The 41,568-nt window shown below is 45.0% G+C and carries 32 protein-coding genes, 9 tRNA genes and 2 pseudogenes (1 of these 43 cut by a window edge); 25 read left to right on the top strand and 18 right to left on the bottom strand.

Annotation, left to right across the window (positions count from 1 at the left end; genetic code table 11):
• Together HLM86_RS05550 and HLM86_RS05555 are read left to right on the top strand one after the other, a co-directional pair.
• Nucleotides 1-2,419 carry the 3' portion of an Ig-like domain-containing protein gene (locus HLM86_RS05550; protein WP_170882382.1) on the top strand. Its footprint begins 134 nt before the window's first position, so the window shows 2,419 of its 2,553 coding nt (coding positions 135-2,553); its start codon lies off the left edge, out of view; the stop codon is at nt 2,417-2,419.
• Nucleotides 2,420-2,422: 3 nt separating this feature from the next.
• Nucleotides 2,423-3,523, top strand: a complete 1,101-nt coding sequence (locus tag HLM86_RS05555; protein WP_170882383.1) for an Ig-like domain-containing protein — start codon at nt 2,423-2,425, stop codon at nt 3,521-3,523.
• Nucleotides 3,524-3,878: 355 nt separating this feature from the next.
• Here HLM86_RS05555 and HLM86_RS05560 read toward each other — a convergent pair whose 3' ends face one another.
• The 3 genes from HLM86_RS05560 to HLM86_RS05570 form a co-directional block, all read right to left on the bottom strand.
• Nucleotides 3,879-7,157: a protein kinase domain-containing protein gene (locus HLM86_RS05560; RefSeq protein ID WP_170882384.1), complete on the bottom strand. Its 3,279-nt coding sequence runs from the start codon at nt 7,155-7,157 to the stop codon at nt 3,879-3,881.
• A 594-nt stretch (nt 7,158-7,751) separates the two neighbouring features.
• Nucleotides 7,752-7,828: transfer RNA gene (locus tag HLM86_RS05565), tRNA-Arg, on the bottom strand.
• 55 nt (nt 7,829-7,883) lie between these two features.
• Nucleotides 7,884-9,017, bottom strand: coding sequence for a flagellar assembly protein FlgT (locus HLM86_RS05570; protein WP_076586700.1), 1,134 nt, complete (start codon nt 9,015-9,017; stop codon nt 7,884-7,886).
• Between the two features lie 162 nt (nt 9,018-9,179).
• Here HLM86_RS05570 and HLM86_RS05575 point away from each other — a divergent pair, with 162 nt between their 5' ends.
• Both HLM86_RS05575 and flgP read left to right on the top strand, forming a co-directional pair.
• Nucleotides 9,180-9,815, top strand: a complete 636-nt coding sequence (locus tag HLM86_RS05575) for a FlgO family outer membrane protein (protein WP_076586702.1) — start codon at nt 9,180-9,182, stop codon at nt 9,813-9,815.
• Nucleotides 9,816-9,823: 8 nt separating this feature from the next.
• A complete protein-coding gene (flgP, locus tag HLM86_RS05580) occupies nt 9,824-10,255 on the top strand; it encodes a flagellar assembly lipoprotein FlgP (protein ID WP_076586704.1) in 432 nt (143 codons plus the stop codon).
• A gap of 62 nt (nt 10,256-10,317) precedes the next feature.
• Here flgP and HLM86_RS05585 read toward each other — a convergent pair whose 3' ends face one another.
• The 3 genes from HLM86_RS05585 to flgA form a co-directional block, all read right to left on the bottom strand.
• The gene (locus HLM86_RS05585; RefSeq protein WP_076586706.1) at nt 10,318-10,743 is read right to left on the bottom strand and encodes a flagella synthesis protein FlgN; all 426 of its coding nucleotides are present in this window, start codon (nt 10,741-10,743) and stop codon (nt 10,318-10,320) included.
• A 12-nt stretch (nt 10,744-10,755) separates the two neighbouring features.
• Entirely contained in the window at nt 10,756-11,073 is a 318-nt protein-coding gene (gene flgM / locus HLM86_RS05590; protein ID WP_076586708.1) for a flagellar biosynthesis anti-sigma factor FlgM, read from the bottom strand.
• A gap of 80 nt (nt 11,074-11,153) precedes the next feature.
• Complete coding sequence (gene flgA, locus HLM86_RS05595; RefSeq protein WP_076586710.1) at nt 11,154-11,900, bottom strand: flagellar basal body P-ring formation chaperone FlgA; 747 nt, start codon at nt 11,898-11,900, stop codon at nt 11,154-11,156.
• 77 nt (nt 11,901-11,977) lie between these two features.
• Here flgA and HLM86_RS05600 point away from each other — a divergent pair, with 77 nt between their 5' ends.
• The 19 genes and pseudogenes from HLM86_RS05600 to HLM86_RS05690 all read left to right on the top strand — a co-directional run bounded on the left by HLM86_RS05600 (nt 11,978) and on the right by HLM86_RS05690 (nt 35,237).
• Nucleotides 11,978-12,904 carry a chemotaxis protein CheV gene (locus HLM86_RS05600; RefSeq protein WP_076586712.1) on the top strand — a complete coding sequence of 309 codons (927 nt, stop codon included), beginning with the start codon at nt 11,978-11,980 and terminating at the stop codon, nt 12,902-12,904.
• 10 nt (nt 12,905-12,914) lie between these two features.
• Nucleotides 12,915-13,742 carry a protein-glutamate O-methyltransferase gene (locus tag HLM86_RS05605; protein ID WP_076586714.1) on the top strand — a complete coding sequence of 276 codons (828 nt, stop codon included), beginning with the start codon at nt 12,915-12,917 and terminating at the stop codon, nt 13,740-13,742.
• A 236-nt stretch (nt 13,743-13,978) separates the two neighbouring features.
• On the top strand, nt 13,979-14,377 hold the full coding sequence (gene flgB, locus HLM86_RS05610; RefSeq protein WP_076586716.1) for a flagellar basal body rod protein FlgB: 399 nt from the start codon (nt 13,979-13,981) through the stop codon (nt 14,375-14,377).
• Nucleotides 14,378-14,794 carry a flagellar basal body rod protein FlgC gene (gene flgC, locus HLM86_RS05615; protein WP_076586718.1) on the top strand — a complete coding sequence of 139 codons (417 nt, stop codon included), beginning with the start codon at nt 14,378-14,380 and terminating at the stop codon, nt 14,792-14,794.
• Between the two features lie 15 nt (nt 14,795-14,809).
• Nucleotides 14,810-15,523: a flagellar hook assembly protein FlgD gene (gene flgD / locus HLM86_RS05620; protein ID WP_076586720.1), complete on the top strand. Its 714-nt coding sequence runs from the start codon at nt 14,810-14,812 to the stop codon at nt 15,521-15,523.
• A 28-nt stretch (nt 15,524-15,551) separates the two neighbouring features.
• Complete coding sequence (gene flgE, locus HLM86_RS05625) at nt 15,552-16,856, top strand: flagellar hook protein FlgE (RefSeq protein ID WP_076586722.1); 1,305 nt, start codon at nt 15,552-15,554, stop codon at nt 16,854-16,856.
• 183 nt (nt 16,857-17,039) lie between these two features.
• Entirely contained in the window at nt 17,040-17,789 is a 750-nt protein-coding gene (locus HLM86_RS05630; RefSeq protein ID WP_076586724.1) for a flagellar basal body rod protein FlgF, read from the top strand.
• Nucleotides 17,790-17,810: 21 nt separating this feature from the next.
• On the top strand, nt 17,811-18,599 hold the full coding sequence (gene flgG, locus HLM86_RS05635) for a flagellar basal-body rod protein FlgG (protein WP_076586726.1): 789 nt from the start codon (nt 17,811-17,813) through the stop codon (nt 18,597-18,599).
• 24 nt (nt 18,600-18,623) lie between these two features.
• Complete coding sequence (gene flgH, locus HLM86_RS05640; RefSeq protein WP_076586728.1) at nt 18,624-19,403, top strand: flagellar basal body L-ring protein FlgH; 780 nt, start codon at nt 18,624-18,626, stop codon at nt 19,401-19,403.
• Nucleotides 19,404-19,471: 68 nt separating this feature from the next.
• Nucleotides 19,472-20,563 (top strand): flagellar basal body P-ring protein FlgI, encoded by a 1,092-nt coding sequence (locus HLM86_RS05645; RefSeq protein WP_170882385.1) that lies wholly within the window; start codon nt 19,472-19,474, stop codon nt 20,561-20,563.
• An 8-nt stretch (nt 20,564-20,571) separates the two neighbouring features.
• Nucleotides 20,572-21,483, top strand: coding sequence for a flagellar assembly peptidoglycan hydrolase FlgJ (flgJ, locus tag HLM86_RS05650; RefSeq protein WP_076586730.1), 912 nt, complete (start codon nt 20,572-20,574; stop codon nt 21,481-21,483).
• A gap of 222 nt (nt 21,484-21,705) precedes the next feature.
• Nucleotides 21,706-23,580, top strand: coding sequence for a flagellar hook-associated protein FlgK (gene flgK / locus HLM86_RS05655; protein WP_076586732.1), 1,875 nt, complete (start codon nt 21,706-21,708; stop codon nt 23,578-23,580).
• A 12-nt stretch (nt 23,581-23,592) separates the two neighbouring features.
• A complete protein-coding gene (gene flgL, locus HLM86_RS05660) occupies nt 23,593-24,786 on the top strand; it encodes a flagellar hook-associated protein FlgL (RefSeq protein WP_170882468.1) in 1,194 nt (397 codons plus the stop codon).
• Between the two features lie 371 nt (nt 24,787-25,157).
• Nucleotides 25,158-26,297: a flagellin gene (locus tag HLM86_RS05665; RefSeq protein ID WP_170882386.1), complete on the top strand. Its 1,140-nt coding sequence runs from the start codon at nt 25,158-25,160 to the stop codon at nt 26,295-26,297.
• A gap of 510 nt (nt 26,298-26,807) precedes the next feature.
• Nucleotides 26,808-28,524: pseudogene (locus tag HLM86_RS05670) on the top strand (type I restriction-modification system subunit M).
• Nucleotides 28,514-29,779, top strand: coding sequence for a restriction endonuclease subunit S (locus HLM86_RS05675; RefSeq protein ID WP_170882387.1), 1,266 nt, complete (start codon nt 28,514-28,516; stop codon nt 29,777-29,779). The pseudogene HLM86_RS05670 and the gene HLM86_RS05675 overlap by 11 nt, the downstream one beginning before the upstream one ends.
• Complete coding sequence (locus tag HLM86_RS05680) at nt 29,779-30,717, top strand: COG2958 family protein (protein ID WP_170882388.1); 939 nt, start codon at nt 29,779-29,781, stop codon at nt 30,715-30,717. Before HLM86_RS05675 ends, HLM86_RS05680 begins: the two co-directional genes overlap by 1 nt.
• A gap of 21 nt (nt 30,718-30,738) precedes the next feature.
• Nucleotides 30,739-33,966 (top strand): type I restriction endonuclease subunit R, encoded by a 3,228-nt coding sequence (locus HLM86_RS05685; RefSeq protein ID WP_170882389.1) that lies wholly within the window; start codon nt 30,739-30,741, stop codon nt 33,964-33,966.
• Between the two features lie 605 nt (nt 33,967-34,571).
• On the top strand, nt 34,572-35,237 hold the full coding sequence (locus HLM86_RS05690) for a GIY-YIG nuclease family protein (RefSeq protein WP_170882390.1): 666 nt from the start codon (nt 34,572-34,574) through the stop codon (nt 35,235-35,237).
• A gap of 190 nt (nt 35,238-35,427) precedes the next feature.
• Here the strand turns inward: HLM86_RS05690 and HLM86_RS05695 are convergent, their stop codons facing one another.
• The 4 genes from HLM86_RS05695 to HLM86_RS05710 form a co-directional block, all read right to left on the bottom strand.
• Complete coding sequence (locus HLM86_RS05695) at nt 35,428-35,715, bottom strand: hypothetical protein (protein WP_175579600.1); 288 nt, start codon at nt 35,713-35,715, stop codon at nt 35,428-35,430.
• Nucleotides 35,716-36,058: 343 nt separating this feature from the next.
• Complete coding sequence (locus tag HLM86_RS20155; RefSeq protein ID WP_240457193.1) at nt 36,059-36,490, bottom strand: hypothetical protein; 432 nt, start codon at nt 36,488-36,490, stop codon at nt 36,059-36,061.
• A complete protein-coding gene (locus HLM86_RS05705; protein WP_170882391.1) occupies nt 36,472-37,044 on the bottom strand; it encodes a type VI secretion system amidase effector protein Tae4 in 573 nt (190 codons plus the stop codon). Before HLM86_RS05705 ends, HLM86_RS20155 begins: the two co-directional genes overlap by 19 nt.
• A complete protein-coding gene (locus tag HLM86_RS05710) occupies nt 37,041-37,598 on the bottom strand; it encodes a hypothetical protein (RefSeq protein WP_170882246.1) in 558 nt (185 codons plus the stop codon). The genes HLM86_RS05705 and HLM86_RS05710 overlap by 4 nt, the downstream gene beginning before the upstream one ends.
• Nucleotides 37,599-38,212: 614 nt before the next feature.
• Here HLM86_RS05710 and HLM86_RS05715 point away from each other — a divergent pair.
• Together HLM86_RS05715 and HLM86_RS05720 are read left to right on the top strand one after the other, a co-directional pair.
• Nucleotides 38,213-38,449 (top strand): annotated as a pseudogene (locus tag HLM86_RS05715) (helix-turn-helix domain-containing protein); the annotation flags it as partial.
• Between the two features lie 890 nt (nt 38,450-39,339).
• Nucleotides 39,340-40,473: a flagellin gene (locus tag HLM86_RS05720; protein ID WP_076586753.1), complete on the top strand. Its 1,134-nt coding sequence runs from the start codon at nt 39,340-39,342 to the stop codon at nt 40,471-40,473.
• 165 nt (nt 40,474-40,638) lie between these two features.
• On the opposite strand, the gene HLM86_RS05725 is transcribed toward HLM86_RS05720, so the two are convergent.
• The 8 genes from HLM86_RS05725 to HLM86_RS05760 form a co-directional block, all read right to left on the bottom strand.
• Nucleotides 40,639-40,715: transfer RNA gene (locus HLM86_RS05725), tRNA-Met, on the bottom strand.
• A gap of 9 nt (nt 40,716-40,724) precedes the next feature.
• Nucleotides 40,725-40,809: transfer RNA gene (locus HLM86_RS05730), tRNA-Leu, on the bottom strand.
• 66 nt (nt 40,810-40,875) lie between these two features.
• Nucleotides 40,876-40,950, bottom strand: a tRNA-Gln gene (locus tag HLM86_RS05735).
• Between the two features lie 32 nt (nt 40,951-40,982).
• A tRNA-Leu gene (locus HLM86_RS05740) sits at nt 40,983-41,067 on the bottom strand.
• 66 nt (nt 41,068-41,133) lie between these two features.
• Nucleotides 41,134-41,208, bottom strand: a tRNA-Gln gene (locus tag HLM86_RS05745).
• A gap of 32 nt (nt 41,209-41,240) precedes the next feature.
• A tRNA-Leu gene (locus HLM86_RS05750) sits at nt 41,241-41,325 on the bottom strand.
• 38 nt (nt 41,326-41,363) lie between these two features.
• Nucleotides 41,364-41,440: transfer RNA gene (locus HLM86_RS05755), tRNA-Met, on the bottom strand.
• A 9-nt stretch (nt 41,441-41,449) separates the two neighbouring features.
• Nucleotides 41,450-41,534: transfer RNA gene (locus HLM86_RS05760), tRNA-Leu, on the bottom strand.
• Nucleotides 41,535-41,568 lie beyond the last annotated feature (34 nt).

Raw genomic sequence — 41,568 nt, forward strand, 5'->3', positions numbered from 1 at the left:
TGAGATTATGGCAGGCCCGCTTATTACACGAGGGATAAGCCGACTGGCAATCGCTAAGGGTAATGCGCAGTCGTTTATTGCCATGGGTCATTATAGTGATGGCTCCAAACGCAATATTACCGACTCAGTCGATTGGCTATCGGCAGAAGGGCATTTTGTCGTCATGACGTCTGCTGGGATGGGAAGGGGGGTGGAGGTTGGCCTTACCGAGATCACGGCCAGTAAAGGGAGCATAATCAGTAATAGCTTGAGTCTGGAAGTGACCGATGCGGTGATCACCTCGATTCAGGTCACTCCCGCGTCGGTGTCGGTGGCCAAAGGACAAAGCCAACCCTTGATCGCGACGGCGACCTACAGTGATAACAGCGCTTCTGATATTTCGGACTCCGTGATGTGGGAGGTTGACGATAAGGCGGTCGTTCAGGTAAACCCCGCTGGGCGATTGACGGGGGTGGATGTCGGGACTGCAATGATTTCGGCCCGCAAAGAAGGGGTATTCAGTCAACGTATTGAGGTCAAGGTGACGGACGCGGTGATGACCTCACTGCAATTGACCCCAGCGTCGGTGTCCATGGCAAAAGGCCAGAGCCAGCCGCTTATTGCAATGGCGACCTACAGTGACAATACCACCGCCGAGGTGACTGATGTGGTCACATGGAGCGCCGTCGATCAAAACATCGTGACGATAACCAAACTCGGAGTCATGACCGCGACAGGTGTGGGCAAGGTTTATCTCACGGCAAGCATCAATGGGTTTACCAGCCACCATGTTACTGTCGCTGTGACGGCTGCTGAGATCACCTCTATTCAGGTCACACCAGCTCTAGTGTCGTTAGCAAAAGGACAGAGCCAATCGTTAACCGCCGTAGCCACCTACAGCGACCAAAGTCAAGCTGACGTCTCCGCGACAGTGTCGTGGATTTCCGCCGCTCCTCAAATCATGACGGTCTCGACCACAGGCCAACTGACTGGTGTCGATTTGGGGCGGACTCAAGTCACGGCAAGCCAAGGAGGGATTTCTAGTCATCCTGTTGTGGCAGAAGTGACCAGTGCCGTACTTACTTCAATTCAGGTCACGCCTGCCTTGGTATCCTTAGCGAAAGGTCAAACACAATCTTTGAGTGCGATTGCGACTTACAGTGATAACAGTGTATCGGATATTACCCAGTCGGTGGCTTGGGCGTCCGCCGATAGCAGTATTGCCACTGTTGAGTTAACGGGGCGATTAACGGGAAGCGGCCTTGGTAATACGCAAGTGACGGCGACGATGGATGGGATAGTCAGCAACACGGTTGATGCTGAGATCACCAGTGCCATCATCAGTGCCATTCAGGTGACACCTGCCTCTTTCTCAGTGGCTAAAGGTCAGTTACAACCCTTAACGGCAATGGCGACGTATAGCGACAAAACGGTCTCAGATATTTCTGATTCTGTTGCCTGGTCTTCTTCTGACTCTGACATCGCTGCGGTGACCTTAACCGGCCTGTTAACGGGACTGGAGATCGGCACAAGCGAGATCATGGCGACGATGGGCAACATCACCAGCAATCGGATTCGTGTTACCGTGACCGGTGCGGTGATCACTGACATTCAAGTGACGCCTGCTACCGTCGTTGTCGCTAAAGGTCAAACCCAACCCTTAGTCGCCATCGCCACTTACAGTGATCGCAGCGCCTCTGATGTGACAGACTCGGTCAGTTGGATTGCTGACGACACTGGGATCATAACTGTGACGCCGACGGGGTTGTTAACCGGTATTGAGGTCGGGACGACGCATATTGGAGCGACGCTTGACAGCGTGAGCAGCAATCGGGTGTCGATTGAAGTGACTAGCGCGATCGTCACCTCGATTCAAGTCACTCCAGCGTTAATATCGATTGCTAAAGGTCGGACCCAACCTTTAACGGCCATCGCTACCTACAGTGATCGTACCGTCTCTGACATTAGCGACCATGTTGCTTGGACCTCAATGGATACCAGTATGGCCACGGTCGACCCGTCTGGATTGCTCACTGGCATCGGCACGGGAACAACAGAAATGACGGCAAGTAAAGACGGAATTACCAGCAATCGTATTTTGGTCGAAATCACGCCGGCGGTGATAATGTCGATTGACGTGACACCGGCATCGGTCTCCTTAGCGAAAGGGCTTGGGGGAACGTTGACGGCGATAGCGACATACAGCGATCGTCGCTCATCGGATGTGACCAATTCTGTGGCTTGGTTTTCCGCTGATACTGACTTTGCCACCGTGGCGGCTAACGGCTTAGTCATTGGGAACCGTGTTGGGAATAGCGATATAACGGCAACTTTGGACGGGGTCACCAGTAATCGGGTTCCCGTGGCGATCACCGACGCCGTGATTACGTCGATTGATGTCACGCCAAATCCGGTCTCGGTAACCAAAGCTCAGACATAGTTATTGACCGCGACGGCAACCTTAAGTGACAACAGTACATTAGATATCACTGACTCTGTCGCCTGGTTTCCGGCCGATACCGGAATTGCAACGATCACAAGCACGGGGCTATTAACCGGCGTTGGTGTTGGTATCAGTGAAGTCACAGCGAGCAAAGATCGGGTGACCAGTGTGCCTGCGAGGGTCAACGTCACTAGCGCCTTGTTGACGTCAATTTCAATCAGCCCAGCTTCTATTTCAGTCGCTAAGGGACAAAGTGAGACGTTGACCGCCATGGCCACCTACAGTGATAACAGTCACTCAAATGTCACGGCATCGGTAGCTTGGTCTTCTGCTGACACAAACATCGCGACGGTAACCGTGTCGGGATTAGTTACCGGTGTCGGTTTTGGGACAACCCAAGTGACGGCGAGTCAAGATGGCATCATCAGCAATACGGTCAACGTTGAGGTGACGGTACTTGGTTTACAGGTCTGTGGGCATGTTTCGGGCAATCCAATTGATGATTCACCAACCGGGGGCGTCAACAATACCCATAAATCAAATGCGATTGGCCCTTGTCTTAAGCTACGCGAAATAGTCGATCCTAATGACGGGCAAAAGAAATGGTTTACCAGCACGCCGTCTTTAGCGGTTATGACGGGTTTAGGGTATACAGCCGACAAGAGTGCCAATAACCGGGGAGATACCTACGCTGCTACTGAGAAAGAGCTGGCTAGTAGTGGTCCTGCAGGTGGTGTCTTCGCGACGTTTCGCCAAAATGGCAATGGGGTGGTGTTACCAGGGGCTGGCAATGATGCTCAGGCGGGGGTGGGTAGCCAGTATGATCGCTGGTGCACCAAACTGGCGGCCTTAAATTTTGCGGGGCAGTCGAATTGGCGTAGGGCAACATTCGCGGAACTCACGACGTTTTTTACTCACGATAACCCTGATAATAAAGGGGTATTTGATCGATTTGGCTGGCCGACACGCACCGTTTATTGGTCTAAAGATACGGATGGTGTTGGATATAAGACAGTGGGTCTGCGGAACTATGTTTTTCCCACAATTGATCCAACCATTTCTATCTCCTATTTATATGCGATGTGTGTCTCCAGAAAGTAAGGTGGTATGGCACCAATTTTGACAATAAAAGTCCAAGCAATGGCTTGGACTTTTATTTATGTTGGTCGTTTGTCTGATTGTTTACGCGGTGATCTCCCAGAATGCCTTCTGCAGTTTCCAACCTTTAGGCATAATTAGAATGTTGATCCAATTCTGAAGAAACGAGAGTATCTTGCAGACACTACTTTGCCTCGCCGGAAAATAGGCTTGGTCAAGTCAGTGGGAGGGGGGGCTTAAATTGAGGTATTTGATGGAACGTGGGTATTTTGTGACTCGATGACGTTGCAATACGGGGAGTCCTTTCCCTCAGAAATTTATATCCGGATAGAAAGCCGGAATGTTAAATGGATATCGATTACATTAGACGTTGCTTAAGTAGAGAACGTTGAAGCTCAGCAACGGTAATTCGCTCTTCAGGGCTTGGCTTAACCATTTGAGCCAAAAGCGTATCTTCTGCATCCATGCTGGCATCTTCGGCTTGCACTAATGCGGTGAACTTACGTACTAACGTCATTTTGTACATACGATCCATTTCTTGGGCGCTGGCGTAAGTATCGCGTTCATCGGTAATACTTTTCCATACTGCGGCGGCAAATTGGTCATGCTTCTTAAGGATAAGCGTCATACCCGCAGAAAAAACATCGGCAGCAAATGGGTCAAGTAAATAAGGATTCTCTTGAGCTAAGTTCTGTCGAGTGAGTTCGAACGATGGGATATGTTCTACTTCCGGTGCACTGGTTAATAAAGTGTACGCAACGTTAGGATGCTCAACACCATAATAGGCTTGTTTTGAACCACCTAGGTCTGCCATATAGTATTGTCCATTGTTGTGCAAAACGTTTTCGGCTTTTATGTCACCATGAAAGATACCTTCTTTTCTTAGTTCAGCCAAAGCATCAACGACATGGTTAAACATTTTTGAAGTATATGGAACTTTCTCATCGAAAATGTCCCCTTCCATCAACGCCATTGCGATGATGTAATCTCCCTCTCTGGTTTGGTAAGAACCATAGTATGGAACAAAGCGTGGATGACCATTGAATTTTTTGAGCAAAGCAAGCTCATTGTTAATGCTACCAAGGTCTACTTTGTGATTGGAGATCACTTTTAGAGCCATGTGTATGACGTTACTACTTGGCAAAGTAAAGGTAATCGGGTAGATAGCACCAAAAGCGCCACTCTGTATTTTATCACCGACCTGCCAGTCAACCCCAGCGTAGATTCCCTCTAAACTGCCAGCACTCTGTCCAAATATTTGCGCATTTTGTGCATGAAGTTCGCTGAGTAATCGGGCTCTAAAATAAAAGTCCTTTTCATCAGAGAGTTTGTACTTGGATGACTTTAGGTCGGTGCCTTTGATCAGATCTGGTTTTACATGGGTTAAGTCCATAGAGTGATGAGCATGTTTGGGGGACACGATAGAGGTATGTCTTTCCAAAGCTGAGTGCTCAAGGTCCGTCATTTTTTCAACAACTTCCACTAGGTTAGATGCGACGATCCCGGTATTGCCATGCGCGTCGATCGCCTCCCACCAATCTTCGCTGTAGTCTGTTATGTAAAATAGTTCTCCTTCCTCTAAAGAGAACACCTTGGTATTCGTCAGACGCTCAATTTCTTCAGTGCCCTCGAAAGCATCTGCGTCAAAATAGCCAATTGATTTTACCGTGAACAATGCAGCTTCTCTGGCTTGTTTTGCTTGTAGTTGAGCCAAGTCTCTTCGCTTAAAGAGATCTAAGCTTCTTTGTGTATACTCTGCATTGGCAAAGTTGATCCAACCCGCTTTACCTGTCTCTCGATTTACAGCCCATAGCCATGGCATATGTTTATCTTGAATGACCTCAAATTCATCACCCACTTGCATCGCTAATATGTCTTGCCCAGCATCGGCACCTCTCGCGACGTTTGCTTTTACGGAATACAGTGAGTCTAACAACGCAGATTGCGGTTGTTCTTCTACAGGTTGGCTCAAAAGATCAAGACTAGAGTCTATAGATGCAAGGCCATCTTTATAATAGACATGATCTAAGTTTAAGCTGTCTTCGCTTAAACCCACTGGCCCAGCAAATAGTGAATTGATGTCGACTGGTTCAGTGACGTCGACATTGACCTCGGTTTCCACAATATGTGGTTGGTGAGCTTCATCCAATGGCATGCCCAAACCTTTTAAACCTTCAAGTACTTTACTGAGGTCAAGATCAAATTCAGTTGAATCTTCATTGGCAAGTGAGGCTTGTTTTGATTGCTCAACCAATGAATCAATAGCGGATTCTTCCTGAGGTTCAATCGTGTTCACTTTTTCGGTCGTAATCAATGGCCCAAATGCAGTGTCAAGATCGGCTTCGTCGACATGCACTGGTGCACCCATTGCGGCATGAAGATCGACAGGCTCTTGGAGATCCTCAATCACTTCAACTTCTGAAACATGTGGCTGATAGTCATCCACCAACGGCATGCCCAGCCCTTTGAGGCTTTCGAGTATCTTAGCCGTATCAATTTCAAGCTGTTTTTCTTCTTGCTTGGCCATCATGACATCAAGAGCGGCGTTTTCTTTAGCTCCAATACCATCGACCTTTTTGGTTGACGTGATTGGCGTAAATGGCTTATTTAAGTCCGCTTCACCAATCTGCACGGGTGCGCCCATGGCGGCATAAAGATCAACAGGCTCTGGCACGTCCTCAACCACTGACACTTCTGAAATGTACTTTTGCGGAGAGTCTTCAGCCAACGGCATACCAAGCCCTTTCAAACTTTCAAGTGCTTTAGCAAGGTTAGCCTCAATCTGCTTTTCTTCTTGCTTCGCTGCCATGACATCAATTGCTGATTTCTCTTGAGGTGCAATACCGTCGACCTTTTTGGTTGACGTGATTAACGTAAATGGCTGGTTTAAGTCTGTTTCACCAATCTGTACGGGTGCGCCCATGGCGGCATGAAGATCAACAGGTTCTGGCACGTCCTCAATCACTTCAACTTCTGAAATATGTGGCTGATAGTCATCCACCAACGGCATTCCCAATCCTTTGAGACTGTCGAGTATCTTGGCCGTGTCAATTTCAAGCTGTTTTTGTTGGTGTAAGTCATCACTGAAGTTGTCGTTAGAGTTGGAACGCAAAGAAGGGGCGACATCTTCAGTTTGACGTTTAGAAAGCTCAATGGCTTTCGCCAGCTCGCGTGCTTCGCGATCACGTAGCTGTTGTTCTTTTAGGGCTTGTTGTTTAGACAGCTCTAGTGCTTGAGAAAGCTCAAGGGCCTTCGCCAACTCGCGTGTTTCGTTCTCACGCAGCTGCTGTTCTTTTAGGGCTTGTTGTTTAGACAGCTCTAATGCTTGAGAAAGTTCAATGGCTTTCGCCAGCTCTCGTGTTTCGTTCTCACGCAGCTGCTGTTCTTTTAGGGCTTGTTGTTTAGACAGCTCTAATGCTTGTGAAAGTTCAATGGCTTTAGCGAGTTCCTGAGCTTTTGCATCACGCTGCTTTTGCTCTTTAAGGCTGTGTTGCTTAGAGACCTCCAACGCTTGAGAAATTTCTAATGCTTCTCTTAATTCCAGTTGTTCATTAAGTTGATGATCGGCGGCATTGGCGGCATTGGCGGCACCAAGGCATCCTAATGCGCACAGTACCCCCAACGATATTCTAGACAAGGAGAAGTTCCCCATCTTTTTGTGTGAATGGTTTGTGTTCTTCATCATATGTTTCAAGCTCTAGTTGACCAAAATGTGATCAGATTTATAACAAATCACCTTTCGTTAGCATTCATAAATTCATTTATATTTTTTTTTATTTTTAGGGTTTAGAACGTTTTAGGCGTGATGCAGCAAGGTTTTCTTAACTTATATTGATAGTTTTGATTGTGGGTTTCATGAAGATACGTGGCCTCGTTTGTTATTATTTACGACGTGAATGAATGAAGTAGTGTCGGACAAGGCAGTGGCGGGTTTTGAGGTTTATTTAGGCCAGTTCTGCGGTGAACAAAGCTATAAGCATCACTCTTAACGATGATAACTCTCTTAAATGGGCTCAACACTAGAGCCTAATGGGGATAAAATGGGTGTTGTGGTCTAATGATCCCGCTTAGGCAGTATGCCCATTGGATGACTAGGCACCCGATCTTCAGACGCGAGGATCACTATACCTGCAATGTCATCACCTAATCTTTTGCTACTATATTGGCTAGACAGAAATCAAAATACCAAAAAGGCCTGACAGCAAAATATGCTCTCAGGCCTTTATTTATCTGGCGCTCCCGACAGGATTCGAACCTGTGACCTATCCCTTAGGAGGGGATCGCGCTATCCAGCTGTGCCACGGGAGCATTGAGCGATCATAATACTCATTTCAAAACAGAAGTTAAGTATTCACTGGCTGATTTAGTGCAGTTTGTGCATTACGTCGCCAATCTGGATGCTGCCCGCGAGTTCAGGTTGATCAACCGTCACCTCTGCTTCATTTTCATAGACTTTAGAGACGGTCAGTGTGATCTGAGATTGGGTCACTTTATTGCGCGGCAAGCCACGTTGATCGATAAAAGATCCCGTATGCCAAAGCTGAAGTTTATCCCCTTGCTGCACGCCATGCAGGCGCCCTAAATCTATGGTGATCACGTTGTCCCATTTGGCGATAATTTCGGGTAAGGTAATTTTACAAGAGACCTCTGATTCAAGATCGAGCATGATGTTTCGGCTGACACGTATCATCATATCCCCATACGTGGATGCCCAGAAACGAGCACTTTTTGTATCGACTTGGCTGGTTTTCGGGAAAGGCCATCGTGCGACCTCTCTATAATTACGGTTATACACTTGGTTGCCGGTTTTTCCATCAAAGACCACCATCTCCAAAGCGAACTGGCGATTAATGGCATCATCACTGAGCAACTTTTGTTCTACCGTTGCGGTGAGGTCGGTGATCACGCCGCCGATAATGTATTGCGCTCCGGTATCCTCTGCAATCATTTTGAGGCGTTCTGGGTAGCGTTCACTAATCTCATAATCTGTGGTGCCAACGGACACGAAGTTGACCGACTGTTGGTCAAGCTGGCGATTAATGACGGTCGCAAAGTCATCACCCAAACGGTAAACTTGTCCCATGACCGCCTGTTGGGGTGAGGCAATGTCAATATTGCCGACCAAAAACGTCTTTTTATATTGATTGACATGGCAACCCGTTGCCGATGGGTATATATCGACACGAGCTCTGACGAACATTACGCCGTCTCTGATCACTTGCTTGTCCACCAGAATATAGCGAACTTCAGTGTTGCTGAATTGATATTCTTTACGTTCACCTTCGAGTAGGGGCCTTAAATTAGAAATACTGCCGATATCGGCGCCAGAGAAGCTAACTGCTTTATATAAGGCATCTTCCAGCGCGTGAACGCGAGCGACTTCTTCTGAGGACACAATGCTGGCTGTTCCCGTTACCTCATACCAACCAGCGTTGGCGACACTGGCGTAAAGTGACGCGTAAAGGGCTGAAATAATTAAAAGAAGCGCTTTTTTCATCTGTATCGTCCAAGTTGGTTCATTTTTTGCTTAATCTATCTTAACTGATTTAGGTATTGCCGTTCCAAATCGTTGCACATTTAGAATAGCAAGGACTGTTCCACTTTTATGAAAGATAAGTATTGAAACGTGCCAATGCCTTATTTGTTCGGAGATTAGACAATGAAAAAATGGCTAACACTCGTACCGGTGGTCTTTTTGACTGCTTGTGCCTTCGCCCCAATTTATAACGGTAAAGAACCCTACCCAGGCTCTCAATTCATGTTGATGGAAAGCCCGCGTCATACTCTTGACTTTTTTGTTGAGAGCATGACAGAAGAACTCATGGTGTCAAATACGAGTGTGTCAGCAAGAACACCGATTGCTGTGACTTCTTTTGTAGATTTGCAAAATATGGATGCGACCAACTGGTTAGGTAACTCGGTATCAGAAGGGTTTATTCACCAGTTTCAACGTCGTGGGTTTAAAGTGGTTGATTATAAAACGACAGGCTCAATTCAAGTCACGCAGCAGGGCGATTTTGCATTTAGTCGCGATTGGAAAGATCTCTCTCAGGAACAGGACATCCAATATGTGTTGACGGGGACGATGCTTCGTCAAGAAGGAGGGGTTTTGGTCAATGCTCGTGTCGTCGGTATGCAGTCTCGTGTGGTCGTGGCCACCGCTCAGGGCTTCTTACCCGCAGACCGTATTGGTCGAGATTTGGATACTCTTAACAGTATTCGGACTGAAGATGGTGTATTAATTCGCTCTGACCCGTCGATTAGGCAGCCTTATACAGTGATTTTGCGCCCTTAGGAGTAGAGATGAAGAAGATAGTGTTATTGGTGATGGCTTTCGTCATGGTCGGTTGCCAGCCCTTGCAAAGAATGGATAAGGATGACTGGCTAACCGCCGTTGGTTATGCGGCCATTAGCGAGCAAAAAGGCCGAACTGATGACGAGCGTCAAGTCAGGGCGATGCGGGCATCAAAAATTGATGCGTATCGTGAACTTGCCGAACAGGTTTATGGGATGCGAGTCAGTGGCCGTGCTGATCTTCAGGATCAACGCTTGGGAACAGAACTTACCTCTGGGGCTGTTGATGGTGTGATCAGAGGAGCAGAGGTCGTGCGTAGCTATAAAGTCGGCGATAGTTACGTGACGGAATTGCGCTTGGATATCAAAAAAATGAATAAGATGCGTGATTATGGAGAAGTTCAGCAAGTCCCCGAAAAACGTCAGCAAACACTGTTCTAATTCAAATACACACTACGATAAAAAAAGCGGCAACATTTGCCGCTTTTTTATTGAATACCGTGTTATGCCTTAATATTGGTGCCCAGCGTTGTCACGTTTTTGGTTTGTCCATCTGCAGTGTAGGTCATGCCTAATTTGCCTTGAGTTTGCTGCATTATATTATTCAGTTTATTGAAACTCATTTGGGCTCGTTGCAAGGCTTCGCCATTGACTATATTGGCTTGTTGGCAGTCATGAACGATGGAGCGAATTTGATCGACCAGAGGGCTCAACTCTGGGTCCGACTCTAATGTCGCGACATCGGGATGCTGACTAATTCGTTGATCTGTTTGTTGCAATTGGTTCACCAAGGTTAATTTCTCTTTGGCGAACTGTTCTATTTCTTTCGCTACCCTTCGGGCTATCGCTACCTTCTCTTGCTCCAACAGGAGCGAAAGGTCAGTGGCATTTTTTAACTGGAATTCCACCAGACTGCTTAAGGCCGCCATCGCGAGAAACCGTTACTCTAGGCCGCCAAGTTCTTTTTCGAACTTGATCATATTGTCGGCCAGTTTTTGCGGGTCGACATTGTAAGAACCGTTTGCAATCGCCTCTTTAATCGCGGCGACTTTTGCTTGGTCAAAGCTGGGCTGACTTGCGAGCTGCGTGTGCATTTCACCGACGGCTTTACCTTGTCTACTTAAAGAGACCGAATCTTTTGCCACACTCGATTGCTTAACAGAATCGGTGTCTGCAGAAGGGCTTTTTTCATTACGCGCTGTGTTTCTCGTGGACGTGTTAACCGTCTGCCCAGAGCGTATGTTATCAATGCCTGCCATGTATGAGCCTTTCGTGTTTAGAATCTTGTAATGTCAATATCGACGAGCTAAGCGATTACTTTAGTGTTTTTTCGGTACGGCTAGAAAACAACCGTCACTTCAGATATCCCTGACACTCTTCCCTCAATTATACGGTTGGTTTTGGTATTTTTCACTCTTATCTGTTCTCCATGTGTTCCATCTGTGAGTGCAGTGCCTTTTGTTGTGATGGTCATCCCTGATTTCACGGCTTTGATTGTGACTGTTTCATTCCGACAAACCACACAGATATCATTACTTTCCAGAATTTCACCAGTACGCAGATTTTTCTTTACTTTCGCGCCAATTACTGACTCTATGGTGGAAAAGCCTTGCCGCCTGAGTCGTTGCAAGTCTACCATACTCATAGTGACGTCTTGACGAGCGATCAGTTGACCTCTGCTCATTGGGGAGACTAAAGTCACTTGAGGTCCAGAACGAGTGAGTCGAACAGGAACATATAATTTCCAGTTATCTACACTACACTCTATTAAGACCGTAATGTTACTTGCATTCGGGTTGGTTGACGAAGAAGACGTTTCAAGTGGCGTGGGGCAGTCGGTTGCAAACACCCGATTGTCTATATTGGCGGCTTGGGCGCTGAGTGTGCCGCCTGATGGCCACTCTACGGTAGACAAAATATAGTCTTCTGCTGAACTCTGTATTCTGATAATTTGCTCAGTCGTGGCAGAGGTTACTGAAAAACTAAAGAAAAAGCATAAAAAGACGATAGACTTGTTACAGTTTTTATAGAAAGCTCTACAATTAGTTATGGAAAGTGAGCGCAAGCGTGATTTTAAGTATGTCATTCTGTTTCTCTGTTTTTTCACAGCGTTTAAGTAGACTATCATTTTATAACATGAAAGTTTGAGATGGAGATGAGCTTATGTCGGGTATTCTTGATTCGGTGAATCAGAGAACACAACTCGTCGGTCAAAACCGATTGGAACTCCTGACGTTTCGCCTAGTTGGGCGTCAACGTTACGGTATCAATGTATTTAAGGTAAAAGAAGTTCTTCAATGTCCTCAACTTACTTTAATGCCCAATTTGCATCGGCTGGTGAAGGGAGTGGCTCACATTCGAGGGACGACGGTATCGGTGATCGATCTAAGCCTTGCGATTGGTGGGCGTCCGACAACCGATATTGACGATGCATTTGTGGTGATTGCAGAGTTCAACCGAACCATTCAGGCATTTCTTGTTACCTCAGTAGAACGCATTATTAATATGCACTGGGAAGCGATACTTCCCCCGCCAGATGGTTCGGGCAAAGCAAATTACCTGACGGCCGTCACCAATATTGATAATGAACTTGTTGAAATTCTCGATGTTGAGAAGATACTCGCAGAAATTTCACCCATCGATGAGACCATGGATGCCTCTATCGGAGAGGAAATTGCACAAGCTCAGGCGGAAACAGAAGTGGTGCGCCGAATTTTGATTGCCGATGATTCAACGGTGGCTCGCAAGCAAGTAGAGAGAGCGATTACGTCGATTGGTTTTGAGGTAATTGCGGTGAAAGACGGTAAAGAAGCGTATGATAAGTTGGTCGAAATGGCTGCCGAAGGCAGTATTTATGAGCAAATTTCGTTGGTAATCTCGGATATTGAGATGCCCGAAATGGATGGCTATACGTTGACTGCAGAAGTACGTCGCCATCCAGATTTGAAAAACCTATATGTAGTTCTCCATTCATCACTCAGTGGTGTTTTTAATCAGGCAATGGTTGAGCGAGTGGGTGCCAATGCCTTCATCGCGAAATTCAACCCTGATGAGCTTGGTAATGCAGTAAAAACTGCGCTTGCTAATTAAAGAGAAGTAAATGACAGCGATAACTATAAGCGATCAAGAATATCGTGATTTCAGCCGTTTCTTAGAATCCCAATGTGGCATTGTTCTGGGTGACAGTAAGCAGTATTTAGTCCGAAGCCGACTGAGCCCGTTGGTGGCAAAGTTTAAGATCAGTTCGTTGTCTGATCTGCTGAGAGATGTGGTCACGGGGCGCAATCGAGATTTACGGGTAGCTGCGGTTGATGCGATGACGACCAACGAAACATTATGGTTTCGTGATACCTACCCCTTCGCTGTACTGTCAGAGAAACTTTTGCCAGAGATTGCGGCAAATAAAAGGCCCATCAAAATTTGGTCTGCGGCGAGCTCGTCTGGTCAAGAACCTTATTCAATGGCGATGACTATCTTGGAGACGCAACAACGTAAGCCCGGTATGTTGCCTAATGTGGCGATCACGGCCACGGATATTTCAGCGAGCATGTTAGACATGTGTCGACAAGGTATCTACGATAATCTTGCGCTTGGCCGAGGGCTTTCCCCAGAACGTCGCCGCAGCTTTTTCGAAGAAGCAGGCGACGGCCGTATGAAGGTCAAAGACAACGTTAAACGCTTAGTGAATTTTCGTCCGCAAAACCTGATGGAAAGTTACGCATTGCTGGGCAAGTTTGACATTATATTTTGTCGTAATGTGCTGATCTATTTTTCTCCGGATATGAAGTCTCAAGTTCTCAATCAGATGGCGAACAGTCTCAACCCTGGAGGGTATCTGTTACTCGGTGCTTCCGAATCTTTAACGGGTTTAACGGATAAGTTTGAAATGGTGCGCTGTAACCCAGGTATCATTTATAAGCTAAAATAGAAGTGTGTGACTGAACGAGCCCAGCCATTGGCTGGGCTTTTTCGTTTTAGCTTGAATTGTCTCGATGGTTAACAAGATGATTGGAGCGGCCGTCCATGCCTGAGTGCAGAAATCATGGAACTGGCTCGTTAATTGCTCAGTCGTTTTGTGTAAAGTTAAACGTTTAAAAAGTAAGTTGGTACGTTAATTGCTTTCTTAAACAGTATTACCGGTCAGTTCTTTATGTAGAGGTTAACATGGCTATTTCTTTTGACAACGCATTAGGTATTCACCAATACACAGTGGGTGTACGGGAGCGCAATGCAGAGGTGATGTCCACCAACATTGCTCAAGCCAACACCCCAGGCTATAAATCGAAAGGAATGGACTTTAAAAGGGCATTGCAAGTGGCAAGTTCGGAGGCAAGCATTGGGCTTAGTCGAACCGATGGTCGGCACATTCCTGCCTCTACACAGGTTACAGGTGAAGTCCTATATCGACTTCCTACTCAGCCTGACACGGGGGATGGCAATACAGTGGATGTCGATTTGGAGCGTAATTTATTTATGCAAAACCAAATTCGTCATCAGGCCTCTCTTGACTTCTTAGGAAGTAAATTCAAGAACTTAACGAAAGCACTAAAGGGGAATAGCTAGATGAGCTTATTTACTGTATTCAATGTCACTGGTTCTGCGATGAGTGCTGAATCTGTTCGTCTAAATACGACCTCAAGTAATTTGGCAAATGCAGATAGTATCTCAAGCTCGGCGAAAGACACTTATAAAGCGCGTCATCCTGTGTTTGGTGCTGAGTTAAGTAAGGCAATGTATGGCCGCGACCATGCCGTACCCGTGCAAGTGTTGGGTATTGTTGAGAGCGATAAACCGCTCAATGCAGAATATAACCCAGATCACCCACTAGCGAATGATGATGGCTATATTTATAAGCCGAATGTCAATGTGATGGAAGAAATGGCAAATATGATTTCTGCGTCGCGTTCGTATCAAACGAATGTGCAAGTAGCAGACTCAAGTAAACAAATGCTGCTGCGTACGCTGCAGATGGGTCAATAAGGTAGGAGGTGACATATGGCCGGGGGCATTAATAATAATGTTGGTCAGACTGGCTTGTCCTATGTTGACCAGCTTAAACAGATTCAGGACAAGACTAAGCCAGATGAGGTAACGGGTAAGCAAGATCTTAAACAAGAAGACTTCTTATCCTTACTGACTAAGCAGCTTGCCCAGCAAGATCCGTTTAAGCCGGTGAGCAATGATCAGATGATCGCGCAGATGGCATCTTTTGCGACGGTAGATGGCATAGGCAAAATGAACAATCAGTTTGAAACACTGAATGCGTCTATGACTTCTAATCAAGCTCTTCAGGCTTCGTCTTTGGTTGGTCGTGATGTGCTTGTGCCTGGTGCTGCTGGCGTTAAGGGCGATGATGGCACGATGGCCGCTATGATCAAGCTTCCTCAATCTGTCGATAACTTGATGGTGCGAGTGGAAGACCAGATGGGGCAGTTGATTCGGACGTTTGATGTCGGCTCAAAGCCTGCTGGCGATAGCCGGGTGTTGTGGGATGGTAAAGATCAAAACGGTAATCCATTGCCGGCAGGCAAATACAATGTGAAAGCATCTGGATTGCTCGATGGGAAGGCTAAGGAATTTGAAGTATCGACTTATGCGAACGTCAATAGTGTCCTTCTTGGTAAAGGCGATGGAAACGTACTACTCAATCTGGCTGGCTTTGAGTCGCCAGTCCGACTGGCTGAAGTACTAGAAGTTGGCAAAGCGTAATATCGCTAGCTAGATAGGAGATTTTGGAATGTCATATATTGCACTAAGTGGTTTATCCGCAGCTCAGTTAGATCTGAACACAACCAGTAACAACCTTGCCAACGCCAACACTTTTGGCTTTAAAGAGTCTCGTGCTGAGTTTGGTGACGTTTATTCTAATTCATTGTTCACGCAGGCCAAAACGGCCCCGGGCCAAGGTGTACAACCTTCTGTTGTTGCTCAGCAATTTCATGAAGGTTCAAGTATTTACACCAATAACCCGATGGATTTGCGTATCTCGGGCACTGGTTTCTTTGCCGTTGCTAAAGATCGTTTGATTCCAACAACGAACGAATTGACCCGTAATGGCGCTTTTCACCTTAACAAAGACAATTACATGGTCACGTCAAATGATGAGTTTTTGCTGGGGTACGCGGTCAATAAAGATACGGGGGATGTGCTCTCATACGAACCATCACCCATTAACATTCCTAAAGAATTTGGTAAGCCAAAGCAAACGTCGAGTATTGATGTCGGTGTTAACCTGCCAGCAGGTGGTGATCTCAAAGACCCAGCTTTGTTCGACTTTACGGACCCTGATACGTATAACCGTTCGACTTCGTCAACGATTTATGACTCGATGGGGCAATCCTATAAACTGACAACGTATTATCTGAAAGATCAAACTCAGCCCAATACTTGGCAAACCTTTTATTCGGTAACGGACAGTGTTGGCGAGAAGCCAATCAATATTGTCGGGGGAGATGCGACCTCTCCAACCGGGCAGGTCGGTCATACCATGAAATTTAACAATGACGGGACCTTAGCCAGTCTTAACAATGGGCAGAATATCGTGTCTGAAGCCTTGGGCACTGGCGCTAACCCTGTTGACCTCAATGGTGCAGACGTTAATCAGGTCCTCTCGTTTGGTCTGGATTCGACCACTCAGTTTGCCGCTCCGTTTGAACTGACCAAATTCTATGAAGATGGTGCAACGACGGGCTTCCTGACCAAGGTTGATTTTGATGAAAATGGCAGTGTGCTCGGCACGTACTCAAACGGGGAGAATATTATCCTTGGGCGTGTATCGTTAGTGCGGGTTCCGAATGAACAAGGTCTTGACAAAAAAGGGTCAACTCAGTGGGATTCGACCCAGTTTTCGGGCGATAAGATATGGGGCGAGTCCAACAAAGGCTCCTTTGGTACGATTTCCAGTGGTACGCTTGAGCAGTCCAATATCGACATGACTCAGGAATTGGTTGACCTTATTTCGGCACAACGTAACTTTCAGGCTAACTCGCGTTCTCTTGAAGTACATAACCAGACTCAGCAGAACATTCTGCAAATTCGTTAATACGTTCTCAACTGCAAGCTGGTGGCAATCACCAGCTTGCCCTTTTGCCGCTTATGGCAACTTCTCTCATACCGCCTCGTAAAAAAAACTCCAAATCCATTTAAATTCTTGAAATATATGAACTTATAGTTATGGCACAATCTTTGCTTTATTTGTTTTAGATAGCAATGATTGGAGCAAATTATGGACCGTGCACTGTTTCTCGCAATGAGTGGCGCTAAGCAAAACATGCAGGCTATGCAGCTAAGAGCGAACAACTTGGCAAACGTCAGTACGACGGGGTTCCGTGCAGATTTGGCCCATGCCCGTTCTATGCAGGCCTATGGCGAAGGTATGCCAAGCCGCGTATTTAGCATGACGGAAAGGCCGGGTCATAATTTTCAGCAGGGCAGTGTGATAACAACGGGTCGTGATCTTGATGCAACGATTGAGGGACAGGGCTGGATTGCGGTGCTTGATAATGCAGGCAATGAGGGCCTCACTCGCAACGGTAATATGAACGTTGATGTCAATGGACTACTTAGAAACGGCAAAGGGCACTTGGTCTTGGGAGAGAACGGCGCGCCGATTACATTGCCGATTCCCGTGAGTAAAATTGAGGTGGGTTCTGATGGCACTATCTCTGTTGTGCCTCAGGGAGCGCCTGCGGATGCGATTGAAATTGTTGACCGTATCAAACTGACGAGCACCAATAATCAGGCCTTATATAAAGACGTCAACGGTCTGTTTCGTGTCAAAGATCCGAACGCGGCGTATGAAATGGACGCGGGCGTGAAATTGCTAACCGGTGCGTTGGAAGGCAGTAACGTTAATGCCATCGGTGAAATGACCAACCTGATTGATCTGCAGCGACAGTTTGAGATGCAGGCCAAGATGATGAGTACGGCAGAAGAGATGGACAAAGCGTCTGACTCATTGCTTCGTATGAGCTAAGCAGATTATTAGGAGAGAACTATGCATCCTGCATTATGGGTAAGTAAAACGGGTTTGGATGCCCAGCAAACCAACATATCAACGATTTCAAATAATCTAGCGAATGCCTCTACGGTGGGTTTTAAAAAAAGCCGTGCAGTATTTGAAGACTTGTTTTACCAAAATATTAACCAGCCGGGCGGCCAGTCATCACAAAACACGGAACTCCCGAGTGGATTGATGCTGGGTGCGGGCTCTAAAGTGGTGGCTACCCAAAAAGTGCACACTCAGGGTAATACCCAAACCACCAATAACAGTCTCGATATGATGATCGAAGGCGACGGCTTTTTTCAAATATTAATGCCTGACGGTAATATCGGTTACAGCCGTAATGGACAATTTACGGTCAACGATGAAGGCATCATTGTGACCTCTGGCGCGGGTTATACGTTGGAACCTGAAATTGCGATTCCTGAAGACGCGATCAGCATTACAATCGGTACCGATGGTGAGGTTTCTGTTCGGGTCAGAGGCCAGCAAGACAACCAAGTTTTGGGACAAATCACAACGGTTGACTTTGTTAACCCAGGTGGACTGGAGCCGATTGGACAGAACTTGTATTTGCCGACGGGTGCAAGTGGCGATCCCCAAGAGGGCGTACCAGGTTTTGATGGGTTTGGTGATTTACGACAGTCAATGCTCGAAACGTCAAACGTCAACGTGACGGAAGAGCTGGTCAATATGATTGAAGCTCAACGGGTTTACGAAATGAATTCAAAAGTTATCTCAGCGGTAGATAAAATGATGAGTTTTGTTAACCAGCAGCTCTAAGATGGTCGGATTGAGGACACTTGAATGAATCGTTTACTGACTTTAATCGCATTGGCTCTCCTGTCGGGGTGTTCGATGATGCAACCACCGATTGAAACATCGGATATCACTCAAGGTACCACCACGGTCGATGCGGTTGAGGGGGATAAATCTGAAGATGAAGGCACAGGTATTATTGATACCTTGCGTGGCCGTTCTGACCCGATTGCAGGTGACCCAGCATGGGCTCCGATCCACCCTAAGCATCAACCCGAGCACTACGCGGCTGAGACGGGCTCGTTGTTTAACACCGCCCGTGCCAGTAGCCTCTATGATGATTCAAAACCTCGTGGTGTGGGTGACATCATCACGGTGACGTTGGATGAAAATACCAAAGCGGCAAAAAGTTCCGATGCCGATTTATCGAAGAACAACGATGCGTCCATGGACCCGCTGGAAGTGGGAGGACAGGAACTGAATATTGGTGACTACAACTTTTCTTATAATTTGAGCAATGACAATTCTTTCAGCGGCAGCGCGGCAGCCAATCAGAGTAACAGCCTCTCTGGGTCGATCACCGTTGAAGTGGTTGAAGTGCTGGCGAATGGTAACCTAGTGATACGCGGCGAAAAATGGTTGACGTTTAATACGGGCGATGAATACATCCGTCTTAGTGGAACCATTCGGCCAGATGATATTACGTTTGATAATACGATTGCCTCAAATCGCATCTCGAATGCACGTATTCGCTATTCAGGCACCGGATCTCAGCAAGATATGCAAGAACCTGGATTCTTGGCACGATTCTTTAATGTTGCTCTTTAAGTTTATCTGATGCCGTTTTTTTGGCACATTAGCCAAATGGGCACAGAGTTTTGAGTAAAGGTATTCCGATGAATAAATTAATCCTGTTATTGACCAGTGTTGTGTTTGTGGCAACGCACGCTCACGCCGCACGAATTAAAGATGTTTCGCAGGTGGCCGGTGTACGCAGTAACCAACTGGTTGGTTACGGTTTGGTCACAGGATTACCCGGGACAGGTGAATCGACGCCATTTACCGATCAAAGTTTTAATGCGATGTTGGAAAATTTTGGTATCCAGCTGCCGCCGGGGACCAAACCAAAATCTAAGAACGTCGCTGCCGTGATTGTCACCGCTGATTTGGCTGCTTTTTCCAAGCAAGGTCAAACGATTGATGTGACCGTTTCCTCGATTGGTGCGGCGAAGAGTTTACGTGGCGGTACTTTAATGCAAACGATGCTCAAAGGCCTTGATGGGCAAATCTATGCCGTTGCACAGGGCAATCTTGTCGTAAGTGGCTTTAGTGCCGAAGGCGCTGATGGGTCTAAAATTGTCGGCAACAACCCTGCCGCGGGTATGATCTCGAATGGTGCGATTGTGGAGCGCGAAATTCCTTCGCCATTTGGTCGTGGTGATTACATCACATTCAATTTACTGGAATCAGACTTTACCACCGCTCAGCGCATGGCTGATGCCGTTAATAACTTTCTTGGTCCTCAAATGGCACAGGCCATTGACGCGACGTCAGTAAAAGTGAGGGCGCCACGTGACGTATCACAGCGCGTTTCTTTCTTGTCGGCGGTAGAAAACCTCGAATTTAGTCCTGCGGACGGTTCGGCGAAAATTATTGTTAATTCGCGTACTGGGACCATTGTTGTCGGTAAACATGTCAGATTAAAGCCTGCCGCCGTCACTCATGGTGGGATGACCGTGGCGATCAAAGAGAACTTAAATGTGACTCAACCCAATGCATTGGGGGGGGGCGAAACCGTGGTCACGCCAGATACCGATATTGAAGTGACCGAAGAGCAGGGCAAGATGTTTAAGTTTGAACCTGGTTTGACGCTGGACGATTTGGTTCGTGCGGTCAATGAAGTTGGGGCCGCGCCATCCGATTTAATGGCGATACTACAAGCACTGAAACAAGCAGGGGCCATTGAAGGTCAGCTGATTGTTATCTAGGGGGCAGCATGATTAACAACAGTAACGATATTGGTTTTATTCATGATATTGCCAATCTTGATAAATTGCGCCAAAAGGCGGTGGATGGCGACAAAGATGCCGAAAAAGAAGCGTTGACATCGGCCGCTAAGCAATTTGAAGCGATTTTCACTTCGATGCTGTTCAAATCTATGCGTGATGCTAATTCAACCTTTGAATCCGGTTTAATGGACAGCCAGAATCAGCAATTCTATCGCCAGATGATGGATGAACAAATGTCGAGTGAGCTGAGTGCTTCGGGATCATTAGGTTTAGCTGATATGATTGTTGCCCAACTGTCTTCCGGCAGTGTTGAAAATCCAAACGCCAATGCGCGCAACGCGGATTTTGAAGCGATAATGAAAAAAGTCGATCGAACACGTGATCAGGCCGCGAGTACACCCGCTGAAGTGACAAGACTCAATGCTGACAGCAGCTCTCGATTTGACTCGCCACAATCGTTTGTCTCATCAATGAAACCGTATGCGGAAAAAGCGGCCAGAGCGTTGGGCATTGATTCCTCACTGTTGCTTGCTCAAGCGGCTTTGGAAACGGGTTGGGGGCAAAAGGTGGTTAATAATGCTCGTGGCAGCAGCAATAATTTGTTTAATATCAAAGCCGACCCCAGCTGGAGTGGTGACAAGGTTGCAACGCAAACGTTGGAATATCATCAAGGGATCCCAGTGAAAGAAAAAGCCTCGTTCCGCTCTTATCAAAACTATGAAGAGAGTTTTAATGATTACGTTCGCTTCCTCAATGAAAACCCTCGTTATACCACCGCGTTGGGCCATGGTGGCAGCGATGAAGCATTTATTCGCGGCATTCATCAAGCAGGGTATGCGACAGACCCACGTTATGCTGACAAAGTCTTAAATGTGAAAGAAAAAATTGATCAGATGTAAGATTCAACACCTGCCTGAATTGAGAGTGGTGGTGTTGTACATTCTTTGGTTTGCAATGGCTTAGGTCCCTTTCTGCCATTGCTTATGTTCTTAACCCTTCACCTCTATCCCTGACTATTTAGCCCCTCTAATACCACTATGTTACCTGTCTGGCACATATCTTGCTTTAATTAAAATAGATGTTCAATTAATGCTGATTTTAAAAGGTTTCTTGGGGGCTATATGGCGTCTGATCTTCTGAATCTTGGTTCGCAAAGTGTGCTGACGGCTCAGAGACAACTCAACACCACGGGTCATAACATCTCTAATGTGAATACAGAGGGTTATAATCGTCAGTCGGTGATTCAAGGTACAAACATGCCTCGCCAGTATGGTGGGGAAACCTACGGTATGGGCGTCCATGTGGACAATGTTCGCCGCTCGTGGGATGAGTTTGCCGTTAAGGAGTTGAATTCTTCCTCGACCAATTACGCGAACAAACTAGAGAATGAAGAAAATTTGGAAATGCTCTCTAATTTACTGTCGTCTGTTTCGTCGAAAAAAATCCCTGAGAATATCAATGAATGGTTTGATGCGGTTAAGTCGCTTGCTGACAGCCCCAACGATATTGGTGCCCGTAAGGTGGTCCTAGAGAAAGCCGATTTGGTGACACAAAACCTGAATGATTTCCATGAAACCGTTCGTTTGCAATCGGATGTTGTGAACAAGAAGCTCGACTTGGGCATAGAACGTATGAATCAGCTGGCGTTTGAGATCAGAGATATGAATAGGCTCATGATGCGCACGCCCGGACCACACAACGATTTGTTGGATGAGTTCGAAAAACTCGTTACGGAATTATCTGACTATACAAAGGTGACGGTAACGAATCGAAATAAAGCTGAAGGTTTTAATATCCATATCGGCAACGGACATACGTTGGTTTCGGGCACTGAGGCGAGTCAGTTAAAGATGATTGACGGTTATCCAGATGTCCACCAACGACGTTTAGCCATGGTGGAAGGTAAAGGCATAAAGGCGATTACCACCAAAGACATTGATGGAAAACTGGGCTCTATGCTCACCATGCGCGATGAGCAAATTCCTGATTTGTTAGACCAATTAGGCAAAATGGCGACGGCCTTTTCACACGATATCAATCAGCTTCAGTCTCAGGGGCTCGATTTACGCGGTCATATTGGTGGTTTGATGTTTACCGATGTCAATTCTGATGTCGTGGCGAAATCTCGAGTGGTGACTGGATCGAATTCGACGGCGGATCTCAGCGTGTATATTGAAGACACCAGTAAACTGGTCGGTGGTGAATACTCACTGCAACGTGCCGATGGTGACTACTACATTACTCGTCCCGATGGTGTACGCACGATGGCGCCTGTGGTGGGGGGGGCAATCACACTGGATGGCCTGCGTATTGATATCAAGCAAGATCTGGCTGCGGGGGAGCGTGTGCTTCTTCGCCCAACTCGTCGCGGCGCGCAACAAATGAAAATGGAGACGAATGATCCCACGGCGATTGCCGCCCAAAGTTATGAAGCATCCACAACCTTTGCTCAGGGTGGGGCTGGTTTCTCAATCGTTAATGCTGGGCAGTTACGTGAGTTTGAAGTGATTATTTCTCCCGATGGGAAACAGTTTGCGGTCACGGACACGAAAGGCAATATTTTACTTCAGCCGCAGAATTATCCCCCAACAGGTCCTGTGACAGTACAAGGGACTACATTCGGGTTGACGGAAGGGGCGTTGCCCAACGATAAGTTTACGGCAAACCTTGTCCCGTCAGAAGGGGATAACGGCAATTTGTTGAAGATGCAGAACATTCAGACGGATAAGCGCCTCAATGAAGGTGAATCAACTGTACTCGATATTTATCACAACTTGAATACAGACGTTGGTTTACAAAAATCGACGGCTTCGCGGTTAACCGATGTTTCTAAGCTTGAAAAAGAAGCGGCTCAGGAACGAGTCGCCTCAGTCTCTGGCGTTAATCTTGATGAAGAAGCGGCCAATATGATGAAGTTCCAGCAGGCCTACATGGCGTCATCACGTATTATGCAAGCTTCGAATGACACCTTTAACGCTATTTTGGCGCTGAGATAGGGAGGGAACTAAATTATGACCCGTATTTCAAGTTTCCATAATTATCAATCTGTTCAAAATGACATTCGGCGTCAGGAAGCTAAAATTCACCACAATCAGGCGCAGCTCGCATCCGGTAAAAAGCTCTTGGGTGCCAGTGATGATCCTCTTGCCACGCACTACATTCAAAATCTTGGCCAACAGAAAGAACAGTTGCGTCAGTTTACGGATGCCATTGTTCTCAGCAGGAATCGTCTTGAGCACCATGAGGTGATTATCGACAACGCGGAACAATTTGCCGATGAAGCGAAGCGAACTGTGATGGAAATGATTAATGGCTCTTTGTCTCCCGAAGACCGGATCGCCAAGCGTCGTGAATTGCGGGAGATTTCGAATAACTTCCTCAATTTATCAAATGTTCAGGATGAAACGGGCAATTACATTTTTGCGGGAACGAAACCTAAGAATCAGCCGTTTTTCAGAAACAATCAGGACGACGTGGTGTACACCGGCGATGATTATCAACGAAAAATGAAGATTTCAAACAGCCTTGAGATGCCCATCAATGATCCCGGCAGCAAGGTGTTTATGGAAATAGACAATCCGTATGGGGATTTTGAACCCCAGTATGCGCTCAAAGAGGGATCCGAGCTCTTGCTAGAACGGGCGACAAATTTGGATTCCACCGATAACTCGACCTACAAATTGACGTTTGTCGACATGCCAGACGGCAGCAATGGTTATCAGTTGGAACAAAATGGCGCGGTGGTACAAGTCGATGTTTTTGATCCGACCGTGGGCATCAAATTTGGCGATGTCTCGATACAAATCAAAGGGCAAATCACCAAAGGTGATGCAATCACATTGGAACCTCGAAAAACATACAGTATTTTCGAGACGTTTAAGACATCGATTCAATTGGCTGAAGGGTCGGTTTCGGATGCATCCAATACCGCTAAGTTGCATCAGGTTACGAGAGAATTTCATGCCGCGTTTATTCACCTGAATAAAACAAGAACAGATATTGGTGCTCGTTTAGAGACCTTAGATATTCAGGAAGAACAACACGCGGATTTTGATCTGACTCTTGCCAAGTCAAAGAGTAATTTCGAAGATCTCGATTACGCGGATGCGGTGATTGAGTTCAATGAAAATTCTCGCGCGCTTCAAGCGTCGCAACAGGCATTTGGTAAGACGAAAGATTTAACACTTTTTAATTACATCTGATGGAATTGCCGTACGTGCTAAGCCGTATGCGCAGAGTTGGATGTCGTTATCTGGATAAGAACAAAGCACTCTGTGCTGTGGCAACCAGGTGGCAAAAAGGCGGCAATACATTTGCCGCTCCGGTGTGGCGATAAAATAGACAGTGAGGGGACGTTTTACCTTCCTTCATAAATCATTGAATTTAATGACATTGTTTGTTTTTAATTCATTTTTTTGAAGTTGGCACACTACTTGTATTTATGAGAAGTAAGAGTTAACGAACAGACTTTATGTAGGACTACCTGCTAGCAAGTCAATAACGGTCAGTGTTTCCAACTAAGATGAAGCTGGCCGCTTCGTAAGCACTTGCGAACTCATTAGGAGAGCAAATTATGACCATTACTGTCAATACCAACGTCTCGGCCATGACTGCCCAGCGTTACCTGAATCAGACCACAGGAGACTTAAGCACCTCGATGGAGCGTCTCTCTTCTGGTCATCGGATTAACAGCGCGAAAGATGATGCTGCAGGCCTACAAATTTCTAACCGTTTGACCGCTCAGTCTCGTGGTTTAGATGTTGCCATGCGTAACGCTAATGATGGGATTTCTATCGCTCAGACAGCAGAAGGCGCGATGAACGAATCGACCTCAATTCTGCAACGAATCCGTGATTTGTCCTTACAATCGGCAAACGGAACGAACTCGACGTCAGAACGCATCGCCCTACATGAAGAAGTGGCTGCGCTGCAAGATGAGCTGAATCGTATTGCTGAAACGACGTCATTCGGTGGACGTAAACTACTGAATGGATTATTTGGTGAAGCGTCGTTCCAGATAGGGTCAAACTCTGGTGAAGCGATGATCATGGCCCTGACCAGCATCCGCGCAGATGATTTCCGAATGGGCGGCCAGTCTTTCGTCGCCGAGCAGCCTAAAACCAAAGATTGGGGAGTGCCTGCCACCGCGTTAGACCTTAAGTTTGAGTTCACCAACAAAGACGGTGAAGCGATTACCTTAGATGTGTTGGCCAAGCAAGGTGATGACATTGAAGAACTTGCTACTTACATCAATGGTCAGACTCAGGATCTTCAAGCGTCTGTGGATGAAGAAGGCAAGCTCCAAATCTTTGTCGCACAGCCTAATTTGGAAGGTAACCTCAATATTTCTGGTGGCTTAGCGACAGAGCTTGGGCTCAACGGTGGTTCAGGGGTGAATACGACGGTGCAAACGATTGATGTCACTACGGTGGGTGGTGCGCAAAATGCGGTGGGTATTGTGGATGCAGCTTTGAAGTATGTTGATTCACAACGTGCGGATTTGGGTGCGAAGCAAAACCGTCTTAGTCACAGTATTAATAACTTAGCAAATATTCAGGAAAACGTTGAGGCATCAAACAGCCGGATACGTGATACTGATTTCGCTAAGGAAACCACTGAAATGACGAAATCACAAATTCTGCAACAGGCTGGTACTTCGATTCTAGCCCAAGCAAAACAGTTGCCAAACTCTGCATTAACTTTATTGCAGTAGTAGTAAAGCCCTTCATTAGTTATAACCAGACGTGGGTTTAATGAAGGGTTTTCGGCAAGTACAAATGATGATGTCTTTGGGGTTCTCTCTCTAACCTGCCCCAAAAAACTGATTGATTTGTGCACACGGCGGCCAGGCTGTGATCATTTCTCTCGATCTCCACAATGGCTACCACAATAGCCCCGGTTCTCTCAAAGGAAAAGGGGCTTTTCTTCTTTTTATACTTCCCAAAATCCACCAAACCAAACCAAACTAGCTATTAATCAATTTATCTTAAGTGATTGTTTTTATATGATTTATTAGGTCTGGGCCTACAATTTGATAAACTCTCTCTTGAACAAAAATACACAGGATTGGCCGAGTGAAAACGGCTGAAAGTTAAAGGTATGTGTAGATATCACAATACTCTAATTGGTTCATAAAAAAGCAATTCAAAAAGAGAGAAATCAAAGACAATGCTGCATCCAATGGTATGATTGACAGAATATTTCTATAACAAGAAAACTTCTAATGAATCAAACAGAACAACAGTATTTGAAAGAGCTTGAAGGCAAGCTTTGGAACGCGGCAGACAAGCTACGCTCAACGTTAGATGCCGCGCAATACAAACGCTGTACTTGGTTTAATCTTCGTTAAATACGTCTCTGATGCGTTTAAGCTGCGTCAGGATGAGATCAAAGCCGACATTGCTAACCCTGAGCACGAATACTACTTAGATCCTGCTGATTATTCGGAAGAAGAACTAGCCGAAGAGATTGCGATTGAACTGGAACAGCGCGACTTCTACACAGAGAAAAACGTGTTCTGGCTACCGACTGAGTCTCGTTGGCAGTTCCTGCAAGATAACGGCCCATTGGTTATTGGTGGTGCTGAACTAGAGATTAATGGCCCAAATAACAAGACAGTGACTAAGAAGATTACTTCTGTTGGACACCTCATCGATAATGCACTTGAAGGTATCGAACGCGATAACCCGAAACTGAAAGGTGTGCTGAACAAGTCATACTCTTCATTGAAGATTGACCAAGCCAAGCTTAACGAACTTATTAACCTGATTGCGACCATTCCGTTTGTTCATGCAGACCTCAACAGTAAAGACATCCTTGGTCACGTATACGAATACATGTTGGGTCAGTTCGCACTGGCGGAAGGTAAAAAAGGTGGTCAGTTCTATACGCCAGCATCCATCGTAACGCTGATCGTTGAGATGATTGAACCGTTTGAAGGTCGTGTGTATGACCCTGCAATGGGGTCTGGTGGGTTCTTTGTTCAATCAGAGAAGTTCATCGAGCGTCATGCAAATGAGAAGAAAGTCGACGCACTAACCCAGAAACAAAAAATCTCTATCTACGGTCAAGAATATAACCATACAACGTGGCAACTAGCAGCGATGAACATGGCGATCCGTGGTCTTGACTACGATTTCGGCAAAGAGCCTGCGAGTACCTACACCAACGTTCAGCACCCTGATTTACGTGCCGACTTCATCATGGCGAACCCTCCATTCAACATGAAAGAGTGGAATACGGGAGTTGATGTTAACGATCCTCGTTTCAAATACGGCCAACCGCCATCAGGTAATGCGAACTTCGCATGGATGCAGCACATGCTTCATCACCTAGCTCGTGAAGGCTCTCAGGCGCTTCTGTTGGCAAATGGTTCGATGAGTTCAACGACCAACAATGAAGGTGAGATCCGTAAAGCACTGATTGAGAACGATCTTGTTGAATGTATGGTAGCGCTTCCCGGTCAACTGTTTACCAACACACAGATCCCTGCGTGTATTTGGTTCTTAACTAAGAATAAGAATCCACGAGTTGATAAGGCAGGTCGTAAGCTGCGTGGCCGTAAGGGTGAAGTGCTATTCATTGATGCACGTAACCTTGGTTTCATGAAAGACCGTGTACTACGTGATTTCAGCTTCGATGACATTAAGAAAGTTGCCGATCTATTCCACGCTTGGAAAACGGGTGAAGAAATCCATGGTGTGGCATACGAAGACCAAGCAGGTTTCTGTAAATCAGCAACACTAGAAGAAATTACTAAGCATGATTTTGTACTGACTCCGGGTCGTTATGTTGGTGCAGAAGATGAAGAAGACGATGGTGTACCTTTTGCTGAAAAGATGACAACACTTACAGCAAAGTTGGGTAACCAGTTTGCTGAATCAACAACACTAGAAGCGGAAATCAAGAAGAACCTAGCGGGGTTAGGTTATGAGTTTTAAGACTTATACGTTAGGGGAGATCGCATCCAATACATCAAGACGCTTTAATTTTGTTGGCAATGAACAAGTTTGTTTTATTAATACTGGTGACATTCTTGATGGTCACTTTTTAACAGATGAGCGTGTGCAAAGTAAAGGCTTACCCGGGCAAGCAAAAAAAGCTATCCAACATGGGGATATACTCTACAGTGAGATTCGTCCGGGAAATAAACGACACTTGCTTGTTGAAGGAGATGTCGATGATTACGTGGTATCAACTAAATTTATGGTTATTACCTGTGATCATGATGTTGTGCTGCCTGAATTCCTTTATTTAGTGCTTACAAGTAAAGAGTGTGAAGCAGAGTTTAAAGTTATTGCCGACTCTCGTTCGGGCACATTCCCTCAAATTACGTTTGATGCTGTAGCTTATTACCCTATTGAGCTTCCAAGTCTTAATGAACAACGTAAAGTAGTTGAAATTATTAAGTCTATTACTCAAAAGCTTAACCTAAATAAAGATATTAATTCGACTTCTGAAGATATTGCACAAGCCCTCTTTAAGTCATGGTTTGTTGATTTTGATCCAGTGAAAGCCAAAATGAATGGCGAGAAACCGGAAGGAATGGACGCTGCCACTGCCTCGCTATTCCCAGAAAAGCTAGTTGAGTCTGAAGAAGGATTAATCCCTGAAGGTTGGAATGTCGAGCCACTAAAAAACGTATCTCGTGTTATTAATGGTCGAGCATATAAGAACACTGAGTTTAAAGACGAAGGTACCCCAATCATAAGGATCCAAAACCTTACAGGTAAAGGAAAAACCGTCTATTCAGACATGGAACTTCCAAAAGATAAGTTAACGGAACATGGTGACCTTCTCTTTGCATGGTCAGCAACATTCGGCCCACATTTATGGCGTGGTCCTAAATCTATTTATCACTACCACATTTGGAAGATGGATGTAGACGAAACTAAATTTGGTAAATACTTGCTTTACTTGCATTTAGCACGGTTAACTGACTATCTAAAAAATCAAGGAACGGGTTCAATCTTTACTCACTTAACGAAAGCAATCATGGAGAGCCAAAAACTTATTGTCCCTAGTGAGGCAATCGTTGAGGAATTTTCAAAAGTGGTAACACCATTATTTGCTCAGATTGATAGCCTACATAAAGAAAACAAAGTTCTTGAGCAACTCCGTGACACGCTGCTTCCTAAATTGCTTTCCGGCGAAATCGAGTTAGAGACAACCGAAGAATTAGTAGAGGTAAACTAATGGCGACCCGAGTGGAAATGATCATCGAGACGCTTAAAGCGCATCCAGAGAAAAAGTTTACTGCTCGGGATTTAGCCAAAGAGTTCGTACTTCGATACCCACAAGACATTGCAGAAAAGCAAACCAACCCTCGTTATAACACTGCGGAAAAGTTGATTGCTCAATTAGCGGCTGAAATTGGTGGGGAGAGAACAGAAAGAGCGAAGAACGTTTGCCCCAACGTGATCACAAGGGATAAACCAAGGCCACGCGTTTATTACTGGGAAGCTAATCCAGTAACAGAGCCGTCACGAGTCATAGTAAAGGACGAAAACGAACAAGAAGAGGTCGAGGTTGATACTCCATTAGCATCGCATAGTTACAGTGAGCACGATCTCTACCCTATGCTTGTCAAATACTTGAGTAAAGATCTTGGCCTGTACTGCCAGCGCATTGACGAGCGAAAGTCGAAAAACTCACATGGTAACGGCGGTAACCATTGGCTTCATCCTGATATTGTCGCTTTAGAGCCTCTTGATCAAGGTTGGGATGAAATTGTCCGAAGCTGTGTTCGAAGTGGTAATCACAGTTCGGTGAGACTTTGGTCTTTTGAAGTGAAGAAACACCTAACAAAAGGCAACGTTAGGAAGTCTTTCTTTCAAGCAGTCTCGAACTCTAGCTGGGCTAATTTTGGTTACTTAGTTGCGACGGGCTTGAACAGTGATGTTGAAGGCGAGCTGCAAATGTTATCAAGTTTGCATGGTATTGGGGTCGTCATCCTCGATACTGAATCATTATTTGATAGCCAGATCCTGATTCCAGCTCAGGAAAAAAGTAACGTTGACTGGCAGTCTGCAAATCGGATTGTGACTGAGAATAGTGACTTCCATCATTATATCGAGCAAGTCGGAATTTATAACCAAACTGGACGATTGATTCAGAGCGCATGGAATAAATAAAAATAAAAAGGGTAAGGCTTAATGATCACTGAAGACCAGTTAGAACAAGAATGTATTAGATGGTTCACCGACCAAGGTTATCTCTATAAAAATGGCTATGACATAGCGCCTGACGGTGACGCTCCAGAGCGTGATGATTACCACCAAGTGGTATTAAAGCAGCGGCTATTAAATCAGTTAGAAATTATTAACCCCGAGCTGCCTATTGAAGCACTGAATGATGTGGTTAATACGGTATCTTCCCCCGATACGCCCATTCTTATTAAAAACAACCGCACCTTCCATAAGTTTGTGATTGAAGGAGTGCCTGTTGAATACACGGCTGTTGAAAACGGTGAATCGAAGACAAAGCATACTCACGCTCAGCTAATGGATTTTACGACGCCTGATAACAATGAGTTCCTTATCGTGAATCAGTTTACGATTACAGGTACCAAAGGAAACCGCCGCCCTGATGTTGTGGTGTTTATTAACGGCTTACCCATCTCTGTTATTGAGTTGAAAAATCCAGCCGATGAACATGCCGACATTTGGAATGCGTTTAATCAACTTCAAACCTACAAAGATGAAATTTCAGATCTGTTTATTTTCAATGAAGCGCTGGTTGTTAGCGATGGCTGGACGGCTCGTGTTGGTTCATTAACGGCGAATAAAGAACGATTCTTACCTTGGAAAACCGTTGCTACAGAGGATGATAGACCGTTATTGGAGTTTCAATTAGAAACCATGGTTCGTGGCTTCTTCAAGCAAGATTTATTGCTCGATTACATTCGTTACTTTGTACTCTTCGAAACCGACAACGACAAAATAATCAAGAAAATTGCCGGTTATCACCAGTTCCATGCGGTGAGAGCGGCGGTTGAGGCGACGGTTCGCGCCGCCAATACCTCAGGTCACTTTCTTGAGAGCACAATACCTGCCCTAGAAAAGATTAAGCAAGGTAGCGGTAAAGCTGGCGTGGTTTGGCATACACAAGGCAGTGGCAAAAGTATCTCAATGGTGTGCTACGCAAGTAAGCTGTTACAGCAAGCATCCATGAATAACCCAACGATCGTGGTGGTGACGGATAGAAATGATCTCGATGGTCAGCTTTACAACACGTTTGGGATGGCGCAAGAGACGTTAAAGCAAATACCTCAACAAGCGGACGATCGAGATGCATTACGTGAACTGCTTTTAAATCGCCAATCTGGTGGCATCATATTCACGACGATTCAAAAATTCGCTTTATTAGATGAAGAGACAGAGCACCCTAGACTGTCTGAGCGAAGTAATATCGTTGTTGTTTCTGATGAGGCGCACCGAAGCCAGTATGGCAATAAGTCAAAGATGGTGGAAGTGAAGGACAAAAACGGCACGGTAACGGGTCACAAGTATGTTTATGGTTATTCCAAGTATATGCGTGACGCATTGCCTAATGCTTCATTCATCGGTTTTACAGGCACACCTATCGCGATGGATGACAAAGACACGCGTGGTGTTTTTGGCGAATATGTCTCTATCTATGATATTCAAGATGCCGTTGATGATGGTGCCACGGTGCCTATCTATTACGAATCTCGCCTTGCTAAGCTTGATATCAATCAAGATGAAATCGAGCAACTTAACGATAAAGTCGAAGATGAAATCGGTGAAGATGAAGAAACGGCAGATCGTGAAAAAGTTAAATCAGAATGGGCAACGTTAGAAAAGCTGGTAGGCGCAGAGCCTCGTATTGAACAAGTCGCAAAAGATCTCGTTGAACATTTCACCACGCGTACTGCTACATTCCCCGGTAAAGCCATGATTGTCGCGATGAGTCGTGAAATCTGTGTCAATCTCTACAATGCTATTGTGGCAATTAAACCAGAATGGCATCACCCAGATACCGATAAAGGTGTAATCAAGATTGTGATGACTGGCTCTGCATCAGACAAAGAAAAGATGCAGCCTCACATCCACGATAAGAAAACCAAAAAGCTATTCGAAAGCCGTTATAAAAAGACAGAAGATGAGCTTCAATTGGTTATTGTTCGTGATATGTGGTTAACAGGTTTTGATGCGCCTAGCTGTCATACCATGTACATCGACAAGCCAATGAAAGGTCATAACCTGATGCAGGCGATTGCTCGTGTGAACCGAGTGTTTAAAGATAAACCCGGTGGTTTGGTTGTCGATTATATTGGTATCGCAAATGAGCTTAAAAATGCATTGAAAACCTATACCAACAGCCAAGGCAAAGGACAACCCACCGTCGATACGGCAGAAGCGTTTTCAGTATTGATGGAAAAAGTTGATATCATTCGAGGTATGTTTGCAACGCCTGTCGATGGCGATGTCTTCAATTATCGACCTGATTTCGAAACCGACGCCTTTCGATTACTACCCGGAGCCGTGAATCACCTATCGGGCTTATCTCATGTGGAGAGTAACGGTAAAGAAGTGAGAGATGGTAAACGTCGTTTCCTTGATGTGATGGCCGCTTTGACCAAGGCTTACTCTCTATGCAATACCATGGATGAAATCAGTGGTTATAAGAACGAAATTGCTTTTTATTCAGCGATTAAGACGGCTTTCATTAAGCATTCAACGGTTGATAAGAAGCGTACAGATGAAGAGCGTAATACCGCTCTGAAACAGATATTGGATAACGCTGTCGTCGCTGATGGTGTGGATGATATTTTCTCAATGGTTGGCTTAGATAAGCCAAACATTGGGCTTCTGTCTGAAGAGTTCTTAGAAGATGTAAAGAACATGAAAGAGAAGAACCTCGCAGTAGAGCTGTTAGAAAAGCTACTTCGTGATGAGGTTAAAGCTCGCATGAAAAATGATGTCGTACAGGAGAAGAAATACTCTGAGCGTATTATGTCGACGCTTCAGAAGTACCATAATCGTAACATTGAAACTGCTCAGGTGATTGAAGAGTTAATCCAATGGGCAAAAGAGATGCAAGAAGATGCAGAGATGGTTGATAAGTTGAACCTTTCTGTCGATGAGATGGCGTTTTATCGTGCTTTGGTTGACAACGAATCTTCAGTTCGGGAGCTCGGTGACGATGATTTACGCAATTTAGCGATTGAACTCACTCAGCAACTTCGCAAGTCGGCAACGGTTGACTGGCAGAAACGAGAAAGTGTTCGTGCGAGAATGCGCAATCTTGTTCGACGTTTACTGCGTCGCTGGAAGTATCCGCCAGATGCTGCTGAAGAAGCAATTAAGCTTGTGCTAGAGCAAGCTGAAGTACTGGCAGATGGTTGGTATGCAGCTTAAGTAGAGTAAAGGCAAGGTTTTAGAACCTTGCCTTTTGCGTATTTATTCATGATTGATTTCCACATGTAGTGCGGTATTGGTTGGATCAGAATATATAAAGTAATGAATCGAGGGTGATTGAGATCATCGGCCCTAAATGATTTCTGTCCAGAGACGTGCCGAAGGGGCATGTAACGCAGAAATGCCCCATTTCTTGTTAGATCAAATGCTCTACACATTTTAGGGGCGTGCGTTTTACCTACAAAATCTAATATCAAGTTCATGGATAATTTACTTACCATCTTTACTTTCTTGTCTGTATATATACAGTTTATTAAGTTTGAATATGGAAAGTGGCATGTTTTATTGAGTGCTTGGTCTCGCTTTGCCAATGGTTGGTTTTGTAAATTATTGTTTCTTAAAGGCTTGTGCTTTTCCCATCTTGGATAACACGCATTGTTAAAAAGAGATAACATGCCAGCGTGTTTTTATGTGAGGATAGAGTACAAATCTCGATGTATTTTTTCTAATTTTTAGTGGGTTATGATAAATTAATCGAAAGTCGGGCAGGTAGAAAAACGAGACTGCCTGTTATTAATAATGTTAGCATTTTATCGAGGTTGGGCATGAGCAACGGATATGTTTATATATTAACTAATCAGTCAATTCCTGAACAATTGAAAATAGGAATGACCACAAGAGATTCAAGGGAGAGAGCCAGAGAATTATCAAATACTTCTGTTCCTACACCTTTTAAAGTTGCTTTTGAATTATTTTGTGAAGACTGCAAACTCTTAGAAGCTCAACTGCATCATGAACTAGCTGATTTCCGAGTTAGTAATAATCGCGAATTTTTTAGATATCCTTTAGATAAAGCCATAAACTTGTTGCAACAGCTGAATAAGGAAAAACCTGAGCCTGAGAATCACTATCAAGCTGTTGATATTATGGATTCTTTGAACCTAAAATATCCTAACTCCTTACGTGAGGATATTGTTGCAGTAAGGATAGTTCAACCTAAAGAACGTGTTTGGCTTGAAATTACTACGGAGCAAATATCCAGAAATGGTGAGATGGTTGATCAAACAATAAAAAGAGAAGACTTAGCGTTTATCAGCGATGATGATTTAGAAAGTCTCTATTTTAAAAATGAAGTGGATGTACAGGATAATGCAAAACGATTTGTAGACGAGTTTGGTGACGTATCAATTGTAATGGTGACCAACTTATTTAAAGATGATGTATGCAAGGAAGTTATGAAAAAGCACAATGAAAGTAGAAAAAAATGCTAACAAGTTGCTTAAACGGACAAAAAACAGCTGGCTTTTGCTCGTTCCTCGCTAATTTTAGCCAGCTATTTTATTACCGCTTAGCAAGACGTTACTTTTCCATACTTCAATTAATCCGTTATATTCTAATTTAGTAATGTAGCTGACAAAATTTTGTCCAAAAACAAGCCAGAGAACCGCATCAACATCATAACTAAAGCAACGTCGTCTTTATAACAATACGTAGCTCTTTGTCGACACGCTCGGTACGTTCAGAGCGAGAGAGCACCCCACATGACAGCTGGATTTGTTGTATCATGTTTCCACCATCGGTGGCTTCGGTTGTGCTCAGAGATGGCACATTCTGACCGACCGTGACGTCACCGCGTTCACGGCCCATCACCAAAATATTCGGGCGAGAGAGCTGCTCGGTGTTTTCGTTTATCTTGATGGCCTTGACCAAGGCGTTAAAATCCCCAGACTGAGGTGCCTGTCCTCGCAAGCTTTATTTGTTGAGCGACAATGTGCTTTAAGCTGATTTGGTCATGCTCTTATGGAGGCTGGTTTGATGGATTTTTGGGGAGGGGAATAGGCAAAAGAAGAACTGTCGAAGGTGATGCTTGCAACATAAGTCAGCATAACAGGGGCTGATTTTCAAAGAGTTACAAAGAAATTTACAGCATAAATCCTCATAAAATTGCATCAAAAGCCTGAAAATTTGAACAACAACTACCACTCAACGTAGTAAAGTTACCACACACAGGCCAACCTTTCCGAAAAACACATTGGTCATGTATTTAACAAAAGATTGGACAAAGCTTCTTAGCTATTTGATCGATTCTACGTTAACCGTCAATAAACTCGTCTTGACGTGCTATAAATTCTTCAAATACTTCTGATTGGGCGGCTTTAAAGCATCCATAAGTTCTAGATGTTGAGCCATCTTTCATGTATCCAATTGAGCGAGTGGCTTCACTCATCAGAAAGCGAACCGTGTCATTGTAGGGATCATTCATCGTTTCAAAGGTTTCTTCGTCTTGAACAACCTTGTAGTTACCGTTGCCCATAAAAGACAGCGATCGTTTAGTTGCTTTCAAGTCCTCAGCCAATTTGCTATCTGGGTCTACAGCAATAAGGCAACTTACTAGCGCATAGTCTTTTAGATTATTTCTAGCTTCAAGTGTCTGCTCATCGATAGCTCTCGAAGAATAGGTACATCCAGCTACAAGAACGGTTACTGCTGCTAATACTAAGTTGTTCAATCTTTCAGTTCCCATAGCATTACTCTTTTCGGTGCCACAGAACCGCCATAACGTTCGTAGTAGCTCAGTTCATGATAATGAGTGCCATCACCAGTTGACGAGCCATCCCAAAGTGTTACATGTCCAGATGCATCACCCCATCCGCTCACTTCAATGATCATGACTCCTCTTTTGCCTGATATCGCTGAAATGTCCACAGGTTCCATATCGTATTCAGGGCTTCCCCAATTAAACTTAATGTATTGAATCAGGTCTTTGACACGAAGGATATAAATTTTATTGTCAGCCCCCCGGACACGATATATTGGATATGTTTCGATGATTGTTCCGCTTGGTACAAGAAAACCTCCATAGTTAAAGCTCCTGCTCATTCTTAACGCACAGGCGTTGGCATAGCTATCGCTATCAGCAAGATAGAGTTCTAGGGCTCTTCCACCAACAATCTCATATACTCTTGGAGCAGCCTTTTTGCCAACTTCAGAGTAAGCAGCCCAAATATCAGAAAATCGAGGACGATTTATATCCACTGACGTAGATAACTCACCCGCAGTTATAACTAAACTTGTCATGAAATATCCTTTCCTTCAAATTCAATGTGAGTCCCCTTCAGGGCATCTGACACACATACTTCTCCACTTTCATCCACGTAACCCAAAACGGTTTTGTTAATGGGGCCAGATAAAACAATTGAAACTGTCTCACCAGGAAGGTAACCGTTGGTTTTTGCATGCACGTTAATATCGGTATAATAGCGCGAGGAGCCAGAAAGTTTTTCATGGTTCGGGCCATAAGAAAAATAGACTGATACAACAGCTTTAGTTACCGTTTCGTTTAGGGGCGTAGCTCCTGAAGAAGGTGCACTTTCAATGTCATCGACGTTTTCAGCCACCGGAAGTGGAAAGAGCCATCGAGTAACCATGCGGTTAACATTCTCCTGTGCAGACGTCTGGTCCCCATGCTTCGCCCGTTCCTCTCGTACTTTTGCACGATGTGCCGCGCTTCGCGCATCACCGTCGATCGTACTTCGTAACTCTGCTTGGCGTTCTTGGCGGTGACGCGCTGCACGCTCCCTAGTGGTTTCCTGCTTCACTTGCGGTAGGCAGGGAGGGGATTGGTATCGCATATCAATCTTCCATTTCATGAAAATGATGTTTTTCAACAATATAGCAAATTATACTGTAGATACCATCTCTCAACTAAAATTGGCTTTTTTATAATCCTGAGCCTCACCCCGAAGATCCACCTCAACAGGGGTTCTTCCTGATAGTTTAATCATCGTATGGGTATTCTTTGGAGTCCCTTTAAGTTTCTTTGTGGGTTCAATTTACACTGCTTACAAAAAACTTTGGCGGTGGTTTTGGGCTTACATGATTATCGGTGGTTTGCCCGTTGGTATTTTTTCTATCGCAGTGTATCTTGGGTGATTTAACTTAAGTTCTTTAATCCGCACCTAAACCCATCTTTTTTCTAGTGCGATTTTACTCATCGCACTCGCTCTTCGCAGCAACTTTGCAATACCAGTGATTATTCGTAGTTTGCTAATTTAGCAACTGTTGTAACGCACTTCTGTCCAAAAACAAGCCAGAGAACCGCATCAACATCTGTGATCACCAAGCGATTCTGTCGTACCTTATTTACCAAGCGACTTTGTCATTACTCTAACTACCGAGGGAAAATGTCGGGACTGATTTAGCGTACTTTTTAAAGTAATCAAATGAGCTTTAAAGGGGGCTAAGGATGTTCTGTATGGATTCAAAATCACAGTTTACTGTCGATATCATTAGCAAAGTCATTGATGGCAAAATTACTATCAATAGTGCCACGCAATGACTGCAAAAATCACGAAGAACCGTGGAACGTTACTTGAGTCGCTATCGCAAGGAAGGCATTCGGTTCGTGATTCACGGTAACACTGGTCGTGCTCCCATCAATAAAATCCCAGAGTCACTCAAGAAAGAGGTTCAGAGCCTCATTTAATGCGCTGCACCGAGCCAGTGGCTTAGGACAAACAAAGCAGCCAAACAACGGGTTAAAGCTGGATACAACCAATAGGCCCTTCACTTGAGCGGTAGATCTTATCATCACTATTTAGTCAATCAACATAAAATTATAAGCTTGCTCTCTGTTTCTATTAGTTTCTTATTGCATTATTTCCCATCGATAGCCAGTTATATTGTTAATTTACGTCGAATTCATTGATATTATAATGGTTATTTTTTAATTAAATTTACATCAATGATAACAACCTGATGACTTTGATTTTAGTGGAGTGAATAGGCGTTTATTATATTAGACTCTTATTGCTTTTCATTTAAATAATTAGGTTTATGAGTTTAATCATTGCCTTGATGATAAATAACCCATTAATAAGTCATTTAGTCAGTCAGGCGCTATCTCTGCGTTGTTGTCGCTGTTCCTGCCGCTTGCAAGACGCCTTCTTCGGCCGAGGCTATCGATGTTCCTTGATCTAGGTCTGTGTAGAAACGGCGCTCTAAAAATATAATCACTTATTGATTAAATGATCGATTAATAATAGATGTTAATCCCATTATCAACTTGCACTTTCATTATGATTGTATTGTAAATTCTATTAATGATAATGGCGGATATGAATGCATTCTTCAGCGATAAAATGCTTCACTATCGGCCGATCAACATAAAACTTTAGTATTTAATTTTATATTTGTTGCCTTAGTCATTTGCCGATACGTTATGAAGTTCTTTTAAGTGAATAAATTAAATTAGCTCTAAAGTTAATCAATTTTACGTCGTTAAATAGAGTGACTTTGAGAGAACTTGGTTTACCGAGACGTCGGAAACCTTTTTAAACTTCCGATCTACGGAAATCAATAGGAGTAACCACTATGGCGGTTAATGTAAACACCAATGTTCCGGCAATGACGGCGCAACGATTTTTGAATAGCGCTTCCAGTGCTCAGCAAACATCGATGGAACGCTTATCCTCGGGTTTTAAAATCAATAGTGCGAAAGATGATGCAGCAGGCTTGCAGATCTCAAACCGTTTGAATGTTCAAAGCCGAGGTCTGGATGTGGCGGTTCGAAATGCTAATGATGGCATTTCCATCGCGCAGACAGCAGAAGGGGCGATGAACGAAACCACGAATATTTTACAACGTATGCGGGATCTATCACTGCAATCATCCAACGGCTCAAACTCTAAGTCTGAGCGAGTGGCTATCCAAGAGGAGATTACGGCCCTCAACGACGAGTTAAACCGAATCGCAGAGACCACGTCATTTGGTGGCAACAAGCTATTGAATGGTACTTTCGCAACCAAGTCTTTTCAAATCGGTTCTGACAACGGTGAAGCCGTTATGCTGTCTTTGGATAACTTGCGAAGCGACAACGTGCTCATGGGCGGTAGCAGCTATGTTGCAGCCAATGCGAAAGATAAGGATTGGGGTGTTCAGGCCGGAGCGAATGATCTGACCATCACGCTAACCGACGTCTTTGGTGAACAGCAAAATATCGCTATCAACGCGAAAGAAGGCGACGATATTGAAGAGGTAGCAACCTACATCAATGGTCAGACAGATATGATCAAAGCCTCCGTGGGTGATGATGGTAACTTGCAGCTTTATACGGACAATAACCGTGTTGATGGTCAGGCTACCTTTGCTGGGGGGCTGGCAGGTGAGCTCAATATTGGTGCTGCCCAAGCGGTAACGGTTGATACGATTGATGTTACCAGTGTTGCGGGATCACAGGAAGCCGTTGCGATTGTTGACTCTGCTCTCAAATTTGTTGATAGCCACCGAGCCGAGTTGGGGGCATTCCAAAATCGCTTCGGCCATGCGATCAGCAACTTAGACAACATTAACGAAAACGTGAATGCGTCGAAGAGTCGAATCAAGGATACGGATTTTGCCAAAGAAACAACCGCTTTAACCAAAGCTCAAATTCTTACGCAAGCTTCTAGTTCTGTTCTTGCTCAGGCAAAGCAAGCGCCCAACTCAGCGTTGGGGCTTCTAGGCTAAGAAAATAGTTTTTTAGCACCAAGAAAGTCATGACTGTAAGTAAAATCCAGCTGCGGCTGGATTTTTTATTACCGGTCATACGTGAGGATGTTGTCAGATATGAAAAACCCAGCCTAGTGCTGGGTTAGCGACGCTGTCTAATTTCTGCAGCGTGTTGTCAGTAAGTGGTGGCTACGACGGGATTTGAACCTGTGACCCCATCATTATGAGTGATGTGCTCTAACCAGCTGAGCTACGTAGCCTAAGATAAATGGTGCGGAAGGAGAGACTTGAACTCTCACACCTTGCGGCGCCAGAACCTAAATCTGGTGCGTCTACCAATTCCGCCACTTCCGCAACTTAATCTGTAGCTATTGATGTAATCGGTAAAACATCAATAACGTTGTCCTTTACAGGAAAATATGGCAGGTCTACCCGGATTCGAACCAGGGAATGGCGGCATCAAAAGCCGCTGCCTTACCACTTGGCGATAGACCTGAAGTGAATCAACCATTGATTGATTCAAATAATGGTGCGGAAGGAGAGACTTGAACTCTCACACCTTGCGGCGCCAGAACCTAAATCTGGTGCGTCTACCAATTCCGCCACTTCCGCAACTTAATCTGTAGTTATTGATGTAATCGGTAAAACATCAATAACGTTGTCCCTTACAGGAAAATATGGCAGGTCTACCCGGATTCGAACCAGGGAATGGCGGCATCAAAAGCCGCTGCCTTACCACTTGGCGATAGACCTGCAGTGAATCAACCACTGGTTGATTCGAATAATGGTGCGGAAGGAGAGACTTGAACTCTCACACCTTGCGGCGCCAGAACCTAAATCTGGTGCGTCTACCAATTCCGCCACTTCCGCTTTGTTTCCAGAAACTTTCTCAAAAAGAAAGGTAGGAATGGTGGCTACGACGGGATTCGAACCTGTGACCCCATCATTATGAGTGATGTGCTCTAACCAGCTGAGCTACGTAGCCTAAGATAAATGGTGCGGAAGGAGAGACTTGAACTCTCACACCTTGCGGCGCCAGAACCTAAATCTGGTGCGTCTACCAATTCCGCCACTTCCGCAACTTAATCTGTAGCTATTGATGTAATCGGTAAA

The sequence above is a fragment of the Vibrio ostreicida genome (assembly GCF_013074385.2).
In the GTDB taxonomy this organism is placed as follows: domain Bacteria; phylum Pseudomonadota; class Gammaproteobacteria; order Enterobacterales; family Vibrionaceae; genus Vibrio; species Vibrio ostreicida.

Coding starts and splice junctions, on each gene's coding strand:
- HLM86_RS05685 (WP_170882389.1), top strand. CDS start 30,739: ATGATCACTGAAGACCAGTTAGAACAAGAATGTATTAGATGGTTCACC.
- HLM86_RS05600 (WP_076586712.1), top strand. CDS start 11,978: ATGTCGGGTATTCTTGATTCGGTGAATCAGAGAACACAACTCGTCGGT.
- HLM86_RS05680 (WP_170882388.1), top strand. CDS start 29,779: ATGGCGACCCGAGTGGAAATGATCATCGAGACGCTTAAAGCGCATCCA.
- HLM86_RS05645 (WP_170882385.1), top strand. CDS start 19,472: ATGAATAAATTAATCCTGTTATTGACCAGTGTTGTGTTTGTGGCAACG.
- flgP (WP_076586704.1), top strand. CDS start 9,824: ATGAAGAAGATAGTGTTATTGGTGATGGCTTTCGTCATGGTCGGTTGC.
- HLM86_RS05675 (WP_170882387.1), top strand. CDS start 28,514: ATGAGTTTTAAGACTTATACGTTAGGGGAGATCGCATCCAATACATCA.
- HLM86_RS05665 (WP_170882386.1), top strand. CDS start 25,158: ATGACCATTACTGTCAATACCAACGTCTCGGCCATGACTGCCCAGCGT.
- HLM86_RS05710 (WP_170882246.1), bottom strand. CDS start 37,598: ATGCGATACCAATCCCCTCCCTGCCTACCGCAAGTGAAGCAGGAAACC.
- flgJ (WP_076586730.1), top strand. CDS start 20,572: ATGATTAACAACAGTAACGATATTGGTTTTATTCATGATATTGCCAAT.
- HLM86_RS20155 (WP_240457193.1), bottom strand. CDS start 36,490: ATGGGAACTGAAAGATTGAACAACTTAGTATTAGCAGCAGTAACCGTT.
- HLM86_RS05585 (WP_076586706.1), bottom strand. CDS start 10,743: ATGGCGGCCTTAAGCAGTCTGGTGGAATTCCAGTTAAAAAATGCCACT.
- HLM86_RS05605 (WP_076586714.1), top strand. CDS start 12,915: ATGACAGCGATAACTATAAGCGATCAAGAATATCGTGATTTCAGCCGT.
- flgB (WP_076586716.1), top strand. CDS start 13,979: ATGGCTATTTCTTTTGACAACGCATTAGGTATTCACCAATACACAGTG.
- flgA (WP_076586710.1), bottom strand. CDS start 11,900: ATGACATACTTAAAATCACGCTTGCGCTCACTTTCCATAACTAATTGT.
- flgG (WP_076586726.1), top strand. CDS start 17,811: ATGCATCCTGCATTATGGGTAAGTAAAACGGGTTTGGATGCCCAGCAA.
- flgH (WP_076586728.1), top strand. CDS start 18,624: ATGAATCGTTTACTGACTTTAATCGCATTGGCTCTCCTGTCGGGGTGT.
- HLM86_RS05705 (WP_170882391.1), bottom strand. CDS start 37,044: ATGACAAGTTTAGTTATAACTGCGGGTGAGTTATCTACGTCAGTGGAT.
- HLM86_RS05570 (WP_076586700.1), bottom strand. CDS start 9,017: ATGAAAAAAGCGCTTCTTTTAATTATTTCAGCCCTTTACGCGTCACTT.
- HLM86_RS05630 (WP_076586724.1), top strand. CDS start 17,040: ATGGACCGTGCACTGTTTCTCGCAATGAGTGGCGCTAAGCAAAACATG.
- flgD (WP_076586720.1), top strand. CDS start 14,810: ATGGCCGGGGGCATTAATAATAATGTTGGTCAGACTGGCTTGTCCTAT.
- HLM86_RS05575 (WP_076586702.1), top strand. CDS start 9,180: ATGAAAAAATGGCTAACACTCGTACCGGTGGTCTTTTTGACTGCTTGT.
- HLM86_RS05720 (WP_076586753.1), top strand. CDS start 39,340: ATGGCGGTTAATGTAAACACCAATGTTCCGGCAATGACGGCGCAACGA.
- flgE (WP_076586722.1), top strand. CDS start 15,552: ATGTCATATATTGCACTAAGTGGTTTATCCGCAGCTCAGTTAGATCTG.
- HLM86_RS05690 (WP_170882390.1), top strand. CDS start 34,572: ATGAGCAACGGATATGTTTATATATTAACTAATCAGTCAATTCCTGAA.
- flgC (WP_076586718.1), top strand. CDS start 14,378: ATGAGCTTATTTACTGTATTCAATGTCACTGGTTCTGCGATGAGTGCT.
- flgK (WP_076586732.1), top strand. CDS start 21,706: ATGGCGTCTGATCTTCTGAATCTTGGTTCGCAAAGTGTGCTGACGGCT.
- flgM (WP_076586708.1), bottom strand. CDS start 11,073: ATGGCAGGCATTGATAACATACGCTCTGGGCAGACGGTTAACACGTCC.